This is a genomic window from Microcoleus sp. D3_18a_C4, assembly GCF_036702415.1.
GTDB lineage: Bacteria > Cyanobacteriota > Cyanobacteriia > Cyanobacteriales > Microcoleaceae > Microcoleus.
Genome location: NZ_JAUBTI010000014.1, coordinates 57,672 through 100,109, shown reverse-complemented (window position 1 = coordinate 100,109; position 42,438 = coordinate 57,672). Strand labels below are relative to the sequence as shown.

Annotated in this window: 38 protein-coding genes and 1 pseudogene; 22 read left to right on the top strand and 17 right to left on the bottom strand. The window is 45.7% G+C overall.

Going from position 1 to position 42,438, the window contains the following annotated elements:
• From QUB16_RS09965 to QUB16_RS09935, 7 genes and pseudogenes are all read left to right on the top strand, one after another.
• Positions 1-300, top strand: a pseudogene (locus tag QUB16_RS09965) (hypothetical protein); the annotation flags it as partial.
• A gap of 211 nt (positions 301-511) precedes the next feature.
• Entirely contained in the window at positions 512-3,736 is a 3,225-nt protein-coding gene (locus tag QUB16_RS09960) for an efflux RND transporter permease subunit (RefSeq protein WP_333315798.1), read from the top strand.
• A gap of 364 nt (positions 3,737-4,100) precedes the next feature.
• Positions 4,101-5,222: a hypothetical protein gene (locus QUB16_RS09955; protein WP_333315797.1), complete on the top strand. Its 1,122-nt coding sequence runs from the start codon at positions 4,101-4,103 to the stop codon at positions 5,220-5,222.
• 485 nt (positions 5,223-5,707) lie between these two features.
• Positions 5,708-6,835: a hypothetical protein gene (locus tag QUB16_RS09950; RefSeq protein ID WP_333315796.1), complete on the top strand. Its 1,128-nt coding sequence runs from the start codon at positions 5,708-5,710 to the stop codon at positions 6,833-6,835.
• Between the two features lie 651 nt (positions 6,836-7,486).
• The gene (locus tag QUB16_RS09945; protein WP_333315795.1) at positions 7,487-8,668 is read left to right on the top strand and encodes an RtcB family protein; all 1,182 of its coding nucleotides are present in this window, start codon (positions 7,487-7,489) and stop codon (positions 8,666-8,668) included.
• A 228-nt stretch (positions 8,669-8,896) separates the two neighbouring features.
• Positions 8,897-10,042 (top strand): AAA family ATPase, encoded by a 1,146-nt coding sequence (locus QUB16_RS09940; protein WP_333315794.1) that lies wholly within the window; start codon positions 8,897-8,899, stop codon positions 10,040-10,042.
• A 1-nt stretch (position 10,043) separates the two neighbouring features.
• Positions 10,044-10,799, top strand: a complete 756-nt coding sequence (locus tag QUB16_RS09935; protein WP_333315793.1) for a hypothetical protein — start codon at positions 10,044-10,046, stop codon at positions 10,797-10,799.
• 124 nt (positions 10,800-10,923) lie between these two features.
• Here QUB16_RS09935 and QUB16_RS09930 read toward each other — a convergent pair whose 3' ends face one another.
• The 10 genes from QUB16_RS09930 to purC all read right to left on the bottom strand — a co-directional run bounded on the left by QUB16_RS09930 (position 10,924) and on the right by purC (position 21,447).
• Positions 10,924-11,295 (bottom strand): DUF4278 domain-containing protein, encoded by a 372-nt coding sequence (locus QUB16_RS09930; protein ID WP_333315792.1) that lies wholly within the window; start codon positions 11,293-11,295, stop codon positions 10,924-10,926.
• A gap of 243 nt (positions 11,296-11,538) precedes the next feature.
• A complete protein-coding gene (locus tag QUB16_RS09925; protein WP_333315791.1) occupies positions 11,539-11,883 on the bottom strand; it encodes a BON domain-containing protein in 345 nt (114 codons plus the stop codon).
• A 379-nt stretch (positions 11,884-12,262) separates the two neighbouring features.
• Positions 12,263-13,525: a DNA cytosine methyltransferase gene (locus QUB16_RS09920; protein WP_333315790.1), complete on the bottom strand. Its 1,263-nt coding sequence runs from the start codon at positions 13,523-13,525 to the stop codon at positions 12,263-12,265.
• A gap of 136 nt (positions 13,526-13,661) precedes the next feature.
• Positions 13,662-14,834 (bottom strand): lipid-A-disaccharide synthase, encoded by a 1,173-nt coding sequence (gene lpxB, locus QUB16_RS09915; RefSeq protein ID WP_333315789.1) that lies wholly within the window; start codon positions 14,832-14,834, stop codon positions 13,662-13,664.
• Positions 14,835-14,843: 9 nt separating this feature from the next.
• Complete coding sequence (locus tag QUB16_RS09910; protein WP_333315788.1) at positions 14,844-15,446, bottom strand: Uma2 family endonuclease; 603 nt, start codon at positions 15,444-15,446, stop codon at positions 14,844-14,846.
• A 41-nt stretch (positions 15,447-15,487) separates the two neighbouring features.
• Positions 15,488-16,282, bottom strand: a complete 795-nt coding sequence (lpxA, locus tag QUB16_RS09905; protein WP_333206857.1) for an acyl-ACP--UDP-N-acetylglucosamine O-acyltransferase — start codon at positions 16,280-16,282, stop codon at positions 15,488-15,490.
• A 267-nt stretch (positions 16,283-16,549) separates the two neighbouring features.
• On the bottom strand, positions 16,550-17,071 hold the full coding sequence (fabZ, locus tag QUB16_RS09900) for a 3-hydroxyacyl-ACP dehydratase FabZ (protein WP_333315787.1): 522 nt from the start codon (positions 17,069-17,071) through the stop codon (positions 16,550-16,552).
• Between the two features lie 82 nt (positions 17,072-17,153).
• Positions 17,154-18,011, bottom strand: a complete 858-nt coding sequence (gene lpxC / locus QUB16_RS09895; protein ID WP_333315786.1) for a UDP-3-O-acyl-N-acetylglucosamine deacetylase — start codon at positions 18,009-18,011, stop codon at positions 17,154-17,156.
• 113 nt (positions 18,012-18,124) lie between these two features.
• Positions 18,125-20,533 carry a BamA/TamA family outer membrane protein gene (locus tag QUB16_RS09890; RefSeq protein ID WP_333315785.1) on the bottom strand — a complete coding sequence of 803 codons (2,409 nt, stop codon included), beginning with the start codon at positions 20,531-20,533 and terminating at the stop codon, positions 18,125-18,127.
• Between the two features lie 185 nt (positions 20,534-20,718).
• Positions 20,719-21,447, bottom strand: coding sequence for a phosphoribosylaminoimidazolesuccinocarboxamide synthase (gene purC, locus QUB16_RS09885; RefSeq protein ID WP_333142053.1), 729 nt, complete (start codon positions 21,445-21,447; stop codon positions 20,719-20,721).
• 261 nt (positions 21,448-21,708) lie between these two features.
• On the opposite strand from purC, the gene QUB16_RS09880 reads away from it, so the two are divergent.
• The 9 genes from QUB16_RS09880 to QUB16_RS09840 all read left to right on the top strand — a co-directional run bounded on the left by QUB16_RS09880 (position 21,709) and on the right by QUB16_RS09840 (position 30,853).
• Positions 21,709-22,140 carry a response regulator gene (locus QUB16_RS09880; RefSeq protein WP_333159462.1) on the top strand — a complete coding sequence of 144 codons (432 nt, stop codon included), beginning with the start codon at positions 21,709-21,711 and terminating at the stop codon, positions 22,138-22,140.
• A gap of 120 nt (positions 22,141-22,260) precedes the next feature.
• Positions 22,261-25,677, top strand: a complete 3,417-nt coding sequence (locus QUB16_RS09875; protein WP_333315784.1) for a response regulator — start codon at positions 22,261-22,263, stop codon at positions 25,675-25,677.
• A 177-nt stretch (positions 25,678-25,854) separates the two neighbouring features.
• Entirely contained in the window at positions 25,855-28,164 is a 2,310-nt protein-coding gene (locus QUB16_RS09870; RefSeq protein ID WP_333315783.1) for a DNA phosphorothioation-associated putative methyltransferase, read from the top strand.
• A 122-nt stretch (positions 28,165-28,286) separates the two neighbouring features.
• A complete protein-coding gene (locus QUB16_RS09865; RefSeq protein WP_190741037.1) occupies positions 28,287-28,574 on the top strand; it encodes a BrnT family toxin in 288 nt (95 codons plus the stop codon).
• Positions 28,528-28,821 carry a hypothetical protein gene (locus QUB16_RS09860; RefSeq protein ID WP_333312996.1) on the top strand — a complete coding sequence of 98 codons (294 nt, stop codon included), beginning with the start codon at positions 28,528-28,530 and terminating at the stop codon, positions 28,819-28,821. The genes QUB16_RS09865 and QUB16_RS09860 overlap by 47 nt, the downstream gene beginning before the upstream one ends.
• Positions 28,822-28,924: 103 nt before the next feature.
• Complete coding sequence (locus QUB16_RS09855; RefSeq protein ID WP_333053176.1) at positions 28,925-29,290, top strand: DUF433 domain-containing protein; 366 nt, start codon at positions 28,925-28,927, stop codon at positions 29,288-29,290.
• Complete coding sequence (locus tag QUB16_RS09850; protein ID WP_015177944.1) at positions 29,274-29,624, top strand: DUF5615 family PIN-like protein; 351 nt, start codon at positions 29,274-29,276, stop codon at positions 29,622-29,624. The genes QUB16_RS09855 and QUB16_RS09850 overlap by 17 nt, the downstream gene beginning before the upstream one ends.
• Positions 29,625-29,693: 69 nt before the next feature.
• Positions 29,694-30,467: a DUF2314 domain-containing protein gene (locus QUB16_RS09845; protein ID WP_190741039.1), complete on the top strand. Its 774-nt coding sequence runs from the start codon at positions 29,694-29,696 to the stop codon at positions 30,465-30,467.
• A gap of 92 nt (positions 30,468-30,559) precedes the next feature.
• Positions 30,560-30,853: a hypothetical protein gene (locus QUB16_RS09840; RefSeq protein WP_333315782.1), complete on the top strand. Its 294-nt coding sequence runs from the start codon at positions 30,560-30,562 to the stop codon at positions 30,851-30,853.
• 340 nt (positions 30,854-31,193) lie between these two features.
• Here QUB16_RS09840 and QUB16_RS09835 read toward each other — a convergent pair whose 3' ends face one another.
• Both QUB16_RS09835 and QUB16_RS09830 read right to left on the bottom strand, forming a co-directional pair.
• Entirely contained in the window at positions 31,194-32,366 is a 1,173-nt protein-coding gene (locus tag QUB16_RS09835; protein WP_333053180.1) for a TRC40/GET3/ArsA family transport-energizing ATPase, read from the bottom strand.
• Positions 32,367-32,665: 299 nt separating this feature from the next.
• Complete coding sequence (locus QUB16_RS09830) at positions 32,666-33,058, bottom strand: DUF2358 domain-containing protein (protein WP_333315781.1); 393 nt, start codon at positions 33,056-33,058, stop codon at positions 32,666-32,668.
• Positions 33,059-33,195: 137 nt separating this feature from the next.
• Between QUB16_RS09830 and QUB16_RS09825 the strand changes: the two genes are divergently transcribed.
• Entirely contained in the window at positions 33,196-33,804 is a 609-nt protein-coding gene (locus tag QUB16_RS09825; protein WP_333208294.1) for a glutathione S-transferase N-terminal domain-containing protein, read from the top strand.
• Positions 33,805-34,077: 273 nt separating this feature from the next.
• Here QUB16_RS09825 and QUB16_RS09820 read toward each other — a convergent pair whose 3' ends face one another.
• The 3 genes from QUB16_RS09820 to ahcY all read right to left on the bottom strand — a co-directional run bounded on the left by QUB16_RS09820 (position 34,078) and on the right by ahcY (position 38,011).
• The gene (locus QUB16_RS09820) at positions 34,078-35,502 is read right to left on the bottom strand and encodes an NADP-dependent isocitrate dehydrogenase (RefSeq protein WP_333315780.1); all 1,425 of its coding nucleotides are present in this window, start codon (positions 35,500-35,502) and stop codon (positions 34,078-34,080) included.
• Between the two features lie 444 nt (positions 35,503-35,946).
• Positions 35,947-36,564, bottom strand: a complete 618-nt coding sequence (locus QUB16_RS09815; RefSeq protein ID WP_333315779.1) for a DedA family protein — start codon at positions 36,562-36,564, stop codon at positions 35,947-35,949.
• A 169-nt stretch (positions 36,565-36,733) separates the two neighbouring features.
• Positions 36,734-38,011 carry an adenosylhomocysteinase gene (ahcY, locus tag QUB16_RS09810; protein ID WP_333109311.1) on the bottom strand — a complete coding sequence of 426 codons (1,278 nt, stop codon included), beginning with the start codon at positions 38,009-38,011 and terminating at the stop codon, positions 36,734-36,736.
• A 232-nt stretch (positions 38,012-38,243) separates the two neighbouring features.
• Between ahcY and QUB16_RS09805 the strand changes: the two genes are divergently transcribed.
• The 3 genes from QUB16_RS09805 to QUB16_RS09800 all read left to right on the top strand — a co-directional run bounded on the left by QUB16_RS09805 (position 38,244) and on the right by QUB16_RS09800 (position 39,015).
• On the top strand, positions 38,244-38,549 hold the full coding sequence (locus QUB16_RS09805) for a hypothetical protein (RefSeq protein WP_333315778.1): 306 nt from the start codon (positions 38,244-38,246) through the stop codon (positions 38,547-38,549).
• 19 nt (positions 38,550-38,568) lie between these two features.
• On the top strand, positions 38,569-38,661 hold the full coding sequence (locus QUB16_RS33540; protein WP_445251109.1) for a hypothetical protein: 93 nt from the start codon (positions 38,569-38,571) through the stop codon (positions 38,659-38,661).
• A gap of 90 nt (positions 38,662-38,751) precedes the next feature.
• Positions 38,752-39,015 (top strand): hypothetical protein, encoded by a 264-nt coding sequence (locus QUB16_RS09800; RefSeq protein ID WP_333315777.1) that lies wholly within the window; start codon positions 38,752-38,754, stop codon positions 39,013-39,015.
• 417 nt (positions 39,016-39,432) lie between these two features.
• Here QUB16_RS09800 and QUB16_RS09795 read toward each other — a convergent pair whose 3' ends face one another.
• Entirely contained in the window at positions 39,433-40,137 is a 705-nt protein-coding gene (locus tag QUB16_RS09795) for a PEP-CTERM sorting domain-containing protein (protein WP_333315776.1), read from the bottom strand.
• A 497-nt stretch (positions 40,138-40,634) separates the two neighbouring features.
• Here QUB16_RS09795 and QUB16_RS09790 point away from each other — a divergent pair, with 497 nt between their 5' ends.
• On the top strand, positions 40,635-40,781 hold the full coding sequence (locus tag QUB16_RS09790) for a hypothetical protein (RefSeq protein WP_333315775.1): 147 nt from the start codon (positions 40,635-40,637) through the stop codon (positions 40,779-40,781).
• On the opposite strand, the gene QUB16_RS09785 is transcribed toward QUB16_RS09790, so the two are convergent.
• Positions 40,763-41,362: a sulfite oxidase-like oxidoreductase gene (locus tag QUB16_RS09785; protein WP_333315808.1), complete on the bottom strand. Its 600-nt coding sequence runs from the start codon at positions 41,360-41,362 to the stop codon at positions 40,763-40,765. The genes QUB16_RS09790 and QUB16_RS09785 overlap by 19 nt on opposite strands.
• 666 nt (positions 41,363-42,028) lie before the next feature.
• Between QUB16_RS09785 and QUB16_RS09780 the strand changes: the two genes are divergently transcribed.
• Positions 42,029-42,298 carry a hypothetical protein gene (locus QUB16_RS09780; protein WP_333315774.1) on the top strand — a complete coding sequence of 90 codons (270 nt, stop codon included), beginning with the start codon at positions 42,029-42,031 and terminating at the stop codon, positions 42,296-42,298.
• Positions 42,299-42,438 lie beyond the last annotated feature (140 nt).

Sequence of the window (42,438 nt, the reverse complement as noted above, 5' to 3'; positions counted from 1 at the left end):
ACTTTAGGAACAGGCAAGATGCCTATTCCACAACAAATAAACTTTCTTGTGGAACAGGCATCTTGCCTGTTCCTGATTACGGATGTAACGGATGTCAGGAAGAAGGAAGAAGGAAGAAGGAAGAAAGAAGAGGGAGAAGGGAAGAAGACTTTAGGAACAGGCAAGATGCCTATTCCACAACAAATAAACTTTCTTGTGGAACAGGCATCTTGCCTGTTCCTGATGGCGATAACTTACAGAGATTCAAAAGCCCCTTGCAATTTCTGGCAATCAGCGTTTTGGGCGATCGACTACCTCTAAAGGAATATTCAAAAAAACATTTTTCACAATTTATTAAAATTTATTATACTACTTGTCAGGTGCGGAGCGTAAATATTCTCTCACTCCCGATACACAATAAAGCCTGACCGAAAACAATTTAGTCGCCCGCCCCGCGATTCATTCCTTTGCAGGCTGAGTGACGGGGTAAACTTTTCAATTCTTTAATCTAAAATCTAAAATCTAAAATCGAATGACTCCCGACAAAACCGGATTCAGTATTAGCGCGACCGCCATTCGCCGCCACATCGGCACCCTCATGCTGACACTTGCTATTATAATCGTGGGCTTGTTTTACATCACCCAACTGCCCGTTGACTTGCTACCATCCATCACATATCCCCGCATCGGCGTGCGCTTAAACGCCCCCGGCGTCTCCCCAGAAGTAGCAATAGACGAAGTTACCCGCCCCCTCGAACAAGGACTTTCCGCCACTGAAGGCGTCATGCAAGTTTTCTCCCGGACTCGCGAAGGACAAGTCAGCGTCGATTTATTCTTCAAACCGGGGGGAAACATCGACCAGGCCCTCAACGACGCCACTGCGGCTGTCAACCGCATCCGCAACCGACTTCCCGATACAGTAGAATCGCCCACTCTCTTCAAAGTTGACCCTTCCCAGCAGCCGATTTACGAATTTGCCCTCACTTCCGACTCCCTGCAAGGAGTTGATTTGCGCGTATTTGCCGACGAAGAATTATCCAGAGAACTAAACGTAATTCCAGGAGTAGCAGCAGTTGACGTGGCCGGCGGCGTGCAAGAAGAAATTCAAGTAAATATTGACTTAAATCGCTTGCAATCTTTAGGGGTCAGTATTTCCGACGTTTTATCAGCCCTCGAATCCCGCAATCTCGACACTTCGGGCGGCCGGCTGCGGCAAGAAGCAGCGGAACCTTTAACCCGTACCGTCGGGCGATTTAAGAATGCGAAAGAAATTCAGGAAATTTCGTTTCAAGCATCGGGTTCCAATCCGCCAAAACGAGTTTTTTTGCGTGATTTTGCTCAGGTAATTGACGGTACAGAAGAAGAACGAGTTAAAGTATTTCTCAATCAGAAAGCCGCCGTAAAAATTACCATTCAAAAGCAGCCGGATGCTAATACTATCTCCGTTGTAGACGGCATCAAAAAGCGGCTAGAAGAATTAAAAGAATCCGGGCTCATTCCCGAAGGCACGACTATAGTCAATACTTTTGATGAGTCTAAGTTCATCCGCGATTCTATTAGCAACGTCGTATTTTCTGGTTTAACCGGGGCTGTTTTAGCCGGGGCATCTGTATTGCTGTTCCTCGCTTCCCTGCGCCAAACTTTGATTATTGTGCTGGCAATTCCCCTCGCAACTTTAATGGCGATTATTCTGATGGGAGTTTTTCACCTATCTCTCAACGTCTTCAGTTTGGGCGGTTTGGCACTGGGCGTGGGAATTGTGGTCGATAACTCGATCGTCATGCTGGAGAATATTGTCGAAGGAACCAGCAATAAAAACAGTGCCAACGGCAAGCAGCGCTTAAGTAACAAGCAGTTGATGCAGCAAGCAGAAAAAAGCAGCCAAGAATTAGAATCAGCTTTATTTGCTTCCACCATCACTAACTTAGTTGCCGTACTGCCATTTTTGCTAATAGGCGGCTTAGTTTCCTTACTTTTCAACGAATTAATTCTCACCATCACCTTTTCCGTCGCCGCCTCTCTGATTGTCGGATTGACAGTTGTACCGATGATGGCTTCTCGACTGCTAGCGCTGCGGGTATCCAGCGGTTTGAGCAACTTTTGGCCGCTGCGCGCATTCGATCGAGCTTTTACCAATGCTACCGCCGGTTACGGTAAATTTTTATCGGGCATAGTGCGGTGGCGGTTGATTATCATTGCAGTAGCGATTATTGGATTGGGTGGCGGCAGTTGGCTGATGGCTGGTCAAATTCCCCAGGAAATATTACCGAGAATTAATACCGGTCAAGCGAGATTGTTTGCTTTGTTTCCCGCCGGCACAAATTTGGCAACCAACCAAAAAATCATGGCAGAAGCTGAGAAAATTATCCTCAGCCAACCAGAAACTCAATACACTTTGACGACAGTGGGCGGGCTGTTGTTCGGCAACAATACGGTAGAAAATTTGCTGCGCGGCGGCTGCAACATTACGCTGAAACCTGGCACCAATACATTGGCTTTTGTGGAGCGAGTTACGCAAGAATTGAATAAAATTGATTTGCCAAAAAATACTCGTTTGCGGCTGAATCCAGAAAATGTGCGGGGTTTGGTTTTAACTAATTCGCCAGTGCGCGGCGCTGAAATTGATATCCTGCTTCAGGGCGAAAACGAACAAATATTGCAGCAAGCCGGCCGCGAGATATTGGGAACTTTGGATAAGAAGGTAAAATTAGCTCGTTTTCGCCCGGATGGAGACCCGCAGCAGACGGAAGTGCATATTCGCCCCAACTGGGAACAAGCGGAAATCTACGGATTGAATGCGAGGCAAATTGGAGAGGCGATTCAGACAGCAATTCAAGGTTCGGTTCCCACGCAATTGCAGCGGGGAAACCGTTTGGTTGATGTGCGGGTACAGTTCGATCGCGATTCTGTCCAATCGATTTCGGAACTAAAATTTATTCCTTTAACTGCTAGGGATAACAGCATTATCCGCTTGAGCGATGTGGCTAATATTGAACTGGGAAAAGCGCCTGGGGAAATTCAAAGGCTTAACCAGCGCCAAGTTTTCATGATTGCTGGGAATATTAATAAGGGCGCGAGTTTGGGCGATGCTTTGAAACAAGTGGATGCAGTTTTGTCGGAAATCAAATTGCCACAGGGAGTGCGAGTTATACCGAGTTCGGCGGCGGAAACTAACCGGGAATTGCAAAGTTCGCTGATTGTTTTGGGCTCTTTGGCGGCGTTTTTGGTATTTGTGGTAATGGCGGTGCAGTACAATTCGCTTGTCGATCCGCTGGTGATTATGTTAACGGTGCCGCTGGCTTTGGCTGGGGGGATTTTCGGGTTGTATGCGACTAAAACTGCGATCGGCGCAACGGTGATTGTGGGGGCGATTTTGCTGGTGGGAATTGTGGTAAATAATGCGATTATTATGGTGGAGTTGGCGAACCAAATTCTCGAAGATGAAAAGGTCGATCGCGCCACAGCAATTCTCAGGGCGGCACCTCAGCGCTTGCGTCCGATTTTGATGACAACTATTACCACAGTTTTGGGTTTATTTCCCCTAGCTTTGGGCATTGGAGACGGTTCGGAATTCTTGCAACCTTTGGGGGTTGTGGTGTTTTCCGGTTTGTCGCTGGCAACTTTGCTGACGCTGTTTATTATTCCGTGTTTTTACATTTTGCTGCACGACTTCTTTGGGATGTTTGCAGCGAAGAAGAAACCGCAGGCGGTTGCTATTCCTGTACAGAAGGCGGGGAGTAAGACTCCGAATTTGTAATAATTTAGTGCCAGCAAATACGCACTTTCCCGCAATCCGGCAGGGGTTTAAACCCCTGCCTCATAGCGAAAGTCGGTTAAAACCGACTGTAGATTTTGAGGAAAAATACGATCTATTTCAGTCCTCTTTTAGAGGACTTTTGCTATGAGACAGGGAATTAATTCCCTGTCGGACTGTCGGATTTACCAACAATACTGGTACTGCATTTGATGTGAAGTTGACGCGCCGATAATTAGTCGGTAAGGTGCGTCAGTAAACAGTCTCTGACTCCCCAAAGCAATTCCCGACTGACGCACCCTACGATAAATGGTGCAAAATTTTAGTTAAAATAAAGTCTATCTACGCAAGATATCTAAATATTTTTATGCGGATTTCACCAAAACACGAAAGACAAATTGACTGCGGGATTTTGGCTATAAATCAAACCACTAATTCCGAGTGGGCTATGGCGATAAGTTGCGGTCAAAAGGTCACTGTATGCGATCGCAACTTGTCGCCAAAATACGAATACCTGCTTCCCGACGAAATTAGCTGTTTAGCCATTAGTCCCAAAGGCGATTTGCTGGCAGCAATTATGGCAAATGGCAATCACTTAGCAATTGTAACAGCAGAAAACCAGCTAGTTTTTGAAGAACAGCTACCTAACCCTCCTGCTAAGTATTTATTGCATAATGACAATGGATTTCAGGATTGCTGGTTTGATGCAGACGGCTTGCGTTTTTGGTGCATCAAAGCAATCGAATGCGCGGAAATTGAAATTCAAATTCGCGATACCAATTCGTGGCAAATCCAGCGACAACTTTTGCTCGAAGACCCTTTTGGGTCGAGTTTCTCCTGGTTTCACCCGCACCCGGAAAATCAAATTTTAGCTATGTGGGTTGCTGCCGGTCAGGACGGACAGCAAATCTACTGGCTGTATGATGATGGTACGAAAATTCATGCCGTGGAGGTTCCCTGTCCTTATGACACAGGGCCTCCAGAATTTCATCCTGCTGGTAGCGAATTTCTGGTTGTACATGATTGTAATCTAAAAATCAGCCGATTCAGTTTTCCTGACTGCAATCTGCTGGGAATATGCGAATGGCCTGGACCTGATTGGGGAGTCGGTTTTGACTGCTATATGTGCTATCTTTCAGACGATTGCGTTCTAGTTAAAACTGATGAAGGGAGAATGCACATTATCGATATTAACAAAATGGAAGTATCAGAGGAAGTGATTTTAAGCGGTCACGAACCGCGTTCTTGTAAAGAACTTTACCCTACCCTCGATCTTAAAGAAGAGATTTGCGGCGACTTGCACTATTTCTATCGTTGCGATTCAGATAGCATTCTGTCCGTTCACTCACAACTGCCGAGTCAAGAACTTAACTCCAAACAAAAGACATTAGTTATCTTCGGGGGAAAAGAGTTGTTTGGTTCGCTGGCGAAGGTACAACAATCCGCACCCTACAGTAAATTATTTATCGAATCTTTAGGCATTTCTTAAGGATTTTCGATACAAAACGCTTCTTGTGCCGTGTTAGCTTTTCACTCGCTTTCCCACAATCCGACAGGGGTTGAAACCCCTGCCTCATAGCGAAAGTCGGTTAAAACCGACTGTAGATTTTGACGGGAAGTGCGAGGGATTTTAGTCCTCTTTCAGAGGACTTGAGCTATGAGACAGGGAATTCATTCCCTGTCGGACTGTCGGTTAAAACCGACTGTAGATTTTGACGGGAAGTGCGAGGGATTTTAGTCCTCTTTCAGAGGACTTGAGCTATGAGACAGGGAATGAATTCCCTGTCGGACTGTCGGACTCACAAACAATACCGGTACTGCATTCGATCTTAAGTTAACGCGCCGATAATTAGTCGGTAAGGTGCGTCAGTAAACAGTCTCTGACTCCCCAAAGAAATTCCACACTGACGCACCCTACGATAAATGCTGCAAGATTTCAGTTAAAATAGAGCTTATTTACGCTGAAATATCTTTATGCTGATTTTACCAAAACATGAAAGACAAATTGACTGGGGTATCTTAGCCATAAATCAACGCACTGATTCCGATTGGACTATTGCGACAAGTTGCGATCGCAAAAAAGTCACTTTAGTCGATCGCAACTTGTCGCCAAAATACGAATACCAGCTTCCCGACGAAATTAGCCATTCAGCCATCAGCCCCAAAGGCGATTTGCTGGCAGCAATTATGGCAAATGGCAATCATTTAGCAATTGTGGCAGCAGAAAACCAGCTAGTTTTTGAAGAACAGCTACCTAACCCTCCTGTTAAGCATTATTTGGATAACGAGAATGGATTTCGGGACTGCTGGTTTGATGCAGACGGCGTGCGTTTTTGGTGCATGAAAGTAATTGAAGCTCAAGAAGTCGAGATTCAAATTCGCGATACCAATTCATGGCAAATCCAGCGAAAACTTTTGCTCAAAGACCCTTTTGGATGGAGTTCCTTCTCGTTTCACCCGCACCCGGAAAATCAAATTTTAGCTATTTGGGCTGCTGCCGGTCAGGACGGAGAGCAAATCTATTGGCTGTATGATGATGGTACAGAAATTCACGCCGTGGAAGTTCCATGTCCCGATGACACAGGGCCCCCAGAATTTCATCCTGCTGGTGGCGAATTTGTGGTTCTACATGATTGTGAGCGACAAATCAGCCGATTCAGTTTTCCTGAGTGCAATTTAATGGGAATATGCGAATGGCCTTGGCCTGATTCTGATGACGGTTTTCACTACTATATGTGCTACCTATCAGACGATCGCCTTCTAATCAACAGTAATGAAGGACTTATGTATCTAATCGATCTTAACAAAATGGAGATATCAGATGAACTGATTTTAAGCGGTCATGAACCGCGCTCGTGTAAAGAACTTTACCCTACTCTCAAGGATCTTAAAGAACAGCTTTGCGGCGACTTGCACTATTTCTATCGTTGGGATTCAGATAGCATTCTGTCCGTTCATTCACAAATCCTGACTCAAGAACCTGAATCTCAACAGAAGACATTAGTTATCTTCGGGGGAAAAGAGTTGTTTGGTTCGCTGGCGAAGGTACAAGAATCGGCACCCTACAGTAAATTATTCATTCAATCTTTAGGCATTTCTTAAGGATTTTTAATACAAAACGCTTCTTGTGCCGTGTTAGCTTTTCACTCGCTTTCCCACAATCCGACAGGGGTTGAAACCCCTGCCTCATAGCGAAAGTCGGTTAAAACCGACTGTAGATTTTGACGGGAAGTGCGATCAATTTTAGTCCTCTTTCAGAGGACTTTAGCTATGAGACAGGGAATTCATTCCCTGTCGGAGTGTCGCTTAAAACTGAGATATTGCACCATTCTCAATTAGACGTAGGGGCGGGTTCGCCAACAGCCTTAAAGCTTGCAAATAGGTTCTATAAACCCGCCCGACCCCACGAAAAATCCTCTTATTGATATTGCTGCAAGATGTCGGTTAAAACCGACTGTAGATTTTGACGGGAAGTGCGAGGGATTTCAGTCCTCTTTGAGAGGACTTTTGCTATGAGACAGGGAATTCATTCCCTGTCGGAGTGTCGGATTTACCAACAATACTGGTACTGCATTTGATGTTAAGTTGACGCGGCAAGAATTAGTGGGTAAGGTGCGTCAGTAAACATTCTATGACTCCCAAAAGAAATTCCCGACTGACGCACCCTACGAGAATTAGTGTGTTTGACATCCGAAAGTCTTCGTGTTACACTTATACTACAGACCCCAACTGGCAAAACAAACTTAAACAAAAATGCCCTACGAAAAATTAGACATATCAGCCCCAAAACCAGTATTATCTTGGGCAAATCACGCCCTAGGCGAAAAAGAAACCAAGATGACCGCAAACGTAGCATCTTTGCCCTTTGTATTCAAACACGTCGCACTAATGCCGGATGTACATTTAGGCAAAGGTGCTTTAGTCGGTTCAGTAATTGCCACAAAAGAAGCGATTATTCCGGCGGCTGTCGGAGTTGATATTGGTTGCGGGATGGCTGCCATTAAAATGCCATTCAATGCTCACAAATTAGAAGGGAAACTCAAACAAATCCGCCTCGATATCGAAGCCGCAATTCCCGTGGGATTCGCGGAAAATAAAGAAGTAGAAAAAACTGTCACTAACTGGCAAAAATGGGGTGAGTTTAAGGAACTTCATCAAGGTGTGCAGCACCAAAACAATAAAGCCTTAAAACAAATGGGTTCCCTCGGCGGCGGCAATCATTTTATTGAGGTTTGCGTCGATACTGAAAACTTTGTTTGGCTGATGCTGCATTCCGGTTCTCGCGGCATTGGAAATTTGCTCGCACAGCAGCATATCGAGACTGCTAAAGATTTAGCTAAACTGGCAGAAATTAATCTGGCTGACAAAGATTTGGCTTATTTTGTAGCGGGTACGCGGGAGTTTGCCGCTTACTGGCACGATTTGCAGTGGGCGCAAGATTATGCTCGTTTTAATCGCGATGTAATGATGAATCGGTTTAAGCGAATTGTGGAAAAGCACGTCGCGGGTGGCAAATCTGTTAAGCCATTATTAGAGGTGAATTGCCACCACAATTACGCGGAAAAAGAGGTGCATTTTGGCGAAGATATGTATGTTACTCGCAAGGGTGCTGTACGCGCGGATGTACAGGATTACGGGATTATTCCGGGTTCGATGGGGGCGAAATCTTTTATTGTTAAAGGGAAGGGAAATGCTGAAAGTTACTGTAGTTGCAGTCACGGTGCGGGGCGATTGATGTCTCGATCTCAAGCGAAGAATGTATTCACTCTCGATGATTTGGTGCGGCAGACTGAGGGGGTTGAGTGCCGGAAAGATGAGCAATTTTTAGATGAAATTCCGGGGGCTTATAAGCCGATTGATGAGGTGATGAGTCAGCAGTCGGATTTGGTGGAAGTTGTGGCGACTCTGAAGCAGGTGGTTTGTGTCAAGGGGTGATGGTGATAATCAGAAACCGGGTTTTGTACGAAATTACTGCATTTGAGCCTTGAACTCGTGAAAAACCCGGTTTCTTTTTCTGGAGTTGGTCTCCCAAAGTCGGTATTGACACAAGGCTTCTTAATGGTTTATAAATAAAATGTAGAGCTTAGGAGAATCCCGAATATTACTCGATTGCAAAAATGCAAATACGTTGGGTCATATGAACAATAAAAACCATTTTAAATTATGAAGATTATTTCACTTAGACTAAAAAATAATTTTTTTGAGTGGGATTTTGATGAAATTAAGTTTTCATCAAACTTAACCCTTTTAGTAGGTGTATCAGGTGCAGGCAAAACCCAAATCCTGCGTGCAATTATCGATTTAAGACGTATTGCAAATGGAAAAGCTATAAATGGGTTTGAATGGAAAATCAAATTTTCTACGGTAAACGGTACTGAATTTATTTGGGAAGGTGGTTTTGATACTGTTGAAACAAATGAACTAAGTTTTGAGGATGATGAAAAAGAAAAACAAGATGAGCGAGAACAATATTCCTTAATTTATGAAAAATTGACCTCAAACGATCGGCTTTTAATTCTTAAGCGAAATTTGGAAGAAATTACGTTTAAAAATACCCCAATGCCTAAACTTTCTTCGCATCAATCAATGATATATATTTTGAAAGAAGAAAGTGTGATTAAAGAAGCCTTTGATGCTATAAATAAAATAGAATATCGCGATCATACAATAAACGGTCGGCGTCTTATAAACTCAAACCAATCTTTGCACTCGCTCAAAAATAAATACAAAACCTTAGACAGCATAGTAAATAGTGATGAGGATATTAGAACTAAACTATATCTGACTTTTGAAAACAAGTTAGATATTTATGAAAAAATAAAGTCAAGATTTATTGACATTTTTCCACAAATAGAAGATCTAAAAGTTGAGCCTTTTAAAACAGACATATTTCCTAAATCAATTGCTGAGAAATTTCAGCCTGGTATTTCTATAAAAGAGAAATCTGTACCAAAATGGATTAGAGAAAATAGGATGTCTTCGGGGATGTTGCGTACAATTATTCATATTGCCGAAATGTTTCTGGCAAATGAAGGTTCGGTAATATTGATTGATGAATTTGAAAATAGTTTAGGCATAAATTGTATTGACATCTTGACTGATGACCTGATTCACGAAAATAAAACCTTACAATTTATTGCTACAAGCCATCACCCTTACATTATCAATAATATTCCGTATGAATATTGGAAAATTGTGACTCGACAGGGCGGACATATTAGCATTTGTAATGCTTCAGATTATCGTTTGGGTAAATCTAAACAAGACGCATTTATTCAATTAACCAAAATTCTAGAAAAACAATCATAGTATGAACTTCTATTTTGTATTTGAAGGGAAGACAGAACCGATTGTTTATAAGAAGTGGTTATCTGTACTTCTTCCAGACTTGACAGAAGTGGATAATTTTGATGCTGTAAATAAGAATAACTATTATTACGAAAGTGATATGGGCGTTCCTAGCTGCTACAGAGTTGCTGCTAATGCTATCCAAGAAATTAACGATTTTCCTAAATATAATTACTTGGTACTATTTACAGATGCAGACCGTTTTACAGTTGCAGAGAAAAAAGCAGAAGCTGACGCTCAAATTAAGTTAGAATTAAAAGATAAACCTTTTAAAACATTACCGGAAAATTGCCAACTTGAAATTATTGTGCAGAAAGTTTGTATTGAAACTTGGTTTTTAGGCAATAGGAAGTTCTTTGTCAGACATCCACAACATAATTCAATTTTGAAAAAATACATCGAATATTTTGATGTAAGCACAAGTAATCCCGAAGACTTAGCGAGTGAATTTGTGCAAGATGAACAAAATACAAAGGATATTTTTGGATATAAAACAAAAGCTTTGTTTCATGAAGGTTATCTTAGAGAAATTTTCAAAGAGCGTAGTTCTGCGTCAAACAAGAGCTTTTCTTACCATAAATCTAAACCGAGAGAAGTACAAGAAAAATATTACCTTGAACAACTGATAGCAAGACTTGAGGCCAATTCAGATCACTTACTTAGTTTTCAAGAATTTATAAAGTTTTGTTTGAAAATTAAGGGGCAACTAAATCAATAATACATCGCCGTGCGCGCTGTGGGGAAAGGAGAATTCGATCGCACAAACAGCATCAAAAGGGGGAAATTGAGCTTAACTCGATTTCCCCCCTCTTGACAAACGCTTTGTTTTCTGAAGCTTTTCTCTAACACACCATCTGTCTCGACTCAATTTCTAGCAAGCGCAGCAGTGTTTCATCGCCCTTGGCTTTGGCTGCTTCCTTTCTACGATCGAGAATATTGCAAAGATTCGCCCGGTGCACTTGCGCCACTTCCATAACTGTTGGGTAAGATTTAACCGCCCCTGGGGCGTTAGCTGCTGCGACATCCCGATCGCCCGATTGAGCATCTCGCTTTTTGGTATAGTTTGGGCCGCCGTATTTTTTGGGGTTGGGAATGTGTCTCGGATACCGATAGTTCCAGTTTTGCCCCCGGTATTTGCCCGCGACTTCGCCTTCTACCATATCAACTGTCGGAATGTCGTACTCGTAGTTTGAACCGCGATAAGTTAGTTTCATATTTTTTGATCCTTATATTTATGGAGATAAAAAGGGCAGTCAGGTCAGGGTTGGTTTTCTTGGCTAAAACTTTTTTAGTTTCTGTATTCAATTATACGGTTTTTTGAGATGAATCCGTTTTATTTACAAAAATTAATATTTGGAGGGGGGAGACGGCAAGAAAAAACCCGCCGCAGCGGGTTTAATCGAGTTTTTGACTAATTCGAGCAGCACCCGGAGCGAAACTGCTTCGGTTCCGCAGAACTAGCCAACTGTCACCTGATCGGTTTGCACGCCTGCGGCACCTTCTTCAGCAGAGGCGATCGCCACCAACTTGTCGAGAATTTCCTGACTGGGAACTTGACCTTTGAGAACAACCGTGCTGCTGAGCTGAGCCACATAAACAGTCTCGATATCAGCAACTTCTGCATCGCCGTCAAAAGCTAAAGCTACCCGCTTCGCGAGGCCGCTTTCGTCAAAATTTCCGTCTGGGCCGACTTTAGCAGGAGCGATGGATTGCGCTTGTGCTGCTTGCTGTACTACTTGTGCCATCGGTTCAGCCGGGGCTTCAGGCTTTTCGAGTCCGAACAGTCTTTTAAACCAACCCATAGTATTTGAGTCTCCTGAAAATACACTTTTTACACAATAGCTCTAGAATTCCAAAAGACTCCTAATTGTTGCAAAACTCAGCGAAATTTATCAAAATGTTTTCCGGCAGACTTTCACGATCTCAAATCTCCTCTGATATCCAGATGTTTATTTGGCTATTTTATGTATGGGAGGCTACGCCTTGGATTGCAGGCCAGTAGTCGAAATAGTTCCCACTTTTACCTTGCAAAAACTGCACAGCGCGCCGGATTACATTCCCGGTTTGTTTAACTACCCAGGACATCTTGTGCGGGTGATCTAAGTGCGATCGCTGATACAGGCGACGCTAAACCCGCGCTTAATTGGGGGTAGCCCTGCATATACGCTGTCAATCTAATTCTTAACTTTTGATATAATATTGTTCTGCTTCTGACCAATTGAGTTTAAGCAACGAATCATCTCCCCATGTCAGCTTGAGACTCGGCTTAATTGCTTCCACGCCCAAAGCGCTAATAATCTGCGCTGCGACAGCTTTCGCCAATAGCGGGGGTACAGAATTTCCGACTTGGCGAAAACCGTGCCATTTTGTGACATGAAATCTAAACCAGTCAGGATAGGAATGCAGTCGCGCAGCTTCTCTGACTGTAATGCACCGAGGGGCGATCGGGTGAATCGGCCTCGGCGAAGTATAAGCCCCCCTGGCCCTGTCGGTTCCGGCCCTGAGAGTGTTGCAAACTCCGTCGGGGTGAAGCTTGTAAAAACGGCTGATCGGCTCTTTTTCGCCGCGTTTGGCCGCCTGAAACCTTTCTATACATTCCTGAGAATGTTTAGTTCGCAAACTACAAGATAGGATTTGTCGATCGTACTCGCGATCGTAGGAATAATCATCATCCAAAGCATCAATTCCGCGCATTATACTCGCATAAGTGCTGCACTTTCCGTACTCCGCCATTACCCAATCTCGATGCAGCAACTCGCTGTACTTTTCCACATCCGGCAAATCTCCAATCGCATCCCAAACTGTCGGGACAGCAGGTAAATTAATTTTTTTATAGCGTTTAGGAATTTTAATTTTCGGCAGTATCGTAGTTTGCTGAGGGTATTTGGGTAGATCATAACCTTCTTTGCACCCAATCAAAAACAATCGTTTGCGAGCTTGCGGCACTCCATAGTTAACGGCGTTGAGAACTTGATAATTTTCTTCTACTTTATACCCACATTTCAGAAAAGAGCTAATTAAAACATTCAGGAGTTCTTTGTGTTCTCCTGATGCAATCCCCGGCACATTTTCCATTACAAAGAACTTGGGTTTTAGCTCCAAAACTAAGCGCTGAAAGTGAAAAATTAGAGAATTTCGCGGGTCGTCAACATCGCGCTTGCCCATCATGGAGAATCCTTGACAGGGCGAACCGCTGATTACTACGTCTATCTCGCGCCGCCCGATCGCCGATTTTTTCCGAATTTCCGAACCCGTAAGCGCTGTGACATCTTTGCAGAGAATAGAACACAGCGGGAAATTAAACTCGTGTGTGGCGCAGTGAATAGGGTCAATTTCGACTGATGCAAGTACATCAAAACCTGCTTGTTCAAAGCCCAGAGTCATGCCGCCCGCACCTGCAAATAAATCAACAGCGATCGGTCGCTTTTTCCGATTGCTTGGCATAACATTTCAATAAAAAAGTTGCTTTAATAGAAATTAAGGAAATCAACCGCGTTTTTGGTAATAAATCGTGGGTTTGTCCACCAGCCAGCCACAAAGGAACCGGGTTTATACATAACTTTTAAATACAACAAATGCTTTAAGAAGCTGTATTTAATTTGACATTTTTCATTATTTCCGCAGCGGCCCGATCGCATACACCCACATCTCCGAGACTTTCCCGCATTTCCCGATAACCTGCCAAAGTTTGCTGGCGTCGATCGGCATTTTGCAGCAATTCCAGTGCGTGATTCACTATATTTTCTGCAGTCGCCTCGTCTTGCAGCAACTCCGGGACGATCGGCTTCATTTGCACCAAATTGGGCGGAGACATAAAAGGAATCGAAAATTTCAGCACGTGGCGAGCAATAACCGCCGTAATCGGACTGACGCGGTAAGCTACAACTTGCGGAACGTCGAGCAAAGCTAGCTCCAGATTAACAGTACCAGATTTAGCGATCGCCAGATCGGCAGCAGCCAAGATTTCCAGAGTTTGATTTTCTAACAAAGTAGCCCGCAAACCGTAATTCTCGATCGCCTGTTCGATTTTGCTGCGGAAAGCTTGGTTAGCAAGCGGAATCCAGAAATGAACTTCCGGCAATTTAGCTTGAATAATTTGAGCGGCCTCAAATATAACCGGCATCAGGTACTTGAGTTCTTGGTGTCTGGAAGCGGGAATTAGGGCGATCGACACCTGTTCCGGCCCAATTCCCAAAGTTTTGCGGGCAACTTCCCGGCTGGGCGCAGATTGCATTCTATCCACCAAAGGATGGCCAACCCAACTCACTTCGGCTCCTTTTTTTTGATAATAACAAGCTTCTTCGGGGAAAATTGCCAAAAGTTGGTCGCAAATATTGACAATCAGATCAGTATTGCGAGGAGAAATCGACCAAACCCATTCTTGAGGTGCGATGTACCAAACCACCGGCAAATCAGGCAAACAGCGGCGGATGTAGCTGCCAATACCGAGATTTGGAGTCAAATAATCAATCAATACAACAGCATCCGGGCGAAAGTTTTTGAGATATTGTTTAGCTTTTTGCTGAACTTGGATCGTTGGCCAAATATACGGCACTGATTCTATAAGGCCCATAGAACCAATGCCCAAAGTATCGCCTAAAATAGTAGCCCCAGCTTCCGCCATACGAGGGCCGCCCAATCCTGTTATTTCTAACTCCAAACCAGCCGCGACAGCGTGACGTTTTAAGGCTGCAACTAACAAAGAGCCTTGCAAATCGCCCGAAACCTCACCAGTGCTGATAAAAATTTTCATATTGTGAATTTATACAGGTGAGATGTTTGCTAATAACTCGGTAACAGCATCATATTGATCGGGCATATTAGCACAGCGTAGCAGTAATTCTAAGTCCAGAGCGGGAAGGAATGTACTCCGGGAAATCTGCTCATAATTTTCACCTGTTAAGTAATAGAGAGATAACTGACTATTTTGCCAAAACCAGACTTCCCGAACACCCAATCTTTTGTAGAATTCTAGAGTATTTATCCCGCCACTGGTAATTACCACTTCAATAGCAATATCTGGGACTATTTTTTGGGTTCCTATATCATAGGAATCATCCGGCTCTTTTCTACCGCCTAATTCTCTGTCACCCAGAGTCGGCCCGCCCTTGCCGTAAAATCTAATCCCATTTGCTCTCATATATGCCTCTAGCAGCATACAGAGAGTTTTCTTGATTATTTCGTGTTCGGGCGAGACAGTCATAATTTGCAGTATTTTATCGAGATAGAAAAATTTCACACCTCTGACATCTTTAAAAGCTGCTTCTATCGCTTCAAATTGCTCCCAACTAACATCTGATAACCTAATGCAGCCATCTTGTTCTGTTTCAGGGTATGTAGATTTGACTGAAGTATATACATTCATAGGGCAACAGTCGCTTAGTTCATAGGTTTATTCTACCTCATTCACTTCTTGCCTGGAATCAAACCGCGCCGCCCTTTGGTTATAGACTGCTGCACAAATCTCCGCAGGTGCTGCAAGTGGGCGTTTTCTGGCAACAAATCCAACTGTTCCAAAGCTCGATCGAGAGTGTAGCCAGAACGGTATAAAATACGAAAAGTTTTCTTCAAAACTAGCAAATCTTCTGCAGTAAAACCGGCGCGTTCGAGGCCTATTTTGTTGATTGCTCGCACTCTCGAAGGATTCCCCTCGACTAGCATATAAGGAGGTACGTCTCGATCGATCCTGCTCAAGCCGCCCACCATAGACAAGCGGCCGATGTGGACAAACTGATGAACCCCCAAAACACCGCTCAATCGGGCTTGAGACTCGATTTTAACGTGTCCGGCTAAGGCTACAGCATTGGCGATAATTACTCGATCGGCGATCGCGCAATTGTGTCCCACATGAACATAAGCCATCAATAGATTATGATTGCCAATAGTCGTGCTTTCCCCGGCTCCAGTAGCGCGGTTAATTGTCACGTATTCCCGAATCAGATTGTTGTCGCCAATTTTCACCCTAGTCAGAGAACCCTCATATTTCAAATCTTGAGGTTCCAAACCAATCGCCGCACCGGGGAAAATTTGATTGCGAGCGCCTATTTCTGTTAGCCCGTCGATAATTGCATGAGCGCCAATCTTAGTCTCCGGCCCTATTTTCACTCTTTCCCCAATTACAGCATAAGCTCCCACTTCTACAGTCGGGTGAAGTTCAGCGCGGGGATGAATCACAGCAGTTGGGTGAATCAAAGTAAGCATTTTTTATTAGTCAGTTTTCAGTTTTCAGTTTTCATTTTTCATACAAAATCAAGCTTAAATACCCCGTTTATTTCTTAGTCCGCGGCGGACTTCGTTTGTGTAGTAGCGATTTCAATCGCCGAATCATCAAGGAGTAACAAACCAGGATTTAGTATCAGTAGTCAATTGTCAATTGTCAATTGTCATTGGTTATCAGGAATATAGAGAAATTCCCAAATAACACATAACCAATCACCAATCACCAATCACCAATCACCAATCACCAACTTAATCTACCATCGAAAACGTCAATTCTCCTTCACAAACTTTTTGTCCGTCTACTTCAGCCAGAGCCTGCATTTTTGCGAAGCGACGGCGTTTTACCCACAGCAATTCTACCGTCATCAGCAACTGATCGCCCGGTACAACCTGACGACGGAACTTGACTTCATCAATTCCGGTAAACATCCACAATCCTTGCTTGATGTCGGGTAACTGAGCCAGAACAATACCGCCAACTTGAGCCATCGCTTCGACAATTAATACTCCAGGCATAATTGGCCGTCCGGGAAAATGCCCTTGAAAATGCGGTTCGTTGAAAGTCACATTTTTAATTCCTACAGCCTTCTCGGACGGCACGTAATCAACAATCTTGTCAACCAGTGCAAAAGGATAGCGATGAGGCAATAATTTATGAATTTCTTCGAGAGTAAAAGTAGATTTAACCGCTGGAGAATCCTCACCGTTTTCGGTGGGAACGGATTCAGAATTAGCAGTATTGGGGGTGTTAACTTCAGTCAGCGTAGACATTACTTGAAGACTTTTGAGTGTGGTATTGCAGAAGGCAGAAGGAAGAAGGAAGATGCAATCTTAACAGATCACCTGTTTTTTCCTAACTTTTATCTAGGGTAGCTAGAGCTTCCGATTTCAGGGCTTGGGCGAGTTGGACGTGCAGGTTGTGACTGGCTTTGTAAGCCAAGTAGTGAGCTTTTGGCCAAGTTCCTAGCAGACTGAGGTCGCCTACTAAGTCTAAGATTTTATGGCGCACCGGTTCGTTGACAAATCTCAAGGGCGGGTTGAGCCAGCCGGATCGATCGCAAACTAGGGCGTTCTCTAGGGTACCACCTTTGATCAAACCTGCTTGTCGCAATTGGTCAACTTGGCGAGCAAGTCCAAAAGTGCGGGCTGGGGCGATCGCCGTCGCAAAACTTTCTGCCTCTGGCGACCAACTGTACCATTGATTGCCGATCGCCTGTTCCTCAAAATCAATTCCGTAACTAAATCGAGTTTCCGCTGACGGTAAAGCCGCTGCAAAAGCATCCCCGTGGCGCACCCAAATTGGCTGTTCTAGGACGAAGGAGGAAGTGGGGGCTTGCTTCGATTCTTGAGCAACTAAGCCGGTATGGGCGATCGCCTCTACCCAAACCAGAGCCGAACCGTCCAGCAGCGGCACTTCCGGCCCATCAACCTCAATTCGAGCATTATCCGCTCCCATCCCCGCCAAACCGGCTAATAGATGCTCTACAGTGCGAATTTGAGCATCGATACCTGCGAGTTCAGTTGAAAGTGCAGTCTGACAAACCGCCTCAATTTTTGCAGGAATTCTCGGAGCACCAGGCAAGTCAATTCTGACAAAATAGCGGCCTTCCCCAACCTCCGCAGGCAAAACTCGGACGCGAGTTTGTGTGCCGCTATGCAAACCGATTCCCGACAGTTCAAATTCAGATTTCAGGGTACGTTCAATAGTCATTAGTCATGAGTCATTAGTTAGTAGTCAGTAGTCAGTAGTTAGTAGTCAACTGTCAACTGCCAACTGTCAACTGTCAACTGCCAACTGTCAACTGCCAACTGCCAACTGCCAACTTAGAATCGCTCACCAATTCCAAAGTGAATTTGATTGTCGCCAGTGTCGTTGATACCGTAATCGATCCGGATCGGCCCTAAAGGAGATTGAACCCGCACGCCGAGGCCGTAACCGTAACCGCTACCGGGCTTTTCGCGAATACCTGCCGGGTCGCCTGGGACATCTTTGCCCGTGCCCAAGTCAGTGCCAGCATCCAAAAATAGCGCTCCGCCGATAAACGAAATAATCGGGAAACGGTACTCAACGCTGGCTTCTAGGAAACTGCGGCCGGCTCCCAGGTCGCCTTCGGCGTACCCGCGCACCGAGTTGGCGCCGCCCAAGGCAAAGGCTTCGTAGGGAGGCAAATCTCCGAATACGGTGCCGCCTCTAAAACTAAATGCCAGGGTTTGAGGGCCGGCGGTAAAGTTAGTGTACTTGACTGGTAGATACAAGCTGTAGCTTGCCCGCAGGCGGTTTAAGAGGATGCTGCCGGAACCGACAGGAATCGATTGTTCCATCCCAAATCTGAGCAGGGAACCGCTAGTGGGGCGGAGAGCGTCGTTGCGCCGATCGCGTACAACACCTGCTTGCAAAGTTGTCAAGTCATCCGAACCCGAATCGCTAAAACTTAACAGGTTGCCGAGTTCGTCCTCGGATTCGCGCCTGCCTTTGCGATCGGTAATTGAGACTCGCTGGTACTGCAAGCCGACTGAAGCTGTCCACTCAGAATCGGCAAAAGGATTGGCCGACAGGGGACGGGTGAAATTGATGCCGGCCCCGGTGCGATTGATGCGGGGTCGATCCTCGTTGGGCAATCTGACTTCCCGTTCGCCACCGTCAAAAATCACGCTGATCGATCGTCTTCTAAACGCATTAATCGTATAAGAAGTCCGGTAAGGATCGCCCGCAATCCAGGGATCTGTAAAACTCACGTCAAACAGATTTTGGCGTTCCCCGATTTGCACCTCAGCCCCCAACTTCTGGTTCCTACCGCCCAAGTTTTGCTGCTGGTAACTCACCGTACCGAACAAACCCGTCGCGGAACTCAAACCCGCACCGGCCGCCAGAGAACCGGTATTTTTCTCAATGACGTTGACAATTACCCTTGCCTTGCGGGGGTCAGTCGTTCCCGGTTCCAAGGCAAGCCGCACGTCTTCAAAAATTCCCAAACCAAACACCCGTCTCAAATCCCTTTCCGCCTTGGTGCGGTTAAAGATGTCTCCGGGCTTGAGTTCTACTTCGCGGGTGATGACAAACCGGCGGGTGTTGCCTCCGATGGGCTGACCCGTGGCATCTGTTGCCTCTCCCTCCTTGTTCAGGAAGCGGACATCAACGGATTCGATCTGGCCTTCTGCCACTACCAGGGTGACAGTGCCGTCGTCTGCTACTTGCGGGGCATCAGTGATTTGCCCCAAAACATAGCCGTTCTCTTGATACCACGCATTAATTTTTTTCACTCCCTCTTCAAAGCGGCGGAGGTTGAGAATTTTGCCGTATTGATCGCGGAAGCTTTCGTCAATTACGCTTTGGGGCAGCACTTGCTGACCGGTGATTGTCACTCCCCGCAATACCGGATTTGGCTGCACAATAAAAGTCACCCGGACGCCCAACGGGGTGTCTTCCGGTACTGCCCGCACGTTTCTAAAAAAGCCTGTGGCAAAAATGGCGTTGATGTCTTGTTGCAGTTGGCTGCGGTTGGTCGTGCGTCCCGGTTGGGTGCTGATGACTCGGTAAATTTCGCTTTCCAAGTCTTCCGTCGCCCCGGTGACTGTAACTTCTGCAACTAGCACTTGCGGTTCTGCCGCCCCAGCGGGTGCGGGCGTTTGTCTGGGCCGCGGTGCTGGGCCAGGGGGCAATGGGGGAACGGTGTTAGCCGGCGGTCTGGTCGGGGCCGGTCTGGTCGGGGCCGGTCTGGTCGGGGCAGGTCTGGGGGGAACTTGGGCGTTTTGATCGATCGCCCCTGATTCCTCTGGTTTCCCTAGCTCTGCTGCGATCCAGGCGGGCGTTACAGCCGCTTCCGATGGGGGGAGCGAGCTGTCCTGTTGCGCCTCTGGCAGGGCGTTTTGGGTGCTAGAGGCGGGGGAGGGGTTGGATGCTAGCTGGGGTTGGAGTTGAAGGAGCGGAGGTGAAACCGGGGAGGGCGGGTCTGTGACTAGGTTTGGGGGCTCCTCGCCTTGTCCTCTGGCAGGGGCCTCAGCTATTGTTAGGGCTTCCCCTGTGCTAGTTTTAGCGGCTTTGCGGTCTTGAGGAGGGTTTTGGGTTAATTCTGGAATGGGGCGATCGGGTAATTCGATCGACGGGGCGGGCCGGGCGGCAGCCAAAGCTTCCTCTGCAGATTCAGAGTAGGATGTTTGGCCGTTTGCAGAATTTGATAACCCGAATGTTGCTGAGGCAGTAAAAACTGCCACCAATACAGCAGATAAACGCATTTTTGTTCACTTTTTTGGGCAATTCACACACCACATTAGTCATTATTCATTAGTCATTAGTCATTAGTTATATAAGTCGGTGGAATTTCGCGCTGACCGCTAATTGATGACTGTTGACCGCTGATTGCTGACATCAAAGGCACAAGGGTGACAAACTGTGCAATTGTAGCGCATTGTTAAAGCCTCTAGACTTTCTGAGCTAGAACCCGTTGGAGAACTTGCTGGTAAGCGGTTTCCACCGATCCCAAGTCGCGGCGGAATCGGTCTTTGTCCATAACACGGGCGTCGGGGTCGGTTTCTGCGTTGTCCCACAGGCGGCAGGTGTCGGGACTGATTTCGTCGGCGAGGAGCAGATTTTGATGTTGGTCGATACCGAATTCTAGTTTGAAGTCTACTAGGGTGATGCCGCACTCGGTGAAAAATTCTTTGAGTATTTCGTTAATTTCGCGGGCGGCTATTTCTAGTTGGTCTACTTGTTCGGGGGTGGCTAGCTGCATTAACTGGAGCCTGTCGCGGGTCAGCAGCGGGTCTCCCAAATCGTCGTTTTTGTAATAAAACTCCACCAGCGGCGGATTGACAATTGTGCCGAGGGCGAGACCGGTTTGCTTGCAAAGACTGCCGGCGGCAATGTTTCTAACTACGACTTCCAATGGCAAGATTTGGACGCGACAGACTCGCATTTGGTTGGGGGCCGGCGTGTCGATGAAGTGGGTGGGAATCCCTTTGGCTTCTAGCATCCGAAACAGGTGGGCGGATACGGCGCAGTTGATTTCGCCTTTGCCGACGATGCTGCCGCGTTTCTGGGCGTTAAAGGCTGTGGCGTCGTCTTTGAAGTGGGTCAGCAAAATTTCGCTGTCTTCGGTGGAGTAGAGGATTTTGGCTTTGCCTTCGTAGAGTTTGCGATCGGCTGACATGGCGATTAATAATGAATGTAGATGAGTTTTAGATTTTACCGTAGCTCGATCGGGTGTTATTGGCGAGTTTTTGGATCTCGGCTGTGCCCCTGAGAGCATGAGGGGCGAGTACACCTGCCGGTAGATACCGTCATCGGCCCCGGAATAAATGATTCTTGACAAAGGACAATAGAGATTAAACCTGCTGGGTTCGCGATCCGTGCTGAATAAACCTCCCCAAGGAGACTGGCGCTTAAAAAACATCTATAAAATGGCTGATTTATGCAAGACAAAAAAATTCATATTCTCTTGGTAGAAGATGATGAGGTTGATGTGATGAACGTCCGGCGAGCGTTCAAAAAAAATAACATCGTCAACCCCCTCTACATTGCTGCCAATGGATTAGAAGCTCTGGCAATATTACGTGGAGAAGGAAAAATAGAGCCTCCAATGCCTCAAGCGCGCCGGTTGATTTTGCTGGACTTGAATATGCCGAGAATGAGCGGGATCGAGTTTTTGCAAGAATTGCGACTGGATGAATGTTTGAGGTCGATTCCGGTAATCGTCCTCACAACTTCTAATGAAGATAGAGATAAAGTAAAAGCTTATAATTTGAATGTAGCGGGCTATATTCTTAAACCTGTCACTTTTTCTAACTTCGTGGAAGTTATGGCTACCCTAAACAGATACTGGATGCTGAGCGAAATTCCCTAAACTCGGGAAAATTTAATAAAAAAATTTTTCAAGGGGGTTTGTGATTTTTTAGCGATGCAGTTGTTTTAATTCCTTTTTCCCGACAGCAGCTTTTTCGGAGTAATCCACAATTCGGTTTTTATGGACAAAATTCTCACAATTCTGATAGTTGATGACGATGCAGTCGATCGAATGGCGATCAAACGATCGCTCAAGTCCGCTGGTGTTTCGGCAGAAGTTACTGAAGCAGAAGACTGCGCGGATGCGCTGGCACAACTCTCGGTCAGCAAAACTTCTACTCAGGCTACCGCGAAACTCTCCCAACAAAATAAATCTCAACCTTTAAGCGAGGTTGAAGAGACAGAAAAGGGGCTGCTATTAAATCAAATATTTGAGTGCAAATTTGACTGCGTATTGCTCGACTACGGATTGCCCGACGGAGACGGGCTGAGTTTGGTAAAAAATCTACGAGAAGCGGGGCTTAAAGTTCCCTTAATTGTGCTCACCGGTCAAGGCGACGAACAAATTGCTGTGGAATTGATGAAGGCGGGAGCTTCTGATTATATCGCTAAAAATAAGCTTTCTCCTGATAGTTTGTCTCGCAGTTTGTACAATGCCATTCGCGTTTACCGCGCCGAATCTAAGGCGTTTGATGCCAGTCAAAAACTTAAGGAAAGTGAGGAACGGTACAGGTTAGTTTTAGAGGGAGTGAACGACGGAATTTGGGATTGGGATTTAAGTAAAAATGAGGTTTATTGGAACGATCGCCTTTTGGAAATTATCGGTTTGTCGCGAAAGCAATTTGGCAGGACTATGGAAGCTCTATACAACCGCCTGCACCCCGATGACAAGGAGGGAATCGTCGCGGCGATCGCCGCTCACTTGGAACAAGAAATAGACTATAATGTAGAATTCCGGCTGCTACACTCGAACGGTGTTTACCGCTACTGCACTTCTCAGGGAAAAGCTCAGCGGAATTCCCAAGGAAAACCGCTGCGGATGGCCGGCATGATTAGCGACATTACTCAGCGCAAACAGGCGGAAGATGCTCTGGAAAGGGAACGGCTGCAACTGAGACAAATTATTAATTGCGTGCCTGTAGCAATGGCGATGTTCGATACGGAAATGCGCTATATGGCTAACTCTAAAAAATGGGTTACTCAATTTAATTTGGACTTGCCGTCCCTGAATAATCTCAGCCATTACGAATTGTTTCCAGATACGCCCGATCGCTGGAAAGTGATGTATCAAGAAGTGCTGACAGGTGAGGTAGTTTCTGTGAGCGAAGATGCTTGGGAACGAGCAGACGGCTCTGTTATGTACCTGCGGTGGGCTGCTCACCCTTGGTACGATCCAGACGAGAAAGTCGGGGGAATTGTGATGGTGGCCGACAAGATTAATGAGTTGGTGGAAGCGCGGGAAACGGCCCTAGAAGCCAGCCGGGTGAAGTCGCAATTCTTGGCGAACATGAGTCACGAAATTCGCACTCCGATGAATGGGGTTTTGGCAATGGCTCAATTGCTGCTGCGCGCTCCTCTGGAACAGAAACAGCGGGACTGTGCTCAGACGATTTACCGCAGTGCTGAACATTTGCTAAGTGTTATTAATGATATCCTTGATTTCTCTAAAATTGAAGCTGGAGAAATGCGGCTGGAAAAGTCTAATTTTGATTTGGATAGTTGCGTTGAGTCGGTGATAGAAATAATAGCGCATTTGGCAGAAGAAAAAGGTATTGAATTGAATATTTTAGTTGACAGCTCAGTGCCGAGAAAGTTGGTGGGCGACTCGGGCAGATTGAAGCAAGTTTTGCTGAATTTGACGGGTAATGCCATAAAATTTACAGATCGCGGTCAAGTTCTAGTTCACGTAACTGTGAAACAGGGCAACCGACAGGCAGACGGTAGACAAGAAGCAAGATTGCTATTTTCCGTGCGGGATACTGGCATTGGAATTTCGGCCCAAGGGCAAACAAAGCTGTTCCAATCTTTTTCTCAGGTAGACGATTCTCCTACTAGGCCTTACGGCGGGACGGGTTTGGGTTTGGCTATTTGTAAGCAGTTAGTGGAGATGATGGGAGGCGATATTGGAGTTCGCAGTTTGCTAGGCAGCGGTGCTACTTTTTGGTTTACTGTACCTTTGGAAAAACAGTTGCCAGTTGAGCCTCACGATCCCGAACTTGCGGGCAAGAAGCTGTTAGTAGTATCGGAAAGCGCTTTGAGGAGGGCAGCGGTGCGATCGCTCGCTCAAAGTTGGGGTGCCCGCTGCGACGAGGCAGAAACTGCTACTGAGGCTTTGACTTGGTTGAACAAGGCCCGGGGCGGGATTTCTCAGAATTCGGGGGAGAGGGGAAAAAGCTGGGATGTGGTGCTTGTGGACTTGCAAATGCCGGAGTTGGATGCGGAGGAATTTGCTAGAAAAGTGCGATCGACCTCGACAGTTGGCTCGTTAATCGCCATGACTGCTTTGCGAGAACAGCCGAAGGCTGAATCGCTTTGCAGTGGGGGTTTTAACGGGTATTTGATCGAGCCTGTGCGGCCAAGCCGCCTGCTTGAGGCAATGCTTGCGTCGGTTAAGGGAACAGGAGATTTTGGGAGTTTGGAGGCTGCTAATACTTGCAAATTGCCAGCAGTTAATTCTCAATATGTTACTCCCAATTCGCCGTCATCGCTGAGAATTTTGCTGGCGGAAGACCACCCGATCAATCAACAAGTTATTGTCGAACAGTTGGCCGTTTTAGGCTATCAGGCTGACTGCGTGGTCAACGGTCAAGAAGCGCTGGATTTACTGGCAAAAAAAAGCTATGATTTAGTGCTGATGGACTGTCAAATGCCGGTACTTGACGGTTACAAAGCGGCGCAAAAATTGAGGGAAATCGAAGGAAGCGATCGGCATACTTTTGTGATGGCTTTAACTGCTCATGCTATGCCGGGGGAACGAGAAAAGTGTCTGGCGGCGGGGATGGACGATTATCTCAGCAAACCTGTAGATTTAGATGCTTTGGCGGCGGCTCTGAAAAAGTATGAAGCCCTAAATTTTCAGGGTGAAAATAAGTATGGAGTAAAAAGTATTAACTCGGAAAATAAATCTCACTTAGCAACAAATTATACAGAAGTTGTGGAAAAAGCGCAGGTTGTGGCTGTGCCGGCACCAAGGGCGATCGCACTTCAAACTTGGGAACACGCAGACTGCGACGGACTGTTCGACAAGAGCAGATTGGAGCAACTCGGACGAGTTAATATTAAATTGCCAGAGCGACTTTTGCAAGCTTTTGTGGCAGACGCGCAAGCTGATGTAGCTACTGCCAAAATCGCCGTAGAAGCTAAAGATTGGCAAGCTGTGGAATATCAAGCCCACCGTCTCAAGGGAACTTCTGCTAATGTGGGAGTTGCTCTGATGTCGGATTTGGCCGCACAATTGGAGCATCAAGCGCGAAGCTTCCAATCAGAAGCACCAGCGACCCAATTGTTAACCATTGAGGGGATTGAAAATATATTAGTGAGTTTGTCAAATCATTTAGCCAGAGTTCAACAATTTGTCGAAACTCGAATGTTTGGTTAGTCGGTTAGTCGCTATTAATCGATATTAGTCGGCGCTTGAAATCGCGCCTAAACAAACGAAGTCCGCCTACGCGGACTAAGAAATAAATTCTTTGTTTCTTTGTTTCTTTGTTTCTTTCTTCACTCTGTGTTCTCTGCGTTCTCTGCGGTTAATTTAAAAAAAATAATTAATTTAGCTATGAATTACGATACCATTACAAACACTATTTCAAATAGCAATTCCTTAGAAAACGAGGAAAAACTGCTAACGCCTTTGATGGTTTTTGCTCGCGAAGTTTTATTGTATGAAAAAGAGGCTATTTCTGAGCAATATTCTGTAAATGCTGTGCCTTACCCGCTCGATGAAATCAATAATTTTTCTGTGGACAATCTAGTAGCAAAAGTGGCTCGCTGCTGTCGGGAAAGCAAGGTGGGAAAAAAATTACCTACGGCTTTTTACGTTCACGTTTCGGCTTTGCAAGCACTCAACCCAGTCATCGGAATCTACGAAAATTGTGCCAGACGCACTCTCGAAAATATTGATGAAGCAACTTTAGTTAAAATTTCACTCCATCAACCTAAAATATCTTATCTTTTTTACCCTGATTTCGATACAGATGCTCATCCTGCTTTGCAAACCAGCATCCAAATTAATCTAGCAACAGGGGAAGTTAAATATTTCGATTACAGCAACAGCGAAAATCCCCCGGTTTTGCACCGTAAGGAAACTTTTGTAGCTGCGGATTATCCCAATTACGAAAAGTTTGCGAGGCTGACTCGCTGCGAGGAAAAGTGGGGACTGCTTGACAATACTAGCGTTATCGGAACTCGCGAAGGTTGGCTCAAATATTTGGGATATTGCGGTGTAGAAATCCAAGATCATACTGTTGTCGAGCGTTTGAAAGAGGAGAATAGTGAGCTATCAATTCCTAAAATCGAGCGACATAAAGCTGCAATGGTACGCAATTCGCTTTCTAAACCCCTGCGTCTGGTTTTAGAAGCTGATTTAGTGAGGGACGGGGCGACTTTTTTTGATTACGGTTGCGGTTACGGCGGGGATGTTAAATATATTGCACAAGAGGGTTATGCTATTTCTGGTTGGGACCCATACTATCAGCCGGATACTCCGCGAATTTGTGCTGATATTGTGAATATTGGTTATGTGATTAATGTGATTGAATCTTTGGCGGAACGCCGAGAAGCTTTGCTGAATGCTTGGGAATTAACTAAGAGTTTATTAGTTGTAGCGGCTCAGGTTTTGATTGACGATCGCCAACAAGGTCAAATTGCTTACGGGGATGGGGTGATTACTTCTCGGAATACTTTTCAGAAGTATTACGAACAAGAAGAGTTGAAGGTTTATATCGACCAAGTTTTGAGTGTAGATGCAATTCCTGTGGCTTTGGGGATTTATTTTGTATTTCGGGATGCGGCGGAGGGTGAAAGTTTTCGTGCTTCTCGGTTTCGATCGCACTTATCGACTCCCAGGGTGCGATCGCAAGTTAAGCGGTTTGAGGATTATGCGGAAATGTTGGCTCCTTTGATGGCTTTTGTGAGCGATCGGGGCCGCCTTCCTGTTAAAGGCGAACTAGCGGAAGAATCGGCGATTAAGGAGGAATTTCACAGTTTTAATCGCGCTTGGAGGGTGATTTTGCAAGCAACGGATGCGGATGATTGGGAGAAAATCGCCGACAAGCGCCGCCAGGATTTGCTGGTGTATCTGGCTCTGAACGGTTTGGGCGATCGGCCTTCAATCCGCGGACTCCCGGCTCAAATCCGCAATGACATCAAAGGTTTGTTTGACAATTATCAAAAAGCTTGCACTTTGGCAGATTTAATGCTATACAGTCTGAGCAAACCTGATATTGTGGCGGATTGCTGCGAAGATAGTGCGATCGGCTACAAACAGCCCGGTACTCTTTCAGTTCACGTCTCTGCATTAGAAGAACTAGACCCTTTGCTCAGGCTCTACGAAGGCTGCGCCAACCGCACAATTGGCAGACTAGACGGCGCGACAATCATCAAATTTTACGCTCGCAGACCTCAGATTTCCTATCTATTTTATCCCGATTTTGACACTAACCCGCATCCAGCCCTTCACACTTCTATGCACATAGATTTGCGCGACCTTTCTGTGAGCTATCAAGACTATTCTGATGTGTACAATCCGCCAATTTTAGTGAGAAAAGAAGCTTTTGTTACTGAGAGTTATCCGCATTATGACAAGTTTGCGAAACTCACCCGCCAAGAAGAAAAGTTAGGTATTCTCGATCGTGGCGTAGTTAAGAAACATCGGGAATGGATGAAGTGTTTGGAGGAAAATTGCGTTAAAATTAAGGATCATAAGTTGTTTTGGCGATCGAATGCTGACCCCGAAAAGTTGAAAATGCTGCAAAAAGCTGCGTCGGAACGTCAGCAGAAAAAGATTGAGTTTAATGCAGGAAAGATTGAAGGAACCGCAGAGGGCACAGAGAGCACAGAGGATGGGAAAGAAGAGGGAGAGGAATAGTCATGGAAGCAGATTATGATTTTAGTCAGGGTAAGCGAGGGGCGATAGCATTTTAATTGTGCTATGTGGTCAAATATTGGTACTTTTGTTCTAAACTTGGCTCATGTGCTAGATTTAAGTTCATGAAGTTTGAGTGGGACGAGCGTAAAAATCAAAGCAACCTTGCAAAGCATGGGTTTGACTTCGCTGATGCTTTTCGTATCTTCAACCTACCGATGGTTGTAGAATTAGATGAGCGAGAGGATTATGGTGAAGATCGATGTATCGGTATTGGTTTACTTGATGGACGAGTTGTAGTTGTTGTCTACACGGAACCCGATCGGGAAACAGTTCGCATTATTTCATTACGAAAGTCACTGTCTTATGAACGCAGACGCTATGAACAATACCTCACAAACCGACTGGGCTAGAATCGACGCAATGAGCGATGAAGATATCGATACTTCCGATAGTCCACCACTATCGGAGGAGTTCTTTACTAGAGCGCAATTACGAATGCCTCAGTCGGCTATTACTATGCCAGTTCAAGTCGATCCTGAAACATTTGCTTGGTTTCAGGCACAAGGAGAAACTGCCCAACAACAAATGTCTGTAGCACTTAGGATTTATGCAGATGCACACAAAACCTATCCTGCATTCGTAGCAAAGCCAGCATAACGACAGCTATAATTATGGTTGGCTTTCATTACCTTCCGACAAAGCATTAGGCTTCTTGCTACAATGTTTTGATACAGTTCAAGTCAGGTAGAATATGTCCCTAATGAGCGCCCCAGCAAAATTCCAAGCAACCTCTCCTCCTTTCCGTTGGGATGAAGCGGGAGGTATCCGTATAGGTTCGAGTCGAGTCACCCTAGATAGCATACTTGCTTCATACCACAATGGCTCCACTCCCGAAGAAATCGCTATTCAGTATTCAGTTGTTCGCTTAGAAGACATATACAGTACCATTGCTTACTATCTAAACCATCGTCAGGAAATTGACAGTTATTTGGAACAGCGCAGCCAACAATCTCAGCAACTGAGACAAGAACTTTCTCGACAACACAACTTAGTTGATCTGAGACAACGTTTGCTTACTCGTTATCAGTCAAAAGGGGAGTCGATACCAAGTGCGCCTTCTAACTGATGAAAATTTTAATGGAGCCATATTGCGTGGGCTGGTGAGACGTTTGCCTGAATTAGATATTGTTCGTGTCCAAGATGTAGGGCTGATTCACACTGACGATCCAGATATTTTAGAATGGGCGGCTAATGAAGGACGCATCTTACTTACCCATGATGTGGCCACTATTACGATGTATGCCTACGAGCGAGTCAATCAAGGACTACCTATGCTTGGAGTTATTGAGGTTATTGCAACAGCACCCATTGGTAAGATCATTGATGATTTAGAACTATTTATTTGTTGCAGTCAGCCTGATGAATATGAAGGTCGAATTCTTTTCATCCCTTTCCCTTGATATACTTAACCTGCTTATGATGTATATTAATATTAGAAGTACCTCTAACAATCAACTGCGGAGTGGTAAATGAGTCAAAATATTTATCGATTTCAGGGTGATGACCCGGATATAAATCTTGCTAGCAAGAAGGCACGCGAATCATTTAAATATTTTTGGCGTGAGTTGTCATGGGAAAGGCGGCGGATAATTCCTGGGCTGGATATAAGTGCAGTAAAACTTGGATTTCCGACGGGAAAGGTGACGGATTCTGCACCATCAGTTGAACATATGTGGGTGGAGAATGTTAATTTTGATGGTCTGAAAGTTAGTGGAGATTTATTAAACGATCCGAGATGGATAGATGGAATTGGATCGGGCGACCAGATTGTGATGGGCTTCAACGATATCAATGATTGGATATATTCTATTGATGGGATGGTTTATGGTGCATATACTGTTAATGCAATACGGCTTACAATGAATAGCGATCGAAGGCGTGTGCATGATGATGCTTGGGGTTTGGAATTCGGCGATCCGAGAGAAATCCGAATTGTTCCCGATAGCTATTTAAATCAAGAATCAAGAAATAAGGATGAATATGAAATCGGCGAGCATCCAATGAGTGAGAATATGGCTGCAAAAATTGATTCTGCATTAAGTGAAAATCCTACCATTGTAAATCAAATTGATGAAAATGGCTGGACTATGCTGCAATGTGAGGCATTGGCTGGCAACTTAACTCCTGTTAAATTATTATTAAAGTATGGCGCTGATAAAATGATTAAGAATCCTGATGGGTTGACGGCGATTGACTTGGCGGAAGTGATGAAATGGAATAAAATTACTGATTTTCTAAGATAATCGGTGGGGCTTATAATAGGGAATTGTTTACCGGGTACAAGAGCCGCAACTTATTTCAGCACGTAAAGCAACTCGTCAGGAGAGGGCAGAGTATGAAGGTTGAAGCATTAAAGCAGAGATTAAACCGCAACCGTCCAATGACTAGCGTGACGATTCGTATGCCCGAAGATGTTGTGGAATATCTAAAGAAAGTTGCACCCTTGTTGGGTTTTTCGGGTTATCAGCCATTAATTCGTGCTTATATCGGTCAAGATTTGCGCGTTGATTTAGAACGATTTGAGAGCGAGACAGTGACAGCCTTAGTAGCAAGTTTGAAGCGCCGAGGTGTCAGCGATGCAGTGATTGATGAGGCATTAAACGAAGTCCTTCGTGCTGAGTCCTGTTAATTGTGTCTAGCCAGCAGCATTTCATATCAAATCCGTTGACATGGGAATTATTCATCTCTCTCTTCTGGAGACTCTGCGCCCTCTGCGCCCTCTGCGGTTAAATCATTCCCATACAATCGGAATTGATACCATTACAAAAGTCATTGTCTCATAAACGCAGACGCAACCATCCTACTTTTGACAAAGCAGTTCGCCTCGGACAAGAATGGCGTAAGTCTGCTGAATAGCTCAATACCTGCACGCGGGCCAAAAACCCGGTTTCTGCGTGAATATCTCAAGGGATAATCCACGATTTTTCCTAGAAACCGGGTTTTTTAGGTAGAAGCGTGCGTAAGTCTTGTTAAGCAAACTTAATCTTCAAATAATCATCCTCCATCTTCGCCCCCGAAGGTTGCAGCGCCGCTAAAGCTTGCGGCAACACCAAATTACGGCGGTGATTCCCAATCCGAACATTCAACTCATCTCCCGTTTTGGTCAACTGGATCTGATCCTTAGCAATTCCGGGCAAATACAGTTCAAGACTATATTGATTGTTTTCCTGCACGATCTTAATCGTATTTTCTTTGTAATAAACTTGACTTGGGTCTTCGTCTTTGTAAAGCGTTTCTTTCAACCGTTCCAAAGCTGGCAAACCGCACATTTCTTCGGAATAAAGTGGCACTTCCTTAACTGGCAGCGGCATGAAATCTGAGTGAATTTCCTGACGGTACTGTTCCTGGCTTTCTTTCCACCGTTTAAAAAATGGGTCAGTTACTTCTGCGGGAATAATCCGGTTAGCTACTACTAAATCTGTGGCTACATTGTACAAACTCAAATAGGCATGAGCGCGCAGAGATTCTTTAATTACCATTTTTTCGGGATTGGTAACTAACCTTACCGAAGTCACAGTATTGTCAGTTAAAACCTTTTCCAAAGCTTCGATTTGTTCGTAAAATTCGTAAGGTGCATCCATCACCTCTTTGTCTGGTAAAGAAAAACCCGCAATTGGTCTAAAAATAGGTTCCACTAAAGGTCTAAGGGCGGCTGATATGCCTTGCAGCGGCTTGTAAAATTTTCTCATGTACCAGCCGCCAACTTCCGGCAAACTTAGCAGTCTCAATGCAGTGCCCGTCGGAGCCGAATCGATAATTAAAACATCAAATTCGCCTTCGTCGTAATGCCGCTTCATTCGCACCAAACCGAAGATTTCATCCATTCCTGGCAAAATTGCTAATTCTTCAGCCTGCACCCCTTCGAGCCCCTGCGCTCGCAAGACTTGAGTAATGTAGCGCTTAACGGCTCCCCAATTGCCTTCTAATTCCCTGAGAGCGTCTAATTCTGCTCCCCACAAATTCGGTTTCACCAGCCGCGAATCGTGTCCGAGTTCCATGTCGAAGCTGTCGGCTAAGGAGTGAGCGGGATCTGTGCTCAGCACTAGGGTTTTGTATCCCAATTCGGCACATCGCAGCCCTGTCGCAGCGGCTACGGAGGTTTTGCCGACGCCGCCTTTTCCAGTCATTAATATTAAGCGCATTGATTGTTTAGCTCGCCTGAAAGTAGTTTACTCCTATATTGTAACGTTATGTAAAGGAAATTAATTTTGTGGGTAATTAATTTGGGCGATCGCGCACCGCTGAACACAGCGCATTTCAGGCGACACACGAAATTGCTGCCATGTCAATATCAGTTAAAATTATTTATCTCAGATATCAATTGCAACAAATAAAAATCCATCAGCGTTCATCTGTGTTTATCTGCTAACATCTGCGGTTAAAAAAGGGATCTCGCTCTTGAAACACTATTTCTTATTGCTAAAAAACCTAAGAAAAATTCTCAAACATTAGTCTTCACCGGAAATACAAGCTGTTTGAGCACATCCAACCGCGAACAGTCCCAGTAATCTATGTGAGACACAATTAAACCGTCGCTGTTGACTTTCAGTTCGCTCCTACCGGCGATCGCCATTTTCGGTTTCCAAGGTAACGGTGCGATCCAGCTCAGAGTCCAGCGAGTGTCTATAGTATCTCCCGACTGCGAAATCCCGTGCAAATCGAGATTTACATCCTGAAAAAAAGTCCCCATAAACCCGATCATTTTGCGGTAGCGCTCGACTCCTGTAAATCGATTCACCGGATCTTCAAAATAAACATCTTTTGCATAGATGCTGTAAGTCTGATTATCGGGAAATCTTTGATAATCGTCTTTGAGAATTTCAATAATGTCCATTTCGAGCGAGCGTTATTCTTCTATTATTAGAATAGAATTTTAACACAATAGAGCAAAAATCCGCAATTGTCGTCCAAATTGTGATAGTATATCGGGTTATTTCCTGCCTTGCAAACTTTCAACTTAACATCACAACTATGATTGACCTCTACACTTTTACTACCCCCAACGGTCGCAAAGTTTCGATCATGCTCGAAGAAATAGGTTTACCCTACAACGTGCACGTCATCGACATCACAAAAAACGACCAATTTAGCCCAGAATTCATCGCCATCAACCCCAACAGCAAAATTCCGGCGATAGTCGATCGAGATAACGGCATCACCGTCTTCGAGTCCGGCGCTATTCTGATCTATCTTGCCGAAAAAAGCGGCAGATTTCTGCCCACAGACAAACAAAAATACTTTCAAGTTATGGAATGGCTGATGTTTCAAATGGCCAGCGTCGGCCCGATGTTTGGTCAGCTAAACCACTTCAAACGCTTTGCACCCGAACAAATTCCCTATGCGATTGGGCGCTACGAAAAAGAAACCTTGCGCCTCTACGGAGTATTAGACACTCAACTAGCAAAATACGAATACATCTGCGGCGACTATTCTATTGCCGACATTGCTACCTATCCCTGGGTTGCTATTTACGAATTTCAAGGATTAACCCTCGACAACCATCCCCACCTCAAACGTTGGGTAGAAACCTTGCAGAAGCGTCCTGCAGTTGAGCGCGGCATGGCTGTTCCATCATTATAAACAGCACATCTAAATTGTATTTTCGGGAGGGCGGGACACCCCACAAACAAGTTGACTTTTGTGGAATGGGCTTCTAGCCCGTTCTTAATAAACAGCGGGCGGGCTAGAAGCCCAACCCCTACTCCCCACAAGCAAATTGACTTTTGTGGAACGGGCTTCTAGCCCGTTCTCAATCCACAGCGGGCGGGCTAGAAGCCCAACCCCTACTCCCCACAAAGCAAGTTTACTAATTGTGGAACGGGCTTCTAGCCCGTTCAAAAAAAGCCCTCAAACTCAATCTGCGAAATGCTTAATAATCGCCTCAGCAAACTCCGAACACTTCAACTCAGGCACCGGCGGCTCCATCAACCTCGCCAAATCATAAGTAACTTCACCGTTAGAAATTGCCGCTCCCAAACCCTTCTTAATCAAATCTGCGGCTTCCTGCCATCCCATGTATTCTAACATCATCACCCCGGACAAAATCAGGGAACCGGGATTGACTTTATCCAAACCAGCGTGTTTAGGTGCAGTGCCGTGAGTCGCCTCAAAAACTGCACATTCATCACCAATATTCGCACCGGGGCCCATGCCCAATCCACCGACAATGGCGGCGGCCGCATCGGACAAATAATCCCCGTTCAGATTCATTGTCGCCAAAATCGAATACTCGGCCGGTCGGGTTTGAATTTGTTGAAAAATACTGTCAGCAATTCGGTCGTTGACCATGATTTTTTCTTTCCACTTGCCGCTGCCGTGACTGTCCCAAATTGCAAACAGAACGTCGGCTACTTCTTGACGAATTTTGGCTTGTTTTTCAGGGGTCAAAGCATCGTATCCTGGGTCTATTTGGCGAGCATTATCTTCTAAGCTAATGTCGGGATTTTTTTCTTTGTTTTCCAGAATCCAAGACTCTCTTTCAGTTACGCACTGTTCGCGAAATTCGGTGGTTGCTAATTCATAACCCCAATCTCGGAAAGCTCCTTCAGTATATTTCATGATGTTGCCTTTGTGCACCAAAGTCACTTGCTGCTTATCTTTCGGCAACCGTAAAGCGTGGGTAATGGCGCGCCGTACTAAACGCTGAGAACCTGTTTTGCTAATGGGTTTTATTCCGATTCCCGAATCGAGGCGAATTTGTTTTTTGCCATGTTCTGGTGTTGCGGGAATTAACTCATTATTGAGGAATTCAATCAATTTTTTGCCGATTTCGCTGCCTTTGGCCCATTCAATTCCGAGGTAAATATCTTCTGTATTTTCCCGGTAAATAATTACATCTAGGAGTTCAGGGGTTTTGTGTAGCGATGGTGTTCCAGCATAATATTTGCAGGGCCGCACGCAGGCGTAAAGGTCAAAGATTTGCCGCAAAGCTACGTTTAGCGATCGAATGCCGCCCCCGATTGGGGTTGTCAGTGGCCCTTTGATGGCGACTCCGTATTCTTTGATGGCGTCTAAGGAATCCTGGGGCAGATATTGGTAAGTACCGTAGACATCGCAGGCTTCGTCGCCTACATAGATTTTAAACCAGTTGATTTTTCGATCGCCACCGTAAGCCTTTTCTACCGCAGCATCCATGACTTTCTGGGATGCAGGCCACAAGTCAACGCCGGTACCGTCGCCGCGAATGAAGGGAATAATTGGGTCATTGGGGACGATCGGCAAACCGTCTTTGAAAGTAATTTTAGAACCTGTTGTCGGGGCTACAATCTTTTCGTACATATTTTAACAGCGCGGATAGGAATGTTCCCTATTTTGCCACGATTATCTGCCTAAACCTCCACCAATCTTAAATATTTGTATAAATTTAAGTGGGATTTTTGGGCGATCGGCTGCCCGTCACTCTGACTTTTGGGCGATCGCCCATTTCAACCTCAATTTAAAAAAGTAGCAAAGATAGCAGAAGTTTCCCTCAAATCTCCCTCTCTATCTTTCAGCGCTACGGTTGAGAAGATGCTAGAAACAAGTCAGTGGATTTTAGATTTTAGATTTTAGATTTTAGATTTACTCCACACATGAATCTGGGAGGTTGAACCTTAGTCTAAAATTTTGAACGGATCGCGACTTTTGTCGGAAAGTTGTATGCGTTTTTGGGTGGGGTCAAAATGGTGATTGTAGCCGCCGATGAACGCAAATAAACGCCGATTATTTTCACAACTTTTGCCTTTATTTGCGATATTTTTCCTTCTGCATATTCTTTTTGACAACCCACAAAATACACCAAATGACAATAATCACCACAACTATTTTGGAAACCGGGGCCAGATATTCCTCTACAAGTGTATAATTTTCCCCTAGTTTATATCCGGCAAAAGTCAGGAAACTTACCCATAAAAGAGTGCCGCCGGTTGAGTATAGTAAAAAAGGAATTAAAGGCATATTATTGATGCCAGCGGGCAGGGAAATTAGGGTGCGAACTCCCGGTACGAGGCGACACAAAAACACGGCTTTGTTGCCGTGTCTGTTAAACCATCTATTTGCTTTGTCAATATCGGCACCCGATACTGTGATCCACTTGCCGTATTTGTCGGCTAAATTCCTCAAGCGTTCTTCGCTCAATAATTTACCCGCATAGTACCAGGGAAACGCCCCCAGAATTGTACCGATTACTCCGGCTGCGATCGCCGGCGCTAACTCCATATCATCACCCTTTGAGGCCGTGAATCCTGCCAGCGGCATAATCAATTCTGAGGGTATGGGGGGGAAAAGATTTTCTAAAAACATCAACAGGCCAATCCCGAGATAGCTCATCGACTGCATTGTGTTAGTTATCCATTCAACCATTTTGATTTAAATATTGGTAATAGGTACTTTGTATTTTGCTCGTTTTTTGATCGTTCCCAGGCTGTGCCTGGGAACGATCAAAAACGAGGCTCTGCCTCGACTCCCCATGAGGGAGGCAGAGCCTTGCTGCATTCATTCCCAGGCACAGCCTGGGAACGATAAACGATGATTAAGTGCCCGAAGTCCAAGAGTTTGTGTACTCAATTTGTTCGGCAGTCAAGGTATCAATGTGAATACCCATTGCTTCCAATTTGAGACGGGCAATTTCTTTGTCAACTTCTACGGGTATTGAGTGAATACCAGGCTCTAGTTTGCCTTTGTTCGTAACTAGATATTCGCAGGCTAAAGCTTGGTTAGCAAAGCTCATATCCATCACGGCGCTGGGGTGTCCTTCGGCTGCTGCCAAGTTGATCAAACGGCCTTCGCCCAACACAATAATCGATTTGCCATTATTGAGGTGATATTCTTGAGTGAAAGACCGGACTGTTTTCACGTCGGTGCTTTTTGCGCCGAGGGATTTGAGGTCAATTTCAATGTCGAAGTGACCGGAATTGCAAACAATTGCGCCGTCTTTCATTGTGTCGAAATGTTCGGCACGAATGACGTGTTTGTTGCCGGTAACGGTAATGAATATATCTCCGACTGTTGCTGCTTCGTCCATCGGCATGACGCGGAAACCGTCCATCACTGCTTCGATCGCCCGAATCGGATCGATTTCGGTGACAATTACGTTAGCACCCATACCGCGGGCGCGCAGTGCCGTGCCTTTGCCGCACCAACCGTAACCTGCAACCACAATATTTTTACCGGCTAACAAAATATTGGTAGCGCGGATAATGCCGTCTAGGGTAGATTGACCGGTGCCGTAGCGGTTGTCAAAGAAGTGCTTGGTGTCGGCGTCGTTGACGTTCATTGCGGGGAAAGTCAGCACGCCGTCTTTCAACATGGCCCGCAGGCGCACGATGCCTGTGGTAGTTTCTTCGGTAGTTCCGATTAAGTCGGAAATTTGGTTCGGGCGGTGCTGGATCAGGGCGGCTACCACGTCGCTGCCGTCGTCGATGATAATATTGGGGCGGTGGTCTAGGGCTGTGTAGACGTGACGTTCGTAGGTAGCCGCGTCTTCTCCTTTGAGGGCGAAGACGGAAATGCCGTAGTCTTCAACTAAGCAAGCTGCTACGTCATCTTGAGTGCTCAAGGGGTTGCTGGCGATCAGTACGGCGTCGCCACCGCCGAGTTTGATGGCGATTGCCAAATGAGCGGTTTCTGTGGTTACGTGGCAGCAAGCAGCCAAGCGAATGCCAGCAAAAGGCTTTTCTTTAGCGAAGCGTTCTTGAATTTGCCGCAAAACGGGCATTTCCCGGCCGGCCCACTCGATGCGTTGCTTTCCCAAGGGGGCGAGGGACAAGTCTTTGACTTCGTGTTTAATCTTGACGGATGTAGCAACCATGTATGTTATTTCTCAGAAATCATCAAACTTTGTTAGTTTTAGCAGATTAAGTCATCGGCGGGCAAGTGCTGTGATTTTACTCGATCGGGGTCGGCGCTGCTAATCTTAAATTTTGACTGTGTTTTAATGATTAGCGAGCTAGTCGATGGAGTCACCCGCACAGTGAGAGTCAAACATTCTTGTCGGGCGATGGATCTCAATCTTTTGTGTTAGCGTGGCATTTTTTAATTATTTGACCGAAAGCATCCAGGATACAAGCCCGCGAATTTATCCGTGGGGTCAAGGCTTCAATCGAAAATCTAAAATCGAAAATCTAAAATCGATTGACACTCTCACTTGGGCTGCTGGCAGTTCGATCGCCTGCGTGGCGTTCCCCGCTTGGCAGCCTGCAGATATCATCAGTTGGTTAGGACTTGGTTCAGTAGGGATTAGTTTCCCGTTCCCAGACATCTTCAAATACTTTTTAGCGGAAATATTTTTTCTGTTGCACGAACCGTTTCAATGGGGCGATCGGATAATAATTGTAGAAGGCTTTTGAAGGTACTGTTGAAAAGATTTTGCTGCGTTCAACTCAAATTATTAGCGATGGGGGAGAGCGAGTTATCGTGCCGAAGGCGATCGTATTTGCCAATTCAGTGCGGGTAAGCTAATCCGCATTTAAATTGCATAGTCAAATAAATCTTTACTGGTGTGGGGAGTAGGGGTTGGGCAGGAGATCGCGCCCTCAATATACAATTTAAATGCACAACAGCTTACTAATAGGCCTGCCCCGCAGGCGAACTAACTTGCCTTTAAATTTAGCCTATGATGTTGATACTTCAGGCTTTAACGATGGTTCTTTGGATCTTATTGTCCGCTATTGGACGCTGCGCGAACAAGCACAGGTGCGACGGACAAACACTAGGGCTGTGGTGGCGATTAAAGTAGCGTGCATCCGGGCGGACCTTAAAATTCCTCAACCGGTACTGGTGACTTTGTACGATCGAACAATTTACCGTGAGTGAGTTTTGAATTTTGAGTTGGGAGAGGGAGAGAGTGGGAGAGTGGGAGAGTTGGAAAAATCCTCTGGCTTCACGCTTGACTTCTTCCCTCAACACCCATCCGTTAACTCCGTTAAATCCCGTACACTGGGCGTGGCCGAACTTTCCTCTGATATCAAATCCGCGCTTCGACAGTCGGGCGTAAAATCGAGTCAACATCCAACACTCAACCATCATTCAGTTTGGCGACCCCTCCTTCAACAGTCAACGGTCAACAGTCAACAGTCAACAATTCCGGAGGAGTGCAACCAGAATTGATATGACTTCTCCCTTCTGACTTTTCAAATCAAGCAAAAGGCGAGCCGATTTCTCATTAGCGCGCCTCCTAATTGAATTTTATTTTGTCAAGCGTCATTGAGGATATTGTTCCGGTTGAAAAAATCATGAAGTCGTCTTGCTAGCGCGACGGCGGCGCGCTGCAACCAAACCACCCAAACCGAGAGCCAAACCAGTCATTGTCATCGGTTCTGGAACTGCTTCTGCGCTGACTGTGAAGTCTTGGAAGTCTGCGTCGTTGCTGTTACCGCGATCGTCGAAGCCAATTAACGTGCCTCCGTTAAACAGAGAAGCGTATCCGTTTGTGAATTGTCCCGCAGCTTGGAAGACGTTCGTGGTTTCTTTGTCGAGCGCGTTCCACAGGGAGGATGACTGGCCAAATATTGCTTGCTGGCTGCCGGTAGAGGCGACATTCAGGTTCAGCCCCGATGTCGAGTAGACCATGCCGTTATCGCTTGATAGTCCCAAGGTGTAAACTTTATTGGCCAGGAATGTGAAGACTGCTGAGCCTGAACCCAAGACTGTATTGCCCAGAGTTCCTTTCCATTCGTTAGCGCTGCCGTCGTCTGAGGATTTAGTTTCGGAAAACAGCTTAGCAACGTTGGTCAGTGCAAAGCCGTTCACTTCGTAAATTGCCAAAGAGGAAGTGAAGGCGCCGTGAGATTCGTTGAATTTAAATTGGACAGCTTGATTTTGTCCGAATGTGATGCCGTTGGTACCAAAGGAGAAGGCCTGAGCTGGAGCTCCGGCGCCAAACAGAGCTGTGGCGGCGGCGGTAGCTGTTAGGGCGGATAAGAGTTTGGTATTCATAAACCTGTTCCTTTTGTGCGATCGTCTTAATAATTTCATTATGCGATACTTTGTTTGTATTTGGGGCACTTTAGGTAAAGTTTGACATATTCTTTATCAAGCCTTTACATATCCTTCATAAATTCTCTCTATCACATCTGCGGGCGGGCGATCGCTCCCTCATAATACCCACTAAATAATTATAAATATTGTGGCTTGAAAGCTTGCCGTCGCGGGCATGGGAGCGCGGGTCAGCCCAGGTGATGTGGATCGAGCTTAGGCTAATTTTTTATTATATTGTCAAGTCTCAATCCTCAACAGCAAACACTTAAGTATAAATACGGTAATATTCGTGGGTACGGACTGTTACAGAAGTTTTATATTAACCTGAAACTGGGAATATTTGTTTTTTGGGACTTGTGTAGGGGAGTTAAAGTAGTTTATCTATCGGGTAAATTACGTACAAACTGCGATCGTTGGCTCTACGTATTTTGGTTGAATTAAATAGATCCCGTGGCGTGAGATATCCCAAAGATGCGATCGACCAGATGCAATTTCTGCCGATTGAAGCGGTAAAAGACCGGATTGCCCCTCAACCAAGATTGTATAGAGAAGGTATGGCCCCGTCTTTGCTCCCGATCGACCATCAAAACAGACCGCTGTAGCGTTCCTCGGCCCAAGGTTCGCCCCGCTGGTGGTAGCCGTTGCGTTCCCAAAAACCGAGTTCTTCGGTTTCTGTAAACTGCAGGCCGTTAATCCATTTAGCGCTTTTCCAAGCGTACAAGTGGGGAACTACGAGCCGCATTGGGCCGCCGTGGTCTGCCGATAGGGGTTCGCCGAAGACGGTGTGGGCGAAAAAGTTTTCTTCTCGGAGGAAGTCGGCGATCGCAATGTTAGTCGTGTAGCCGCCGTAGCAGTGTTCCACGAGGTGCATAGCTTTCGGATCGACTTCTATATAGTTCATAAAATCTGTCACTTTAACTCCCGTCCACTGCACGTCGAGTTTTGACCACCGGGTGACGCAGTGAAAATCCGCAGTAAAGTTACTTTGGGGCATGGCCTGGAAGTCCGACCAAGTGAAGGTTTTTGGTTTGGCCAATCCCCAGACTTTAAATTCCCAACTCTCAATGCTGACAGAGGGTGTATCGCCGTAGGTCAGGACAGGAAACCCGTTGGCGAGGTATTGACCCGGGGGGACGCGATCGCTATTTTCTAATTCTGGCTTGCGAAAAAATTTGCCCAGCATTGATTCACGCTCTACAGTAACTGACTGCAATCCTGAGTATAACTTGCAGAGATGGCCGCATTGCAATTCATCAAAAATTTGGGTTTGAAACCCCGTCCTTTTAGGACGGCTTTACATTGGATGGGGGGAGGATTAGTCCCCCTTTTCTTGCTTGCTACCGCCTTGAATATAGTGACGACGTTCGACGTTTTGTATTCGCCTTTCGCCTGGACAGTTACAGGCTCGTGCTTTTTACCTGTACGCATAGCAAGTGGCTGTAAGCCCGTGTGTATATATCCCTTCGCCGCTGACTATCCGAGAGGTTAAAAACTAGGGAAGCATTCTTAACGTCGCTTGGTGTACCACCACCATATAGTTCAGCTTGTCTCGAAGACCCAGGCTAGACACTGGTTTGGCCTCAAATTAAGAAGGTGGTGAGTCTTCCGCTTTCAAGCCCCATCCCTTTAGGGTGGGGTTAGTGACCTCAAGGTAGAAAGCTTTCAGGACTTCTGCCGAAATAAAAATTCCACAATCCTGCCTGATGCCAACCTACTTCTGCCTTCTGAGAGAGGCTAAGCTAAAAATTACAAAATATATCACCCCATAGTATGAATTACCTAACCTTAAATTTTATCGCAATTGATGGTGCACTTCTGAATCTTTGATGTATTGTAACAATATGCTCAGATGCCATATGTAAAAAACATTGATGGGGTAAAAATCATGATCGCAAGTTGCTTGATTCCTTTGACGGTCTGCTTGGTTGCTTGGTGGGTGACTGCCGGGACTGACAATAGAACGCTAGACGGAATTCCTGCTCCCATAGCTGCAATTATTGGAGTGTGTTCGTTAATTTGGTTTGTGGCGGCGTGTCCTTGGCCTGTTGAACTCGCTCTAGTCTTGGCGGTGGTGGTTTTCGGCAAAGCTTATTTGCAAAAAATCTTGAAAGTCGGCTGAATTTTCAGGGCTAGCGCTCCTAGGATTGGCGGGAGCGCGATCGGGTGCTGCTACTTTGTTAAAATTTTTCGCGATTTGTCTGGCTAGGTTCTCCGAGGGGGTCGCAAAGACGGAACAAACCCCAGAACTGGTGAAATTCA

What these genes read in the sequence shown, in the direction of transcription:
- lpxA (WP_333206857.1), bottom strand. Translation starts at nt 16,282, where the DNA reads ATGCTTACTTTGATTCACCCAACTGCTGTGATTCATCCCCGCGCTGAA.
- QUB16_RS09795 (WP_333315776.1), bottom strand. Translation starts at nt 40,137, where the DNA reads ATGAATACCAAACTCTTATCCGCCCTAACAGCTACCGCCGCCGCCACA.
- QUB16_RS09860 (WP_333312996.1), top strand. Translation starts at nt 28,528, where the DNA reads ATGAACGCAGACGCTATGAACAATACCTCACAAACCGACTGGGCTAGA.
- QUB16_RS09835 (WP_333053180.1), bottom strand. Translation starts at nt 32,366, where the DNA reads ATGCGCTTAATATTAATGACTGGAAAAGGCGGCGTCGGCAAAACCTCC.
- QUB16_RS09800 (WP_333315777.1), top strand. Translation starts at nt 38,752, where the DNA reads ATGCACAACAGCTTACTAATAGGCCTGCCCCGCAGGCGAACTAACTTG.
- QUB16_RS09950 (WP_333315796.1), top strand. Translation starts at nt 5,708, where the DNA reads ATGCTGATTTTACCAAAACATGAAAGACAAATTGACTGGGGTATCTTA.
- QUB16_RS09960 (WP_333315798.1), top strand. Translation starts at nt 512, where the DNA reads ATGACTCCCGACAAAACCGGATTCAGTATTAGCGCGACCGCCATTCGC.
- QUB16_RS09855 (WP_333053176.1), top strand. Translation starts at nt 28,925, where the DNA reads ATGAGCGCCCCAGCAAAATTCCAAGCAACCTCTCCTCCTTTCCGTTGG.
- QUB16_RS09935 (WP_333315793.1), top strand. Translation starts at nt 10,044, where the DNA reads ATGAACTTCTATTTTGTATTTGAAGGGAAGACAGAACCGATTGTTTAT.
- QUB16_RS09830 (WP_333315781.1), bottom strand. Translation starts at nt 33,058, where the DNA reads ATGGACATTATTGAAATTCTCAAAGACGATTATCAAAGATTTCCCGAT.
- QUB16_RS09890 (WP_333315785.1), bottom strand. Translation starts at nt 20,533, where the DNA reads ATGCGTTTATCTGCTGTATTGGTGGCAGTTTTTACTGCCTCAGCAACA.
- QUB16_RS09955 (WP_333315797.1), top strand. Translation starts at nt 4,101, where the DNA reads ATGCGGATTTCACCAAAACACGAAAGACAAATTGACTGCGGGATTTTG.
- QUB16_RS09925 (WP_333315791.1), bottom strand. Translation starts at nt 11,883, where the DNA reads ATGGGTTGGTTTAAAAGACTGTTCGGACTCGAAAAGCCTGAAGCCCCG.
- QUB16_RS09910 (WP_333315788.1), bottom strand. Translation starts at nt 15,446, where the DNA reads ATGAATGTATATACTTCAGTCAAATCTACATACCCTGAAACAGAACAA.
- QUB16_RS09875 (WP_333315784.1), top strand. Translation starts at nt 22,261, where the DNA reads ATGGACAAAATTCTCACAATTCTGATAGTTGATGACGATGCAGTCGAT.
- QUB16_RS09880 (WP_333159462.1), top strand. Translation starts at nt 21,709, where the DNA reads ATGCAAGACAAAAAAATTCATATTCTCTTGGTAGAAGATGATGAGGTT.
- QUB16_RS09920 (WP_333315790.1), bottom strand. Translation starts at nt 13,525, where the DNA reads ATGCCAAGCAATCGGAAAAAGCGACCGATCGCTGTTGATTTATTTGCA.
- QUB16_RS09845 (WP_190741039.1), top strand. Translation starts at nt 29,694, where the DNA reads ATGAGTCAAAATATTTATCGATTTCAGGGTGATGACCCGGATATAAAT.
- QUB16_RS09815 (WP_333315779.1), bottom strand. Translation starts at nt 36,564, where the DNA reads ATGGTTGAATGGATAACTAACACAATGCAGTCGATGAGCTATCTCGGG.
- QUB16_RS09940 (WP_333315794.1), top strand. Translation starts at nt 8,897, where the DNA reads ATGAAGATTATTTCACTTAGACTAAAAAATAATTTTTTTGAGTGGGAT.
- QUB16_RS09820 (WP_333315780.1), bottom strand. Translation starts at nt 35,502, where the DNA reads ATGTACGAAAAGATTGTAGCCCCGACAACAGGTTCTAAAATTACTTTC.
- QUB16_RS09945 (WP_333315795.1), top strand. Translation starts at nt 7,487, where the DNA reads ATGCCCTACGAAAAATTAGACATATCAGCCCCAAAACCAGTATTATCT.
- purC (WP_333142053.1), bottom strand. Translation starts at nt 21,447, where the DNA reads ATGTCAGCCGATCGCAAACTCTACGAAGGCAAAGCCAAAATCCTCTAC.
- ahcY (WP_333109311.1), bottom strand. Translation starts at nt 38,011, where the DNA reads ATGGTTGCTACATCCGTCAAGATTAAACACGAAGTCAAAGACTTGTCC.
- QUB16_RS09785 (WP_333315808.1), bottom strand. Translation starts at nt 41,362, where the DNA reads ATGCTGGGCAAATTTTTTCGCAAGCCAGAATTAGAAAATAGCGATCGC.
- QUB16_RS09865 (WP_190741037.1), top strand. Translation starts at nt 28,287, where the DNA reads ATGAAGTTTGAGTGGGACGAGCGTAAAAATCAAAGCAACCTTGCAAAG.
- lpxB (WP_333315789.1), bottom strand. Translation starts at nt 14,834, where the DNA reads ATGAAAATTTTTATCAGCACTGGTGAGGTTTCGGGCGATTTGCAAGGC.
- QUB16_RS09780 (WP_333315774.1), top strand. Translation starts at nt 42,029, where the DNA reads ATGCCATATGTAAAAAACATTGATGGGGTAAAAATCATGATCGCAAGT.
- QUB16_RS09840 (WP_333315782.1), top strand. Translation starts at nt 30,560, where the DNA reads ATGAAGGTTGAAGCATTAAAGCAGAGATTAAACCGCAACCGTCCAATG.
- QUB16_RS09930 (WP_333315792.1), bottom strand. Translation starts at nt 11,295, where the DNA reads ATGAAACTAACTTATCGCGGTTCAAACTACGAGTACGACATTCCGACA.
- fabZ (WP_333315787.1), bottom strand. Translation starts at nt 17,071, where the DNA reads ATGTCTACGCTGACTGAAGTTAACACCCCCAATACTGCTAATTCTGAA.
- QUB16_RS09825 (WP_333208294.1), top strand. Translation starts at nt 33,196, where the DNA reads ATGATTGACCTCTACACTTTTACTACCCCCAACGGTCGCAAAGTTTCG.
- QUB16_RS09870 (WP_333315783.1), top strand. Translation starts at nt 25,855, where the DNA reads ATGAATTACGATACCATTACAAACACTATTTCAAATAGCAATTCCTTA.
- lpxC (WP_333315786.1), bottom strand. Translation starts at nt 18,011, where the DNA reads ATGACTATTGAACGTACCCTGAAATCTGAATTTGAACTGTCGGGAATC.